At 62.4% G+C, this 43,058-nt stretch carries 33 protein-coding genes, 1 tRNA gene and 1 pseudogene; 11 read left to right on the forward strand and 24 right to left on the reverse strand.

Going from position 1 to position 43,058, the window contains the following annotated elements:
* A pseudogene (locus CHB90_RS19265) lies at positions 1-282 on the forward strand (IS5/IS1182 family transposase); the annotation flags it as partial.
* 495 nt (positions 283-777) lie between these two features.
* On the opposite strand, the gene CHB90_RS19270 reads toward CHB90_RS19265, so the two are convergent.
* A complete protein-coding gene (locus CHB90_RS19270; protein ID WP_342744976.1) occupies positions 778-1,545 on the reverse strand; it encodes a metallophosphoesterase family protein in 768 nt (255 codons plus the stop codon).
* A gap of 170 nt (positions 1,546-1,715) precedes the next feature.
* Here CHB90_RS19270 and CHB90_RS19275 point away from each other — a divergent pair, with 170 nt between their 5' ends.
* From CHB90_RS19275 to CHB90_RS19285, 3 genes are all read left to right on the forward strand, one after another.
* Positions 1,716-2,774 (forward strand): calcium-binding protein, encoded by a 1,059-nt coding sequence (locus CHB90_RS19275; protein ID WP_089279479.1) that lies wholly within the window; start codon positions 1,716-1,718, stop codon positions 2,772-2,774.
* 136 nt (positions 2,775-2,910) lie between these two features.
* The gene (locus CHB90_RS19280; RefSeq protein WP_089279480.1) at positions 2,911-6,231 is read left to right on the forward strand and encodes a DUF4214 domain-containing protein; all 3,321 of its coding nucleotides are present in this window, start codon (positions 2,911-2,913) and stop codon (positions 6,229-6,231) included.
* Between the two features lie 138 nt (positions 6,232-6,369).
* Entirely contained in the window at positions 6,370-8,007 is a 1,638-nt protein-coding gene (locus CHB90_RS19285) for an ABC transporter permease (RefSeq protein ID WP_089279481.1), read from the forward strand.
* Positions 8,008-8,391: 384 nt separating this feature from the next.
* On the opposite strand, the gene CHB90_RS19290 is transcribed toward CHB90_RS19285, so the two are convergent.
* The 3 genes from CHB90_RS19290 to CHB90_RS19300 all read right to left on the reverse strand — a co-directional run bounded on the left by CHB90_RS19290 (position 8,392) and on the right by CHB90_RS19300 (position 15,114).
* Positions 8,392-9,417 carry a Fe(3+) ABC transporter substrate-binding protein gene (locus CHB90_RS19290; protein WP_089279482.1) on the reverse strand — a complete coding sequence of 342 codons (1,026 nt, stop codon included), beginning with the start codon at positions 9,415-9,417 and terminating at the stop codon, positions 8,392-8,394.
* Between the two features lie 139 nt (positions 9,418-9,556).
* A complete protein-coding gene (locus tag CHB90_RS19295; protein WP_089279483.1) occupies positions 9,557-11,602 on the reverse strand; it encodes an FAD-dependent oxidoreductase in 2,046 nt (681 codons plus the stop codon).
* An 80-nt stretch (positions 11,603-11,682) separates the two neighbouring features.
* Positions 11,683-15,114 carry an indolepyruvate ferredoxin oxidoreductase family protein gene (locus CHB90_RS19300; RefSeq protein ID WP_089279484.1) on the reverse strand — a complete coding sequence of 1,144 codons (3,432 nt, stop codon included), beginning with the start codon at positions 15,112-15,114 and terminating at the stop codon, positions 11,683-11,685.
* A gap of 113 nt (positions 15,115-15,227) precedes the next feature.
* Here CHB90_RS19300 and CHB90_RS19305 point away from each other — a divergent pair, with 113 nt between their 5' ends.
* Positions 15,228-15,704, forward strand: coding sequence for an Lrp/AsnC family transcriptional regulator (locus tag CHB90_RS19305; RefSeq protein WP_089279485.1), 477 nt, complete (start codon positions 15,228-15,230; stop codon positions 15,702-15,704).
* Positions 15,705-15,847: 143 nt separating this feature from the next.
* Here CHB90_RS19305 and ppsA read toward each other — a convergent pair whose 3' ends face one another.
* The 8 genes from ppsA to CHB90_RS19345 all read right to left on the reverse strand — a co-directional run bounded on the left by ppsA (position 15,848) and on the right by CHB90_RS19345 (position 27,989).
* On the reverse strand, positions 15,848-18,247 hold the full coding sequence (ppsA, locus tag CHB90_RS19310; RefSeq protein ID WP_089279486.1) for a phosphoenolpyruvate synthase: 2,400 nt from the start codon (positions 18,245-18,247) through the stop codon (positions 15,848-15,850).
* Positions 18,248-18,311: 64 nt separating this feature from the next.
* On the reverse strand, positions 18,312-20,906 hold the full coding sequence (locus CHB90_RS19315; RefSeq protein WP_245823306.1) for a cation-translocating P-type ATPase: 2,595 nt from the start codon (positions 20,904-20,906) through the stop codon (positions 18,312-18,314).
* A 295-nt stretch (positions 20,907-21,201) separates the two neighbouring features.
* A complete protein-coding gene (locus tag CHB90_RS19320) occupies positions 21,202-22,059 on the reverse strand; it encodes a fumarylacetoacetate hydrolase family protein (RefSeq protein ID WP_089279488.1) in 858 nt (285 codons plus the stop codon).
* Between the two features lie 72 nt (positions 22,060-22,131).
* On the reverse strand, positions 22,132-23,079 hold the full coding sequence (locus CHB90_RS19325) for an ABC transporter substrate-binding protein (protein WP_089279489.1): 948 nt from the start codon (positions 23,077-23,079) through the stop codon (positions 22,132-22,134).
* Between the two features lie 63 nt (positions 23,080-23,142).
* The gene (locus CHB90_RS19330; protein ID WP_089279490.1) at positions 23,143-24,150 is read right to left on the reverse strand and encodes an ABC transporter permease; all 1,008 of its coding nucleotides are present in this window, start codon (positions 24,148-24,150) and stop codon (positions 23,143-23,145) included.
* Complete coding sequence (locus CHB90_RS19335; RefSeq protein WP_089279491.1) at positions 24,147-25,673, reverse strand: sugar ABC transporter ATP-binding protein; 1,527 nt, start codon at positions 25,671-25,673, stop codon at positions 24,147-24,149. The genes CHB90_RS19330 and CHB90_RS19335 overlap by 4 nt, the downstream gene beginning before the upstream one ends.
* A 31-nt stretch (positions 25,674-25,704) precedes the next feature.
* Positions 25,705-26,451 (reverse strand): SDR family oxidoreductase, encoded by a 747-nt coding sequence (locus CHB90_RS19340; protein WP_089279492.1) that lies wholly within the window; start codon positions 26,449-26,451, stop codon positions 25,705-25,707.
* A 14-nt stretch (positions 26,452-26,465) separates the two neighbouring features.
* Positions 26,466-27,989 (reverse strand): UxaA family hydrolase, encoded by a 1,524-nt coding sequence (locus tag CHB90_RS19345; protein ID WP_089279493.1) that lies wholly within the window; start codon positions 27,987-27,989, stop codon positions 26,466-26,468.
* 102 nt (positions 27,990-28,091) lie between these two features.
* Here CHB90_RS19345 and CHB90_RS19350 point away from each other — a divergent pair, with 102 nt between their 5' ends.
* Positions 28,092-28,790, forward strand: a complete 699-nt coding sequence (locus tag CHB90_RS19350) for a GntR family transcriptional regulator (RefSeq protein WP_089279494.1) — start codon at positions 28,092-28,094, stop codon at positions 28,788-28,790.
* A 12-nt stretch (positions 28,791-28,802) separates the two neighbouring features.
* Positions 28,803-29,852, forward strand: coding sequence for an aldo/keto reductase (locus CHB90_RS19355; protein WP_089279495.1), 1,050 nt, complete (start codon positions 28,803-28,805; stop codon positions 29,850-29,852).
* A gap of 138 nt (positions 29,853-29,990) precedes the next feature.
* On the opposite strand, the gene CHB90_RS19360 is transcribed toward CHB90_RS19355, so the two are convergent.
* A tRNA-Lys gene (locus CHB90_RS19360) sits at positions 29,991-30,066 on the reverse strand.
* Positions 30,067-30,194: 128 nt separating this feature from the next.
* Here CHB90_RS19360 and dapF point away from each other — a divergent pair.
* The 3 genes from dapF to CHB90_RS19375 are packed head-to-tail and all read left to right on the forward strand — an operon-like array spanning position 30,195 to position 32,903.
* Complete coding sequence (dapF, locus tag CHB90_RS19365) at positions 30,195-31,025, forward strand: diaminopimelate epimerase (RefSeq protein WP_089279496.1); 831 nt, start codon at positions 30,195-30,197, stop codon at positions 31,023-31,025.
* Positions 31,022-32,275 carry a tRNA (N(6)-L-threonylcarbamoyladenosine(37)-C(2))-methylthiotransferase MtaB gene (mtaB, locus tag CHB90_RS19370; RefSeq protein ID WP_089279497.1) on the forward strand — a complete coding sequence of 418 codons (1,254 nt, stop codon included), beginning with the start codon at positions 31,022-31,024 and terminating at the stop codon, positions 32,273-32,275. Before dapF ends, mtaB begins: the two co-directional genes overlap by 4 nt.
* Positions 32,276-32,279: 4 nt before the next feature.
* The gene (locus CHB90_RS19375; RefSeq protein ID WP_089279498.1) at positions 32,280-32,903 is read left to right on the forward strand and encodes an FMN-binding negative transcriptional regulator; all 624 of its coding nucleotides are present in this window, start codon (positions 32,280-32,282) and stop codon (positions 32,901-32,903) included.
* 107 nt (positions 32,904-33,010) lie between these two features.
* On the opposite strand, the gene rplQ is transcribed toward CHB90_RS19375, so the two are convergent.
* The 10 genes from rplQ to CHB90_RS19425 all read right to left on the reverse strand — a co-directional run bounded on the left by rplQ (position 33,011) and on the right by CHB90_RS19425 (position 41,028).
* Positions 33,011-33,421 carry a 50S ribosomal protein L17 gene (gene rplQ / locus CHB90_RS19380; protein WP_089279499.1) on the reverse strand — a complete coding sequence of 137 codons (411 nt, stop codon included), beginning with the start codon at positions 33,419-33,421 and terminating at the stop codon, positions 33,011-33,013.
* A gap of 170 nt (positions 33,422-33,591) precedes the next feature.
* Positions 33,592-34,608 (reverse strand): DNA-directed RNA polymerase subunit alpha, encoded by a 1,017-nt coding sequence (locus CHB90_RS19385; RefSeq protein WP_089279500.1) that lies wholly within the window; start codon positions 34,606-34,608, stop codon positions 33,592-33,594.
* Positions 34,609-34,727: 119 nt separating this feature from the next.
* Complete coding sequence (gene rpsK / locus CHB90_RS19390; RefSeq protein ID WP_089279501.1) at positions 34,728-35,123, reverse strand: 30S ribosomal protein S11; 396 nt, start codon at positions 35,121-35,123, stop codon at positions 34,728-34,730.
* Between the two features lie 15 nt (positions 35,124-35,138).
* Positions 35,139-35,507, reverse strand: coding sequence for a 30S ribosomal protein S13 (gene rpsM, locus CHB90_RS19395; RefSeq protein ID WP_089279502.1), 369 nt, complete (start codon positions 35,505-35,507; stop codon positions 35,139-35,141).
* Between the two features lie 259 nt (positions 35,508-35,766).
* Positions 35,767-36,414, reverse strand: a complete 648-nt coding sequence (locus tag CHB90_RS19400) for an adenylate kinase (RefSeq protein ID WP_089279503.1) — start codon at positions 36,412-36,414, stop codon at positions 35,767-35,769.
* Positions 36,411-37,778, reverse strand: a complete 1,368-nt coding sequence (secY, locus tag CHB90_RS19405) for a preprotein translocase subunit SecY (protein WP_089279504.1) — start codon at positions 37,776-37,778, stop codon at positions 36,411-36,413. The genes CHB90_RS19400 and secY overlap by 4 nt, the downstream gene beginning before the upstream one ends.
* A gap of 136 nt (positions 37,779-37,914) precedes the next feature.
* A complete protein-coding gene (rplO, locus tag CHB90_RS19410) occupies positions 37,915-38,385 on the reverse strand; it encodes a 50S ribosomal protein L15 (RefSeq protein ID WP_089279505.1) in 471 nt (156 codons plus the stop codon).
* Positions 38,386-38,506: 121 nt separating this feature from the next.
* Entirely contained in the window at positions 38,507-38,959 is a 453-nt protein-coding gene (locus CHB90_RS19415; protein ID WP_089279506.1) for a hypothetical protein, read from the reverse strand.
* A gap of 6 nt (positions 38,960-38,965) precedes the next feature.
* Positions 38,966-40,174 (reverse strand): cytochrome P450, encoded by a 1,209-nt coding sequence (locus CHB90_RS19420; protein WP_089279507.1) that lies wholly within the window; start codon positions 40,172-40,174, stop codon positions 38,966-38,968.
* Positions 40,175-40,242: 68 nt separating this feature from the next.
* Positions 40,243-41,028: an MBL fold metallo-hydrolase gene (locus tag CHB90_RS19425; protein WP_089279508.1), complete on the reverse strand. Its 786-nt coding sequence runs from the start codon at positions 41,026-41,028 to the stop codon at positions 40,243-40,245.
* A gap of 351 nt (positions 41,029-41,379) precedes the next feature.
* Here CHB90_RS19425 and CHB90_RS19430 point away from each other — a divergent pair, with 351 nt between their 5' ends.
* Positions 41,380-42,630 carry a DEAD/DEAH box helicase gene (locus tag CHB90_RS19430; protein WP_089279509.1) on the forward strand — a complete coding sequence of 417 codons (1,251 nt, stop codon included), beginning with the start codon at positions 41,380-41,382 and terminating at the stop codon, positions 42,628-42,630.
* A 117-nt stretch (positions 42,631-42,747) separates the two neighbouring features.
* Here the strand turns inward: CHB90_RS19430 and CHB90_RS19435 are convergent.
* A partial coding sequence (locus tag CHB90_RS19435; RefSeq protein WP_141135928.1) for a transposase domain-containing protein occupies positions 42,748-43,058 on the reverse strand: 311 nt, incomplete at its 5' end.

Below are 43,058 nucleotides of genomic sequence, written 5' to 3' on the forward strand. Positions count from 1 at the left end.
CCGCGCAAGAATGCCAAGCCGTGGAAGCCATCGACTGCAGGGGCTATCGCTCGGAACGAGGCGCTGCGCGCTTCGAAATACCTTGGCCGCGCCATCTGGAGAAAATGGAGCGGATACCACCGACGAAGCCGCGCCGAGACGAAGATGCATTGCGTGAAGCTGCTGGGGCAGAGCCTCATGGCGCGCGACTTCGATCGTCAGGTCGCCGAACTTCAGATCCGCGCCGCCGTGCTCAACGGCTACACCGCGCTCGGCATACCCGTCACAGAGCCTGTGGGATAATTGCGTCCGGGGAAAGGGGAACTCCGGACGTTACCGACTTTGCGCAACAAAGCCCCTCGGAGGTATTAAAATCTGAACGTGCGCTGCACCTGCACACTACGAAGCTATGCTTTGGTGTACGTCAGTGAACGACGCCAAGTCAATTAACAAAAAATTAAGGACAAGGGTTGCAATGCCCAGCAGCGAACATCTGCCCACAATTCTGGCAGTCGCGAAATTTTCCCATTCTTCCAAGATGTTGACCTGAAAGGAATTGCTGAATTTTCGCTCGCCCCTTACGGGCAATAGATCGGCTCACTTCACCCCAAGGGTGCAATCACGGCATTGTGCAGCTGCAGAAAAATCATGCGTTTCAGAGGGTTTCAGTCGTGTTGCGGGGGTGTTGCGGGCTGGTCTTGGACGACCGACCCAAACGCCGCGCCAACGTGTTGGTTTACGGGCAACTGCACTGAATTTGCGCAGACGCCGCTTTTCAGAAACCGGTCATGCCATCCACTAGGCTTGGATAAACGAAACTTGATCCTTTTCGACCAACGCCGCTGTCAATACGCCGGTGGCATAGGCCCCGGTGTCTATGGGAATGCGTCCCTGCACGACGCGCGGCTTTTCTGTGATGGTATGGCCATGCACCACCCAAAGCCCGTCCGACCGGGCCCTTTGGCGGAACTCAGGATGACCCCAGAGCAGGGTTCCCGTTTCCTGCTCCTTGATCGGCAGGTCGGGGTCCGCCCCGGCATGCACCACGACCACATTGCCCGACTGCCACGACAGCGGCAGCCCGCGCAGCCACGCGATGATGTCCTCGCCGATCGCGGCGGCAAGGCGGTCACGCATCTCGATCCACTGCGCCTCGGATCCGTTCCCCAGGACAGGCTGCACCCGGTAACTGGCCAATGTCTGCAATCCGCCATGCCGCAGCCAGCGCGGACCATTGCTCTGGGGGTCGTCCAGGACATCCAGCAGCATCTGTTCGTGATTGCCCATCAGACAATGCATCAAGTCACCGGCGGCCTGGCTCAGCACGAACAGGCGGCGCAGCACGCGGCGGCTTTCCTCGCCACGGTCGACGTAGTCGCCGACCATGACCAGCAAGGCTTCGGGGTGGCGCAAGCCGTCCAGCCGTTGCAGCATCTGATCCAGCAGGCGATCGCAGCCATGCACGTCCCCCACGGCGAAAAAGGGAACGTCCGGTTGGATCGGGGAATGAACCCCCTTGGACTTTCCGGATGACTGGTTTGTGCGGCGCAGAATCATAAGCCACATGTAAGCCCTTCATCCACCTTGGCAAAGTGGGAAGAACTGTGCGGTAAACGCACTGGGTCACTTGCGCCAGTTTCATCCGGCATTAACCTGTTGGAACGAAGGTGTTTGCCTTGTGACGTCGTGACCGCGACACTGCGCGCGATGCGTTGCAAGCAGCACGAGGCACAGCCATGTTCTTCCTGACCGGCCTTCTGGGCATGATGGCGATTGGATCCTTCGCTTTCTTCAGCATTGGGTCTGCCGATGACGACCTCGAAAGCGAGGATGGCTTTGACCCGATGGAGGACGCAGAGGTCAGCGGCGATCCAGATGATGATCTCTTTCAATCACATACAGAAACCGACCCCGCCGATGCGCTGCCAGACGATCCCGTCGGCAAGCAACCGGCCACCGATGACTCGGTACCGACAGTAGACCGCGCGCAGACCGATCCAGACGATGTTGCACCCGAGGATGTGTACGAGGATGTGTACGGGGATGCCTTTTCCGGGACCGACGGGGACGACTTGATTTTCGGCACCGAGGCAGATGAGATGATCGGCGGCTCCGATGGCGGCGACACGCTGGACGGTGGCGACGGGGATGATACGCTCGAAGGACAAAACGGTCCGGACGACCTTTATGGTGGCAATGGCGCGGACACGCTCTCGGGTGGGACGGGCCACGATACGTTGCACGGCGGCGCAGGGGGCGATCTTTTGCGGGGCGGCACGGGCGACGACGCATTGCACGGGCGCTCTGGGGACGACACGCTGTTGGGGGATCGCGGCCAGGACACGATGTTTGGCGGTGACGGGGACGACCTGATTTCAGGCGTTCGCCTGAACGGCGACGGTGTGGACATAGACCAACGCGACTACCTCAATGGCGGAGACGGCGACGACACTGTTGTTGCGGGCGACGACGACATCGTTTCGCTTGGCGCTGGTGCCGATGTTCTGGTTCTGGGCGAATGGATGACTGAAACCGGCGCCGAGATCCTCGACTATGATGACGACGAGGACCAGTTGATGGTGGTCTACAACGACGCGCTGCATGGTGACGCGCCTGATCTGGACATGCGTCCAAACGCCACCAACCCCTCTTTGACTGATATCCTGCTGGGCGACGACGTGCTGGCGACCCTGCCGACCGAAGACGCACCGGACCTCAGCAATGTTGTCCTCATCGCCGAAAGCGCGCTGGCTGATCTCGGCCTCGAAGACGCCGCGATCCGTCACGCCGGATAACCGATGCGGCATCGCGTGCATCACAGATGCTAAAAACAAATTAAAATAGCACCTTAAGTCCGATTTTTTGCCACAGATCGGTCGCTGGCATGTCGCGGCTCATGTCGATTCTGCCCCCAATAATGAGGGGTAAGACATGGCATCCTACAATGTGTCGCTTGCGTCGGCGACCGCGACCGGGACTTTTGTTCAAGATCATCACTTCGGGACCAACGCGCTGCACGGCGTCAACATCGACACGACAGGCGACATGCTGCCCCATGACGGGTTTGTTGCCGCTGTGGACGCCCTTGATCTGACGCACCTGCGGTACCCCGGTGGGCACGCAGAGAACACGCTGGATGTCACCCGCCTGGAGGATGGACAGCTCCGCGCCGAGGTACGCGCCTTTATGGATTGGGTTGTCGAAAACAGCACCCCGGACAAAATGATCCAGGTCACAATTGTCCTGCCCACCAAGATCGACATCCCCGCCGCCCAGATAGAGGCGTTTGTCTACCTGCTGCTTGAGCAATACGGGGATCACATCACGGGTCTTGAGATCGGCAACGAATACTCCATCGGCAAGCGGGTCGAGGGATTTGACCGCAGCACCCATCCCGAAGACATCCCCGACAGCGATTTTGTCTCGTCGATGACAGAGTCCGAATACGGCATCTCCGCCAACAGGGTGATCAACGCGGCGCAGGATGCCATCGACCGATTGGCTCAGGACCGGCCCGGCCTGGGCCATGATCCCGCGATCCTGATCCAGTTGGGCGACACCAACGGTGCGGGCAGCGCCTACAAGGGCAATGGCAGCTGGGACGATGCAAACGAGGCAATTCTGGAATGGCTCGACCAGCGGGCGATGGATGCCATCGACGGGGCAGTCGCTCATTATTACTACAACCAGTCACACGTCGAAACGCAGGTGTTCGAGGGCACCTATCAGGAGGTGCGCAGCCTGGATCAGCGGATCGACAATTTCAACGAACACCTCGGCCGCGAAGTCCCGCTCTACATCACCGAATGGAACGTGCTGAACACCAACATGAACCAGCAAGGTATGGCCGCCGCCTCGACCCTGTTGGAAATGTTCGAAGTCATGGTGCAGCTTGATACCGCTGACGCCTTTATCTGGCCGCTGCAACACCGCATCTCCAATACCATCGCCGGAAACCGCAGCGACGATGGCGTGGATCTCTCCGCCGGTGGCGGCGCGTTCAAGCTGATGGCAGACAATCTGAGGCCCGAAACCAGCGCCGAAACCGGCCATGTTGAACGCTTTGAAAGCATCGACACCGAATGGACCGGCAGCAATGGCGAGGTCGAGACCAACTATTACGCCAGCCCGTACCACGACGTGATTTACGTCTCGCTGCGCGATCTGGACCCCGGCACCGTCAATTTTGATCTGCGCCCCTTTCTGGAAGAGGCGGTTTCCGTGGATGTGACGCGTATGACAATGGACCCGGCATCGTCCGACGGGCTCAGCGATCTGGCCGACGAAAACGGCCTCAACAGGCTTGGCCGCCGCTACATTGATGCCGAAGAGTACGCCGCATTGTCACAACTCGCCTTTTTCGATGGGTCCGACAAGAACCACATCCAGACCACCGGCGACGGCCAGTACCGAACCTACCTGCCAACGATCACCGGCATTGTCACGCTGACCGGCAATCCCGATTCCATCGAAGGCTACTACTTTGCAACCGAAACAGACGTAGACCCGCTCTTTGTTACGGTCACCGGCGATTTCCTGAACAGTGGCACGGTCGCATTGAACATGATGCCCTATGACGTCGCCCAGATCGTGATTGAAAAAAAGTGGGTTCAGGAAGGCGGCTCCGGCGATGAGAACTTTACCGGCGGAATCGGCATGGACGTGGTCCTGGGACGCCATGGCAATGACACCATCTCGACCGGCGAAGGTGACGACACGCTCAAGGGCGGCTACGGCGATGACCTCCTGAATGCGGGGTCCGGCAATGACTCCATCCATGCCGGGGATGGCAACGACACCGTCTTTGCCGGGGCGGGTGACGACCTGATCGAGACTGGCCGCGGCACAAAGGTCATTCATGGTGGCGCGGGCAAGGACACTGTCTATCTGGACGGCAACACCAGCGCCTACACGGCCACGGTCGTGAACGGTCAATTGCGCCTGATCGGCGACGGAACGGATGCCCGCATCGACGGCGTCGAAACCCTTGTCTTCGCGGACCAGCGCGTGTCCGTCACCAACTATCTGAACGGGCTGGAAGGCGGCCCGGTCGATCAGCCCAAGGGCCAATACGGCACCGCGTTCGACGACTTGTTGAACGGCTCGTCCGACGATGAGATCCTCAGCGGCGATGCCGGGCACGATATCCTGGTGGGTCAGAGCGGCAACGACACCTTGATGGCGGGCGACGGGACCGATCTGCTGATCGCCGAGGAACGGGGGTTGTACGGCACCGACGCCTCTGAACAGGTCTATCGGATCTACAAGGCCGTCTTCGGGCGCGAACCGGATGTGAACGGGCACCAGTATTGGGTGACACAGCTGGCCTCAACCGCCAGAACCCACGCCGAGATCGCCAAGGGGTTCATGGGGTCACCAGAGTTCCAGACCACCTACGGCACCACAACCGACGTGGATTTTGTCACCCTCCTCTATCAGAACGTGCTTGGCCGCGCGCCGGACCCCGGCGGACTGAACGCCTGGCTGTCAAACCTGTCGGACGGCATGTCACGCCAGATGGTGGTCCGTCATTTCGCCGAAAGCCCGGAAAACAAGTCCTCGACACACGATGGCCAGGCCGACTTTGACGCACGGTGGGACGCAACCACATGGACCGATGACGTCTTTCGCCTGTTTCAAACCGTCTTTGACCGCGCCCCCGATGCGGACGACTTTCAGGACTGGACGCAAAGCCTGTCAAACGGTGTTTCGTTGGAATCCGCAGTCAACACGCTCATGGCGTCGCCAGAGTTTCAGGCCAGCTTCGGGTCCACGACAAACACAGAGTTCGTGGCCCGCCTCTACCAGAATGCGCCCGGCAACGACTCCGGCGACAGCGCGGTGTGGATCAGGGCGCTGGACGCAGGCCTCGACCGGGCCGCCGTCGTCATCGGCGTGATGAATTCGCCCGAAGCCGTCGCCGCCTCTCAGGCAGCGGTCAAGGCCTATGTTCAGAGCCTAGGACTTGACGATGTTCTGGAGGCAGGCAGCGGCAACGACATCCTTTCCGGTGGCGTGGGCTGCGACAGTTTCGTCTTCGACACCACGGACAAGGGCACCCACATCGTGACCGATCTGGAGCCGTGGGACATCATCGACATTTCCGACTTCGGCTACGCCGACGTCGATGCCGCCTTTGCCCACATGCAGCAGCAGGGCGACGACGTCGTCTTTTTGGATCAAGGCGTGACAGTGGTGTTCTCCGGCGTCGAGATGGATGACATCACTGACGACATGATCTCGTTGCTGTGACAAACCCTCATCCTGCCTGACCGGTTCGGGTGGGATGCTTGACTCTCCTCCCGTTCCCCGCCAACCCCGATAAAAATGCTCAGGCTGTGCGGGAGCCCCCGCTTTCAGGCCAAGGCCCGGGTACCAAGGAGGCGGGACATGAAAAATCAGCATAGGACACTGGGTGAGCGGCTCATCGTCGGGATCGCCGTCCTGATCGCCGCTTTCTGCGCCCTGCCTCACATCGGCGTGATGCTGGCGGCCCTCTCCGCCGAAAGCGATACACTGGCGCATCTCGCCGACACCGTGCTGGGCCGCTACACCGGCACCACCCTGATCCTGCTGGCGCTGGTCAGCCTTGGCACCTTCCTGATTGGCACCGGGGCCGCTTGGCTGGTGGTCATGACCGAATTTACCGGGCGCCGGGTGCTGGAGGTGGCGCTGGTGTTGCCGCTGGCCTTTCCCGCCTATGTGATCGCCTATGCCTACACGCATCTGCTGGACCATCCCGGCATCATTCAGGCCACCCTGCGCGACGTCACCGGATGGGGACCGCGCGACTATTGGTTCCCGGAAATCCGGTCGACCGGCGGGGCGGCGGCGATGCTGATGCTGGTGCTGTACCCCTATGTCTACCTGCTGGCCCGCGCCGCCTTTGTCAGCCAGAGCGCGACCACCGTCTTTGCCGCCCGTTCGCTGGGCCGCACGCCGCTCGGCGCGTTCCTGTCCGTCACCTTGCCGATGGCACGGCCCGCCATCGCGGCCGGTGTTCTGCTGGCGGCAATGGAGACGATCGCCGACTATGGCACCGTGTCCTATTTTGGCGTCCAGACCTTTGCCACCGGGATCTACACCAGCTGGTTTTCGCTGGCCGACCGGGCAGGCGCCGCGCAACTGGCGCTTGGCCTGCTCGCCTTTGCCCTTTTGCTGGCGGTGCTGGAGCGCAACAGCCGGGGACAGGCGCGCTATCACGCCGGACGCCGGTCCGAGCCGATCCCCCGCGCCCGCCTGACTGGCGGCTTGAACGCCGCAGCGCTGGCCGCCTGTAGCCTGCCCGTCCTGCTGGGCGCGTTGATTCCAGCCACGGCGCTGCTGACCATGGCACTGGGGTCCGAACAGGATCTGCTCAGCCGCCGCTACGTCCGCTTTATCGAAAACTCGCTGACGCTCGCCACGGTTGCGGCGCTGGTGACAGTGACGGCGGCCATCATCCTCGGCAGCGTCAGCCGCATCCTGCCGGGGCGTCTTTCCGCCACCGCGCTTTATGCCGGGCGGCTGGGCTATGCGGTTCCCGGCGGGGTGATCGCCGTCGGCCTGATGGTGCCTTTTGCCGCCTTCGACAACACGCTGGACAATTGGATGCGCGACACCTTCGACGTCTCGACCGGGTTGCTGTTCACCGGCTCGATCTGGGTGCTGGTCGGGGCCTATATGATCCGCTTTTTGGCTGCCGCCATCGGCGCCTATGAGGGTGGCATTTCCGCCGTCAGCCCCAATATGGACGCCGCCGCGCGGGTGCTGGGCCAGAACGCCATGGGCACGGTGCGCCGTGTCCACATGCCGCTATTGCGGCCCAGCCTGCTGACCGCCGCACTGATCGTCTTTGTCGACGTGATGAAGGAACTGCCCGCGACGCTGATCATGCGCCCGTTCAACTATGACACGCTGGCGGTACAGGCGCACCGGCTGGCCGCCGACGAACGGCTGGAGGGGGCCGCCGTGCCCAGCCTGGTGATCGCGGTTCTGGGCCTGTTGCCGGTGGTCCTGCTGATCCACCGGATGCGCAAAGGGTCTTGACGACGGACTCCGTCTAAGCCCCCCACTGTGCGGCTTGCAATGTGACCAAGGGATCGTGGCCGCTGTGCCGCCCGCGCTCACCCGCACGCGGCGTTTGCCGCGGCCCCGCATCCCGTCACCGGCCCTCCGACGCGATCATGACCAATGGTCCGAAATACACCCGCGCGACACCGGGCCAACATGGGGCCAACGCGGGGCTGACACAGGATAATCCGGCCTGCTGCGGGTGCCCGGAAACTGCGGCAATCCTTAACGCTTGGTAAAACCGTCTCTGTAACCCATTGATATTTGTTCACCTGCAGGCTGTCCACGCGTGGACAGCCTGCAGGTGACCACAAAAAAAGGCGGGGCCATACCCCGCCTTTTCAGGTCAACTGAGACGGCTTATTTCCAGCCCACCTCGTTAAAGATCTTCTGCGCTGTGGGGATGTTCTTGGCCACGGCGCTCAGGTCCACATCGTCAGGCTTGAAGAAACCCAATGCCGCCACCGACGGGCTCAGGCCCACACCCGGAACCGCCGGATACTCGTCATTCCCGGCCGAGAAATACTTCTGCGCCTGATCGCCTGTGAGGTACTCAAGAAACTTGATCGCGTTGTCACGGTTCGGCGCGTTGACCGCCACGCCGCCACCCGACAGGTTCATGTGCGCGCCGGTGCCGTCCTGGTTCGGAAAGACCCAGCCAATCTGGTCCAGCCCTTCGGTCAACCCGCTGACATCGGTGCGGATGGCACGGGCAAAATAATAGGTGTTCGACAGGGCGACACCACATTCGCCGGACACAAGGCCACGCAACTGATCGGTATCGCCGCCCTGCGGGTCACGCGCAAAGTTGGCCACCACGCCAGCCGCCCAGTCGCGCGCGCCGTCTTCGCCCAGATGCTCGACCATCGAAGCCAGCAGTGTCTGCATGTAGGAATTGGTGCCCGACCGGATACAGATCTGCCCCTTGTACATCGGGTCAGCCAGGTCCTGATAGGTTGCCGGCGGGGTCGTCACCTCTTGTTTGTCGTAAAAGATGATGCGCGCGCGTTGCGAAAAGCCGAACCATTCGTTGCCCGCGTCCTGCAGATAGCCCGGCACCCGCGCTTCCAGTATGGCGCTGTCGATGGCCTGCAACACGCCGGCATCCTTGGCGCGTTCCAGCCGCGATGTATCGACCGTCAGCAGAACATCAGCGGGTGAGTTGCGCCCTTCGGCCTGCATCCGTGCGATCAGCTCATCGGCATTGCCCTCAATACGGTTGATGGTGATGCCGGTCGCGTCCTCGAAATCCGAATACAACCGCTCATCCGTATCGTAGTGGCGTGAGGAATAAATGTTGACCTCGCCCTCTGCCATGGCCGCTACGGGCGTCATCGCCGCCGACGCGATCAGCGCCAGCGCGGAAATTCCGGATGTCAGTTTCATGCTGTGCTCCTCTGGGATGCAATTCCTTATGCTTTTAGTCAATTACAGAAACCGCGACACGGTGCAAGCCTTTGTCGATTGTTTTAGTCGGAATACTGGGCCGCACCGTGCGCACAAGAAACCGCAGGCCGGAGCCAGCTCAGACGCCCCCAGCCGTGCGAACCCGATCACTCAGCGTCCAACTGCCGGGGCTTTCCTCGGCCAACCGGGCCATCACCGCCGCGACCTTGTCCCAGCCAAGCGCCTTTGCCGCCTGCATCGGCCCGCCGCGCCAGCGCGGAAAGGCATAGCCGTGGATCTGCACCATATCGACTGCGGCATCGGTCTCGGCGATCCCTTCCTCGACGATCCGCGCGCCTTCATTGGCAAGAACTGACAGGATACGCGCAATGATCTCATCCCTGTCATAGCTGCGGCGCGTGATGTTCTGCGAATTGGAGTACCCGACAATCACCGCCTCAACCTCTGCCGACGGGCGTGGTTTGCGGTCCCCTTCGACGTAGTCATACCAGCCTTTGCCGCTGCGCTGGCCCAGCCGATCCGCCTCGCAGACCTGATCGGAAATGGTGACGTAGCGCTGCGCCGGGTCGCGCGCGCCCGCCTGCCGCTTGCGGTTGGCCCAGGCGATCTGCAGCCCGGTCAGATCCTGCAATTCGAACGGCCCCATGGGAAAGCCGATCTCACGCGCGGCGGCGTCCACCTCTTGCGGCAGCGCCCCGTCGGCCAGCATGTATTCCGCCGCCCGCCGGTATTCCGCCAGCATCCGGTTGCCGATGAACCCGTCGCAGATCCCTGCCAACACCGACACCTTGCGCAGCCGCTTGCCAAAGGCAAAGCCGGTGGCCAGCACCTCTGCCGAGGTCTCTGGCAAGGGCACGATTTCCAACAGTTTCATCACATGCGCCGGTGAGAAAAAGTGCAGGCCAACACAGCGCGACAGGTTGGGGATGTCCGCAAAAATCTCACGCGGGTCGATGTAGGAGGTGTTGGTGCCAAGGATCGCATCCGGCGACACGACCGCGGCCAGTTGCCGGAACACCGCGCGCTTGACCTCCAGATCCTCAAACACCGCCTCGACCGCCAGGTCCACGTCCGCGGCATCACCATAGTCCGCCGTTGCAGTGAACCGCGCCTTTTGCTCGGCCGCCTTGTCCGCGCTCAGCTTGCCGCGTGCGACCGCGCCGTCGATCAGCCCGGCCACACGGTCGGCGGCGCTGGACGCCGCCTGTGCATCACGTTCGATCAGCACCACCTGCAGCCCGCCGCCCAGACTGGCCGTGGCGATCCCCGCGCCCATAAGCCCACCGCCGACAACGGCGATCTTTTGTAGATCGCGCGGCGCGGCACCCTCTGCCGCCTTGGGGCGCGCCACCTCACGCTCGGCAAAAAATGCATGGCGCAGGGCGCGGCTTTCGGCGCTGTGCCGCAACTCCAGATGCAGGGCGCGCTCCTTGGGCTGGCCCTCTGCGAACGGCAGATAGGCCCACTGAAGCGCGTCGATATTCAACAGCCCGGACGCCTGTCCGCGCGCGCGTTTCGCCACAGCGGCGCGCTTGGCCTCCAGCGTCTCAGTCGCTATGGGCGCGGTGTCCCGCTGCGACACCGCCACGGGCCGCGCGGGCAGATCCGCCACAAAGCCGCGCGCTGCCGCTGCCAGATCGCCTTCGGCGACCAGATCCAGCCCGCCCAGCGCCTGCACCGCATCGGCATCCAGCATCGCGCCAGAGGCGGCCATATCTATCGCCGCCTCCATCCCGATCAGACGCGGCGTGCGCTGTGTGCCGCCTGCGCCGGGGATCAAGCCCACGTTGACCTCTGGCAGGCCAAACCGCGTGCCTTTGGCCGCGATCCGCCAGGCACAGCCCATGGCGATCTCAAACCCGCCGCCCAGCACGGTGCCCATCATCAAGGCCACAAACGGCGTTGCGCTGTCCTCGATCAACTGAACCACGTCCGGCAGATGCGGTTCTGCCGGGGGGGCATCAAATTCCGACATGTCACCGCCGGCGACAAAGGTGCGCCCGGCGCAGGACAGAATGGCGACCCGCGCGCCCTGCACCTCTGCAACCGCGCGGGCCAGACCGGCCCGCACCGCTGTGCTGGTGGCGTTGACCGGCGGGTTGTCGATCGTCACCCAGGCGATGTCCCGCTCATGGGTGACGGAAACGGGGCTGTCAGTGGTCATGATGCGGACTCCTCTACCTGCCCCGATCATGGGCATCTGCCCAAAGGACGTAACCCAAACGACTGGTCGGTTAAAGGCGCTCAGCCCCCATAGCCGACCATTGCCGCGTCGATCTGCACGCGGGTCTTGTCGACAGCCTCTGCCTTGACCGGACCAAAGCCGCGCATCTCCATGACCAGTCCGGCAATCCGCGCCGCCTCATCCCGGTTGTCTGCCGTCAAACTGGCCACCAACCGATCCAGCAACGCGCGGTATTCAGTGATCAAGGCGCGCTCCATCCGGCGTTCCTCGGTCCGGCCAAAGACATCCAACGCGGTCCCGCGCAGCCGCTTCATCCGCGCCAACTGGCGGAACGCCACCTGCACCCAAGGGCCGAACACCCGCTTTAGCGGCCGCCCGCGCGCATCGGTGCCCTTGGACAGCATCGGCGGCGCCAGATGGTGCTTGACGGTGAACTCGCCCTCGAACCGATCCTTGAGACCCTCGATGAACCCGGTCTGGGTGTGCAGCCGCGCGACCTCATATTCGTCCTTGTAGGACATCAGCTTGAACAGACCCTTGGCGGCGGCCTCTGTCAGCGCGCCGGGCGCGCCCGCCACCTGCGTTTCAGCGGCAATCACCGGTGCCAGCGCGTCCCGGTAGGTCTGTGCCCAGCTGTCGTTCTGATAGTCCACCAAAAACGCCGCCCGCCGGTCAATCATCTGGTCCAGCGTCTGCACCGGCTGCGCCTGTGTCCCGGCGATCCGCTCAACCGCCTGCGGATCATTGACCGCCACCCGGCCCCAATGGAATGCCTGCTTGTTCACCTCAGGCTTGACCCCGTTCAGCTCAATCGCGCGCATCAGCGACGCCTCTGTCAGCGGCACCAACCCCGCCTGCCAGGCCGCGCCCAGCATCAGCACATTGGCAAACACCGTGTCGCCCAACAGCGCCTCTGACAGCGCATTGGCGTCCAGCCCATGCAGCGCCGTTCCATCCACGGCGGCCCGGATCCGCGACAGTCGTTCGCCCGCGTTCAGGTCCGCATCCCGGTTGCGGGTGAAATCCCCCGTCGGCATCAGCGCCGTGTTCACCACCCCCCGAGTATGACCCGCACGGTACGTCATCGACGCCTTGGGCGAGGAGCTGACCACAAGGTCACAGCCAATCAGCGCATCCGCCGAAGACGGCTCAATCCGCGCCTGATTGACCTCCTGCGGGGTGGCCGACATGCGCAGATAGCTCAGCACCGGGCCAAATTTCTGCGCAAAACCCATAAAGTCCAGCACGCTGGCCCCCTTGCCCTCCAGGTTTGCGGCCATGGCAATCAACTGGCCCACGGTCACGACCCCGGTGCCGCCAACCCCCGTCACCAGTATGTCCCAAGGCGCATCCAGCGCGGGCATCACCGGCGCGGGCAATTTGGCCTGCAACTCTGCCAGTTGCGACGCAGAGACACCGCGCCCCTTCTTCAGCGTGCCGCCCTCAACCGTGACAAAGCTGGGGCAAAAGCCGTTCACACAGGTGAAATCCTTGTTGCAGGAGTTCAGGTTGATCTGCCGCTTGCGGCCAAACTCTGTCTCCAGCGGCTCCACGCTCAGGCAGTTGGATTCGACGCCGCAATCGCCACAGCCCTCACAGACCAGCGGGTTGATGACGGCGAATTTCTTGGGGTCTTCCATCTTGCCGCGCTTGCGCAGCCGGCGTTTCTCCGTGGCGCAGGTCTGCTGATAGATCAAAACCGTGGTGCCGGGGATCTCGCGCAAATCGCGCTGGATGCGGTCCATCTCACGCCGATGTTCGATCGCCACCCCGGACGGCAGATCCGCCGCGCGGAAACGCTCGGGCTGGTCCGACACCACGACCACGCGCTTGGCCCCCTCGGCGAGCACCGAATGGGCTATCGCCTCGACCGAGATCGGCCCGTCCACCGTCTGCCCGCCGGTCATCGCAACCGCGTCGTTGAACAGGATCTTGTAGGTGATGTTGGTGCCCGCGGCGATGGCCTGTCGGATCGCCAATGACCCCGAATGGTAATACGTCCCCTCCCCAAGGTTCTGAAAGATATGCTTGTTGCCGTTGAACTTGGATCGCGCGACCCAGTTCACACCCTCACCGCCCATCTGGATCAGCGAGGTCGTATTGCGGTCCATCCAGCTGGCCATGAAATGACAGCCTATGCCCGCAAGTGCACCACTGCCCTCGGGCACCTTGGTCGAGGTGTTGTGCGGGCACCCCGAACAGAAATACGGAGTCCGCGCCGCCCCCGGGACCTCGATCAGGTTCGGTGGCGGCACGAGCCCCTCGGCACGTTCCGTGAGTGATGTGCCAAGGTTCAGATCCAGCCGCCCTGCGATGATCCGCGCCAGCATCAGCGCCCCCAGTTCATGCGTCCAGGGGATCAGCCGCGCGCCGTGCTCATCACGTTTGCCGACCATGCGGTCCGGCTTTTGGCCGGGGAAATCGTAGAAATATTCCTTGAGCTGGCTTTCGATGATGCCGCGCTTCTCCTCGATCACCAGCAGTTCCTGCTTTCCTGCAGCAAACGCTAGCGCACCGACGTCCTCAAGCGGCCAGACCATGCCGACCTTGTACAGGTCGATGCCCAACTCCCGCGCGGCGATCTCATCCAGCCCCAACAAGCGCAGCGCCTCCAACGTGTCCAGATGCGCCTTGCCGGTGGTCACAATGCCGAACCGGGCCTCATGCCCCCACTCGGCCCGGTCAATCGGGTTGGCGCGGGCAAAGGCCAGCACGGCGCTTTTCTTCGCCTCCATCCGCTCTTCGATCTGCGGTCCCGGCAGGTCGGGCCAGCGGTAGTGCAGCCCCGTCCCTGGCGGCGTGAAATCCGGCGTCACAAACTCGCGATCCTCGGACAGTTCAAACGACATGCCGGATTCAACCGTCTCGGAAATCGCCTTGAAGCCGACCCACATGCCGGAAAACCGCGACAGCGCATACCCCCATTCCCCAAACGGCAGGAACTCGGCCACGTTGGCCGGGTTAAGCGTCGGCATGAAAAAGTTCATGAAGGCGACATCGGACTGATGCGGCATCGACGACGACACACAGCCGTGGTCGTCGCCGGCCACCACCAACACGCCCCCCGTGGGCGACGATCCATAGGCGTTGCCGTGCTTCAGCGCATCTGCCGCCCGGTCCACCCCCGGCCCCTTGCCGTACCACAGGCCAAACACGCCCTCGCAGGTCTTGTCCGGATCGGTTTCCACCTGTTGGGTGCCGATCATCTGGGTGGCGCCAAACTCCTCGTTGACCGCTGCCAGAAAGGTGATCCCGGCCTCCTCGACCACGTCGCGATTGCGCCCGACCTCAAGGTCGATGCCGCCCACCGGCGACCCACGATAGCCTGACACATAGCCCCGCGTGTCCAGGCCGCGCGCCAGGTCGCGCCGCGCCTGATCCAGCGCGATCCGCACAATCGCCTGCGTGCCGGTCAAAAAGACCCGTCCCTGCGTACGGGTATACCGGTCTTCCAAGGTATAGTCGGTCAGAATCGGGGTCAGATCTGTCATGGCGCGCTCCCTGAAATAGATGCAGCAGTTTCACCCATTTTCCTGAGACATGCTTTTCATTCTTGCATGCCGCATCCATATCCCGCACCGTTTCGTTCACTTGACTGCGAAAGATGACAGACTTGGTTCAGATCTCCGACCTAGACCGCCGAATCCTTGCCGTATTGCAAAAGGACGCCTCCGGCAGCATGCAGGATCTCGCCGACGCGGTGAACAGTTCATCGGCCACCTGCTGGCGACGCCTCAGGAACCTTGAGGAAAACGGCGTCATCGGCCCCCCGGTGCGCCACGTCACCCCCGCCGCCGTGGGCCTTGGCATGGATGCCTTTGTCCAGGTTCGGATGAAATCACAGGATTCCCGCGCCCGCGCCGAATTTCAGCGCACCACGGAAACAGTCCCCGCCATCACCGAGGTCTATTCGATCTCCGGTGAATGGGACTACCTGCTGCACCTCGTGGTGCGCGACATCGCTGACCTGGAATCGATCCTGATGCGCCACGTTCTGGAACACCCCAATGTCGCGGGCACCGCCACCATGTTTGTCCTGCGCCGGATCAAACAGGGCACAGAACTCCCGCTTGCCCCCTGACCCCCGGCTTCTTCTGTCCAGAAATATCCCGGGGGAGGCGCCGCAGGCGACGGGGGCAGCGCCCCCACCCCCGCGCCCAAGGCCAAAGGCCGCCGGGCAAGACACCCTGCGCGCGCAAAGCGCGCACCGCCTGACGCTGAACCTCAGCCCGCCTTTTCCGCCGCTGCCACGTTGCGCTTCACCGCCAGGAAACTGTCCGGCGTGACGGAAATGGAATCGATCCCTGCCGCCACCAGCAGCCGGGCGAACTCGGGGTCGTTGCTGGGCGCCTGCCCGCACAACCCGATCTTGCGCCCCGCCGCGCGCGCCTTGGCGATCACCGTCTCGATCATCCACAGGACCGCCGGATCGCGCTCGTTGAACAACCCCGCAAGGGCCTCTGAATCCCGGTCGACTCCAAGCGTCAGTTGGGTCAGGTCGTTGGACCCGATGGAAAATCCGTCAAACCGCACGGCGAATTTTTCTGCCTCGATCACGTTCGACGGGATCTCGCACATCACATAGATCTCAAGCCCCTTCTCCCCACGCGTCAGGCCCTGCGCGGCCATGACCTCCAGCACTTTGTCCGCCTCGTCCACGGTCCGACAAAACGGGATCATCACCACCACATTGTCGAACCCCATCTCGTCACGCAGCCGCCGGATCGCCCGGCATTCCAGCGCAAAACCGTCCTTGTAGTCGTCGGAGTAATACCGCGACGCACCCCGAAACCCGATCATCGGGTTCTCTTCTTCGGGTTCAAAGCTGCGCCCGCCCAGCAGGTCAGCATATTCGTTGGTCTTGAAATCGCTCATCCGCACAATGACCGGACGCGGATACCAGACTGCCGCGATCCGCGACAGTCCGCGCGCCAGCGTTTCGACAAAATAGTCCTCCCGCGCCGCAAACCCTTTGGTCAGCGCATCAATCGCCGCGCGTTCTTCGTCCGATCCCAACTGATCGTAGCGGGTCAGCGCCAGCGGATGCGCCTTGACCTCGTTCGAGACAACAAATTCCATTCGCGCCAACCCGACCCCATCCGCTGGCAACCGCCACCAGCGCGCTGCGGTCGAAGGATTGGCGATGTTCAGCATGACTTGTGTGCGGGTCTCGGGGACATGCTCAAGGTCCAGTTCCTCCACCGTCACCTCAGCCCTGCCCGCGTAGATCTTTCCCTCCTCCCCCTCGGCACAGGACACCGTCACCAACTGGTGATCGTGCAGCACATGGGTCGCGTTGCCGGTGCCGACCACCGCCGGCACTCCCAACTCTCGGCTGACGATGGCCGCATGGGAGGTCCGCCCGCCTTGATCCGTCACTATGGCGGCGGCGCGCTTCATCACCGGCACCCAGTCCGGATCGGTGGTCGATGTCACCAGCACCGCCCCATCTACAAAACGGTCAATGTCCGCTGCGCTTTCGATGATGATGACCTCGCCGCTGGCCACGGCCCCGCCGACGCTCAGCCCGCTCAACAGCGCCTCACCGTGGCTGTCCACTCGATAGCTTTTCATCGCACCGGCACCGCGCCGTGACTGCACCGTCTCGGGCCGCGCCTGCACGATGTATAGCTGCCCATCCAGCCCGTCGCGCGCCCATTCCATATCCATCGGACAGCCGTAATGCTGTTCGATCTCCACTGCCGCCCGGGCAAGTTCCAGAATCTCGTCCTCTGCCAGGACAAAGCCTTCGCGCTCTGCCTTCGAGGTCGGCACGTTGCGTGTGGCCGCGCCCGCACCCGTGCCGTAGATCATCTTGATCTCTTTTGCGCCCAGCGCCTTGTGGGTGATCGGGCACAGAGCGCGGCGGTCAAGGAAAGGCTTGTAGACCTGGTATTCGTCCGGACTGACCGCGCCTTGCACCACGTTCTCACCCAGCCCCCAGGCGGCGTTGATCAGCACTGTCTTGTCAAAGCCGCTTTCGGTGTCGATCGAGAACATCACCCCCGACCCGGAGATATCAGAGCGCACCATCAACTGAACACCGATGGACAGCGCCACCTCCAGGTGATCAAAGCCGTTGATCTCGCGGTAGGTGATCGCCCGGTCGGTGAACAGCGAGGCATAGCAGCGCCGACAGGCCAGCAGCAGCGCACGTTCCCCCGTCACGTTCAGAAATGTCTCTTGCTGACCGGCAAAACTGGCGTCCGGCAAGTCCTCGGCGGTGGCGGACGACCGAACGGCAACCGACGGGTCTGCGCGCCCCACCCGGCGACCAAGGGCGCGGTAGGCGGCCAGAATGTCGGCCTCGATCTCTGGCGGGAAAACCCCTGCGGCCAGTGTCTCGCGGATCTTGCGGCCCGCCAGCGCCAATGTCTTGCGCCCCGCCGCCAGCGCGCCCAGCTCGTCCCGCAGCACCTTGCCAAAGTCATTCACTTCGATAAAGGCGCGGTACGCTTGTGCGGTGGTGGCAAATCCTGGCGGGACGCGGATGCGGCTGGCGTCCAACGATTGCACCATCTCGCCCAGCGAGGCGTTCTTGCCGCCCACCAGCGCCACGTCACCCCGTTTGAGATGCTCGAACCAAATCAGGTTCCGCGTGTCCTCACCACCATCCTGCGCCATCGGTCCATCCTCCCTGGATCATCCGAAAGATTAGACCAAGCAGGTGCCACTTCATTGATGCAGGTCAACGCGCGGCCCGCGACAGCCCCTGCGCCCGCGACCCTCGGGCGACTTTCAGCAGTTCCGGAACCACCAGCAGAGGCAGGGTCAGTAGCGCCAGCAGCCCCAACTGCGCCATCGACAAAGGCACGGTGTGCAACAGGTTCTGCAGCGGCGGCCAGTAGACCGCAGCGACCTGCGCGCCCAGCATGGCGGAAAAGGCAATCAGCAGCGGGCGGTTGGAAAAGAAGCCGATCCGGAACAGCGGCAGGCGGAACGATCGAAAGGCAAAGACACTGACTTTTTCGAACAGCACCATGCCGGTAAAGGCCATGGTGCGCGCCAGATCCGTGCCCTCGGGCATGTGGGTGTAAAACAACCACAGGCTGACGCCCCCGGTGTAGAGGCCGAAACACACAATCATCACCAGGCCGGTTGCATCCAGGATCGGGTGATCCTTGGGCACCGGCGGCTGGTCCATCACATCGGGCGCGGCCTTTTCCATGCCCAGCGCCACCGCCGTCACCCCGTCGGTGACAAGGTTCATCCACAGGATCTGCGTCGCCAGAAAAATCAGCGGACCGCCAAGGAACAGGTTGACCACGATGGCCACCACCTCGCCCGCGTTCGACGACAACAGATAGCGCACAAATCGCTGGATATTGGCGAACTGACGGCGTCCCTCTTCGACTGCGCCGACGATGGTGGCAAAGTTGTCGTCCAGCAGCACCAGATCGCTGGCATCCTTGGCCACATCGGTGCCGCGCTGCCCCATGGCGATGCCAATGTCGGCCTGCCGCAGGGCCGGCGCGTCGTTGACCCCGTCGCCGGTCATGGCAACCAGATTGCCGCTCCTTTGCAGCGCATCGACCAGGCGCATCTTGTGCGCGGGTGCTGTGCGGGCGAAATGCGTGTTGCCGTCCAGCTTGGTCTCAAGATCTTCGTCGGACAGGGTATCCAGGTCTGCGCCGGTCAGCACGGCATCAACTTCCAGCCCGATCTCGCGTGCGATGGCCGCTGCCGTCGGCGCGGCATCCCCGGTGATCATCACCACGCGGATACCCGCGCTGCGGCACAGGCCCACCGCCTGACGGACCTCTGGCCGGGGCGGGTCGATCATCCCGACGATGCCCAGAAAGACCAGCCCGTCTTCGTCGGCCTGCGGGTCTGAGACGACACGGTTCGCCAACCCCAACAGCCGACGCCCGTTCGAGGCCATGTCTGCCGCCACCTGTTCGATCTCGGCGCGGACATCAGGCGACAGCGCGCGTGGAACGCCATCCGGTCCCTGCACCCGGTCGCAGACATCCAGCACCGTTTCCGGTGCGCCCTTGACCATCTGCATCAGGCACTCACCGCGCTGCATGACGACGCTCATCCGTTTGCGGTCCGCGTCAAAGGGGATTTCGGCAAGCCGATCCGCCGCATCGGGCAGGGGCGCCCAGCCCTTGAACGCCAACGTGACCAGCGCACCCTCTGTCGGGTCGCCCACCATGCGCCAGCTGTCTTCGACCCGCGACAATTCAGCGTGGTTGCACGACAGGCCCACGTCGATCAACTCTGCCAGCCTGGCATCGTCTGCCGCGCGCACCCTGGCGCCATCCGACGCGATATGCCCGGCAGGATCATAACCCGTGCCCGACACCTCATAGGCTCGTGCGGGTGTCCAGATCCGAGTGACCGTCATCGCGTTTTCGGTCAGCGTGCCAGTCTTGTCGGTACAGATCACCGTGGCCGCGCCCAGCGTCTCGACCGCCTGCAACCGGCGCACCAGAGAGTGTCGCCGCAACATCGCCGACGCCCCCAGCGCCAGCGTGATCGTCACCACTGCGGGCAGACCTTCGGGCACCATGGCCACGGCCAATGCGATCGAGGTCAGGAACATTTCCTGCAACGGCCGGCCTGCCATCAGCCCCGCCAGCAGAACCATCACCGCAAGGCCAACTGCGATCCCGCCCAGCAACCGCGCCAGACGGCCAAGCTGTTCTTGCAGATGGGTTTCGCCCTCGTCGATAGAGGCGGTCAGCTCGGCAATATTGCCGAACTCGGTCTTTGACCCGGTTGCCTGCACCACCCCTTCGGCGCGGCCCGCCACCACGTTTGACCCCATGAACAGGCCTGTGTTCCCGTCACCCAGCGACTTGTCCACAGGCACCGACTCTCCGGTGAGAATGCTTTCATCGACCTTCAGCCGCATACCCGTTGTCAGGGTCATGTCGGCCGGCACCTTGTCGCCCGCTTCAAGGATCACCAGATCGCCCGGCACGATCTGACGGGTGTCGATCATCGCCTGCGCGCCATCGCGCACAACCCGCGCCTCGCTGGCCAGCATGTTCCGGAGCGCAGCCAGCGCCGTTTCTGTTCGCCACTCCTGCACAAAGCCCAGAATGCCGTTCAGCACCACAACCAGCATGATGGCAATTGCATCGACCGTCTCGCCCAACACGGCGGCAATGGCGGCGGCGGCGATCAGCATCAGGATCAACAGGCTGGCGAACTGGCGCACAAGGATGGTCCAGCGCGAAGTCGGTTTCTGTTCGATCAACTGGTTGGGGCCAACCTCTTGCAGGCGGCGCGTCGCCTCTTGCGTGGTCAGTCCATAGCTCTGGTCGCCCGTCATGCCATCTGCTCCTGTCATGCCTGTTCAGCACACCCTGCCCGGGGCTTCATCCGCCCGCACCCTAGACACGGCAAGCGGCAATCTGTTTGACGTGCGTCAAACCACAGCAGACGCATGGCGGGTATGCCTGCACCCTCCGCGACCACGGGAGACGCCCCATGTCGTCGAGGGTCGCCAGCGCGGGATCATACCTCTTCCCCAGAAATGCAACGATCCCGAAAAGCCGACCGGCTTTTCGGGATCTGACTGTGTCTAGTCGCCCTTGATCAGTCACGCAGAACCGTCAGGTGAGGTGCTAACCCGCAGTTTTGACTGCCTGTGTCTGGACGCCAAGTCCATCAATGCCCAGACGCAGGGTCTCGCCGCCCTTCAGATAGACTGGCGGTTTCAGTCCCATCCCCACCCCCGGAGGCGTGCCCGTCGAGATGATGTCCCCCGGTTGCAGGCTCATGAACTGCGAGCAATAGGAAATCAGGTGCGGCACCTTGTAGACCATCGTGGCGGTCGAGCCGTTTTGATGACGTGTGCCGTCAACGTCCAGCCACATCCCCAGCGCGTCATAATCGCCGACTTCATCAGGGGTTACCAGCCAGGGGCCGGTCGGACCAAAGGTATCGCAGCCCTTGCCCTTGTCCCAGGTACCCGCGCGTTCGATCTGGAACTCACGTTCGGAGACGTCGTTGATGACGCAGAACCCGGCTACGTGATCCATGGCATCCGCTTCGTCGATATAGGCACCGCCTTTGCCGATGACGACGCCCAGCTCGACTTCCCAGTCCGTCTTTTTGGAACCGCGCGGAACGATGACATCGTCGTCCGGGCCAATGATGGCAGAGGTCCACTTGTTGAAAATGACCGGCTCTGGCGGGACGTCCAGTCCGCTTTCGGCGGCATGGTCGGCATAGTTCAGACCGATGCACACAAACTTGCCAGTTTGCCCGACGCAGGGGCCAAGTCGCAGATCATCCTGCGGGGTGCCTTCGACAATCGGCAGCGCGTCCATGTCCAGCGCCTTGAGCCGGGCGATGGATTCGGGCAGCAGCGCCTCTCCGGCAATATCCCGGACATGTTCGGACAGGTCGCGCACGCGGCCTGACGCATCAAGGCAACCGGGTTTTTCCTGCCCCTTGGGGCCGTGACGCAGTAGTTTCATGTGATCCTCGGATATCAGAGAAAAAAGAGAACGTCGCAGCCCACGGGAGGATGGGCTGCGACGACAGGGCGATCAATCGTACAGGACGGCCTGAATTTCAGCGTCGTCGATGTTGGACTGGTCGTAGTAGTAAAAGCCGGTGTCGATGATCTCCGGCAGGGTTTCGCCGTTCATCGCAGCAACGGCGGCCTTGACCGTCTCATAGCCGATACCGACCGGGTTCTGGGTGATCGCACCGGCCATCAGGCCGTCACGGATCGCATCGGTCTGCGCCTTGCCAGAGTCGTAACCGATGATGGTTACGCCTTCGCTGCCCATTTCGCGCACGGCGTTGACGATCCCGATGGCAGAGCCTTCGTTGGTGCCGAACAGGCCACCCAGATCCGGGTTGGCCGTCAGAATGGCCTTGGCAACCTCGGTCGAGGTCAATTGGTCACCGGCACCATACTGCACGCTGACAACCTCGATGTTGGGGTATTCGCTTGCGATCCGGTTCAGAAAGCCGTCGCGGCGGTCGATACCGGTGCGGCTGGTCTGGTCGTGGGCCACAACGGCAACCTTGCCGGAACCACCCAGGAATTCGGCCATCTTGTCAGCGGCCAGCGCCGCTGCTGCGACGTTGTCCGTTGTTGCAGTCGCCACCGGAATGTCGCTGTCTACGCCGCTGTCAAAGGCGATGACCGGAATGCCCGCGTCTGCGGCCTGACGCAGCAGTGGAATTGCGGCCTGGCTGTCCAGCGCGGCAAATCCGATGGCCGAAGGTTTGTTGGCCAAGGCGGCGGCCAGCATGTCGATCTGGCGGTCGACCATGGTTTCGTTATCGGGGCCTTCAAAGGTGATGCGGACGCCGAATTCCTCAGCGGCCTGATCTGCACCGGCTTTCACGGCCTGCCAGAACTGGTGCTGAAACCCCTTCGAGACCAGCGGGATGTAGATTTCGTCCTGAGCATATGCGGCGGGTGCCGATGCCAGAGCGATGGACAGGCCAAGTGCGCCCATAAGAGTTCGACGTGACAACATGTAGAGTTCCTCCTGAGTTGGTTGATGGCCCGGTTTCTCCTCTCCGGACCAATGGGGTAGTCGTTACTTCACTTTTTTGCGGCGCATCATGTCGGCGTAGACCGCCAGGATGATGATTGCGCCGGTCACAACCGTTTGCCATTCCTGAGCCACGGACAACACGCGCAGCCCGTTTGTCAGAACAGCCATGATCAGTGCCCCGATGAGCGATCCCAGAATGGACCCGCGCCCACCAGACAGCGATGTGCCACCGATCACAACCGCTGCAATCGCTTCGAGTTCATAGCCAAGCCCCAAGGCGGGCTGGGCAGAGTTCAGACGTGAGGCGATCAGCAGCCCGGCGATGCCGACGATGGACCCCGCCAGCGCATAGATCGCGATCTTCCAGCGGTCCGTGTTGACGCCGGACAGGCGGACGGATTCCTCGTTTGACCCAAGGGCAAAACAATAACGGCCCAGCACAGTGCGGTTCAGGATATAGGCCGTCACAGCGGCGACGATGAACAGGATCAGCACGCCGTTGGGGATCGGGACGGCGGGGATGATCTCGCCTATCAGCGACCCGCGCGAAATCTCGCTAAAGCCGGGGGTGTCGTTGAAATAGATCGGGCGCGTTCCCGAGATCACCAGGCTGAGCCCCTTGAGGATCAGCATCATGCCCAGTGTGGCGATAAACGGCGGGATCGCCATCTTGGCGACAAACGTGCCCGAACAGGCGCCGCACGCCGCGCCGGTCAGCACAGCCGCCATCACCCCCAGAGGCAAAGGCATCCCGGCGTAGGTCAGGACCACCCCGGTGATGACTGCGCAGAACGTCATCATGGTGCCAACGGACAGGTCGATCCCGCCGGTGATGATGACCAGTGTCACCGCAATGGCCAGAACACCGTTCACCGATGTCGCCTGCAGGATCGCAATCATGTTCGACGTCTGCATGAAGTTCGGCGAGGCGATCGAAAAGCCGATCAGCAGCACGATCAGACTGGCAAAGGCCAGAACACGCTGGTGCGTGCCCGCAGCGACAATCCGCGAGAGCGCCGATCTGGGGGCTTCGGGTGTTGTGGTCGTCATAGGTGATCCTCCGCACCCACCAACGCCGTGTCGCGCTGTGTGGCCAATTCCATGATATGTTCCTGAGTGGTGGCTTCGCCGCCGGGCAGTATGCCGGTCAGGCGTCCCTCGCACATCACCGCGATGCGGTGGCTGAGGCGCATGACCTCGGGCAGTTCCGAAGAGATCACGATGATCGCACGGCCCTGCGCCGCAAGGTCTTCGAGCAGGGCGTAGATTTCCGATTTGGCCCCAATATCGATACCGCGAGTCGGTTCGTCAAAGATCAGCACGTCGCAGTCGCGCAACAGCCACTTGGCGATGACGACCTTTTGCTGGTTGCCCCCCGACAGCAGGCGCACGTCCTGCATGTCCGACGGGGTGCGAACGCCCAATTGGTCGATATATTTGATCGCCGTGGCTTTCATCGCGCCCTCGTCCAGCACGCCGAAGCGGTTGGTGAACTGGCCCAGATGGGCCATCGCGACATTGGCACGCACCGTCATGTCCACGGCAAGGCCGAAATGCTTGCGATCCTCGGACAGGTAGCCGATCCCGGCCTCGACCGCCGCGTGGGGGGTGCGGATGTTGACCGGCTGACCGTGGACGATGATTTCACCGGCGTCGCGGGGATCCGCGCCAAAGATGATGCGCGCGACCTCTGTCCGGCCGGCCCCCATCAATCCGGCAAAGCCCAGGATTTCGCCCTGACGAACATCAAAGCTGACGTCGCGCACCTCTTTGCCGCGCGACAGGTTACGCACCTCCAAGGCCACCGGGCTTTGCGATGTATCGGGGATGGTCGGCGCGCTTTGCGTCACCTCACGGCCCACCATCAGCTGGATAATCCTGGACAGCGGCGTATCGGCGGCGTCCACCGTGTCGATATAGGCCCCGTCGCGCAGAATGGTGACGCGGTCCGCGATCCGCTTGATCTCATCCATGCGGTGACTGATGTAGACGATCCCGACGCCATCGGCCTTGAGCTTGCGGATCACCTTGAACAGCTCGGTAATTTCGGCGTCGTTCAAGGCCGCTGTCGGCTCATCCATGATCAGCACACGCGGATTGTAGGACAGCGCTTTGGCGATCTCGATCAGCTGTTGGCGGGCAATTGTCTGGGTGCTGACCGGGGTGCGCGGGTCCATCGCCAGATTGAGCGAGGCAAAGATCTCTGCCGTTTTCTTGTTCAGGGCGGGTTCGTCTAACCGGCCAAAGCTGCGGCGCGGTTCCCGCCCGATCAGCACGTTTTGTGCCGCCGTCAGATCATTCATCAGGCTGAGCTCCTGGTGAATGATCCCGATCCCCAGATCCTGCGCCGCGCGCGGCCCGTCCGGGGTGACCTGCTTGCCATCGACAAACATCTCACCGCTGTCGCGCGCATAGATACCGGACATGATTTTCATCAAGGTCGATTTGCCGGCGCCGTTCTCGCCCATCAGGGCGTGCACCTCGCCCGGACGCAGATTGAACTGGACGGCCTTGAGCGCGTGAACGCCGGGAAAGCGTTTCTCGATCCCCGTCATTTCTACCAGATATGTCATATTGCAGGCCCTCCCTAACCACGCGTCGTCGTCAGATCGTGACACCGCCGTCGACCAACATGGTTTGCCCGGTCACGAATCTGCTGCCGTCGGACAACAAGTGCACAACTGTGGGTGTCATGTCGTCAACCGTGGCCAACCGGCCCATCGGTTGGCGCGCGATGAAATCTTTTTCCGCCTGAATGGGGTCAGGAGCCGACGCGATGCGCCCCCGCAGCGACGGCGTGTCAACCGTGCCCGGGCACAGTGCGTTGCACCGCAAGTTCTGTGCAACAAAATCTGCGGCGATTGCCTTGGTCAGCCCGATGACCGCCGCCTTGGTCGCGCCATACGCCGTCCGATTGACAAAGCCCTTTTCGGATGAGGCCATCGACGCCATGTTCAGGATTGCGGCGCTGCCCTGGCTTTCCGCGCGGCGCAACAGGCCCGGCACAAAGGCCCGGCACATGCGCACCATCGACGTCACATTCAGGCTGACCGCAAAGTCCCAGTCGTCATCCGTCAGCTCCAGCACCGTACCGTGGTGCACAACGCCCGCACAGTTGAACATCCCGTCCAGATCGGGAACCGATGCGGCCAGCGCGGTGATGTCCGCCCCGTTTGTCACATCCAGCACGCGGGTTTCGATCCCCGCGACACCGGCCAGATTTTCCAGCAGATCGCCGTTCACATCCGTCGCAATCACGGATGCCCCGGCTGCCGCACAGGCCCGCGCGCTGGCGGCACCGATGCCCTGGCCAGCGGCTGTTATCAGAATGGTCTTGTTTGTCAGTGTCATACCCGTCCCCATGGTCACATCACCGCCCCGATTTGCCACGGTACGAACTCTACCCCGCCAAAGCCGAGGTCCTCACTTTTTGTCTGCTCACCGGATGCGATCCGAATGAACATCTCGAAAATCTCAGTCCCCTTGTCGTGCAAGCTGACGCCTTCGCTGATGATGTCGCCGCAGTTCACATCCATGTCGTCCGACATGCGGGCGTACATTTCCGAATTTGTCGCGATCTTGATGCAGGGCGTTGGCATGTAGCCAGAGACAGAGCCCCGCCCCGTCGTGAACACGATCAGGTTGGCACCAGAGGCAATCTGCCCGGTGACAGAGCACGGATCAAACCCGGGGCTGTCCATGAAGACAAACCCGTGTTTGTCGATCTTTTCCGCAAAGAGATACACGTCCGTCAGAGGGGCGCTGCCGCTTTTGGCCACCGCACCCAGTGACTTTTCCAGAATCGTGGTCAACCCGCCGCGTTTGTTGCCGGGGCTGGGGTTGTTGTCCATCTCACCCTTGTTGCGGGCGGTGTAATCCTCCCACCAGCGGACGCGGTCGATCAGCTTTTCGCCCACCTCGACAGAGGCCGCACGGCGGGTCAGCAGGTGTTCCGCGCCGTAGATTTCCGAGGTCTCGGACAGGATCGTGGTGCCGCCATGTTGCACCAGCATGTCCGAAGCAACCCCAAGCGCCGGATTGGCCGTGATGCCGGAATAGCCGTCGGAACCGCCGCACTGCATCCCCACCATTAGGTGCGAAATCGGTGCAGGCTGCCGCGTGGCGGTGTTTGCCAGCTCGGCAATGCCGCGCAGTTCCGTCAGACCCTTTTCGATGGTCTTGCGGGTGCCGCCTTCGTGCTGGATTGTCATGTAGCGCAGCGCGCCGTCGGCGCGAATGGGCCGCCCCCCCACCAGCGCGGACACCTGCATCACCTCACAGCCAAGGCCGATCAGCAGAATCCCACCAAAGTTGGGATGCTGCGCATAACCGGCGAGCGTGCGGAACAAGGTGTCGTAGCCTTCGTTCTCACCCGACATGCCACAGCCTGTTCCGTGGGTGATCGGGACGATGCCGTCGATATTGGGAAACTCATCCAGCAGGCCGGATTTTTCCGCCGCTTCGGCAATGAACTTTGCCACCGAACCGGAACAGTTCACCGAGGTCAGAATGCCCAGGTAGTTGCGGGTGCCAACGCGTCCATCCGCCCGGTGATACCCGCCAAAGGTTCGACCTTCGGGTGCCGCGTCCAACTCTGTCGCCTCGCTGGCATGTGCGTAGTCCTGCGCGTGTTCGCCCATGCCAAGGTTCTGCACATGGACATGCTCACCCGGTGCAATGTCGGCTGTCGCCTGACCGATGATCTGCCCATAGCGCAGTACATTCCGGCCCGCCGGGATCGGCGCAATGGCCACCTTGTGTCCGCGCGCAACCGACTGCACCAGCGTCAAATCAGCCGGACCGACCACATCGCCCGCGTTCAGGTCATCCAGCGCAATGGCAACATTGTCCTGTGGGCTTAGCGTCAGCATACGGGGCGGTCGGGTCATTTGGCGTACTCCTCTGGAGGACAATCGGCCTGTCCAGTAGGGTGATGACTACCTTGAGTTTGCGTCATGTGTCAACTAACATGTCAGTTGAAGGAGCTCACAATGTCAAAATCTGACCCCGCGCTTGATATCACCCATCTCGAAGGCCCGCTTGGACAGAGGGTCTATACCGCTTTGCGCAGCAGCATTCTGGATATGTCGCTGGAACCGGGGGCCATACTGCGCAAGGGGGCACTGTGTGAGCAACTGGGCGTCTCCCGATCCCCCGTCGCCGAAGCGCTGGGCCGGTTGTCCTCGGACGGGCTGGTTGACATCATTCCACAATCCGCGACCCGCGTTTCACAGTTTTCCATGGCCGAATTGCTGGAAGAGGATTTCCTGCGCGAAGCCGTCGAAACCGCTGCTGTCGCACGCGTGGCCGAAGACCACACACCTGACCAACTGATGCGGTTGTCGCGCAACCTGCGGCTACAGGCTCTGCTTGTCGAAGACGCCGATTTTCAGGGTTTCTTCGAGGCTGATCTGGAATTTCACGAAATGATTCTGGGCTTTACCGGATTTCCCAAGGTCACGATGGTGGCCGAGGAAATGACGTTGCAGTTACGCCGGGCACGCAAACTGATCTTGCCCGAACCCGGTCGCCCCGCCGAAGCGGTTGCGGAACACCGCTTGATCCTCGCCGCGATCGAAGCAAAGGACAGCAGCGCCGCCCAAACGGCCATGTCCCGACATCTTCGCCAATTGATCAAGCGCATCAAACCGCTTGAACGCCAACACCCGGATTATTTCCGCCCAACCTGAAAAAGAGGCACGATGAAACTGGCCAAAACGAACGTGCTGAACCACCGCACGGCGTCCCCCGTGGCGCTGACGCAGCTTGGTTTTGGGGGCGCCCCACTGGGCAATCTCTACCGCAAGATCGAAGACAGCGCCGCGCAAGCCACGCTTGACGCCGCATGGGACGCAGGCATTCGTTACTTCGACACTGCGCCGCAATACGGTCTTGGACGCTCGGAAATGCGGTTTTCCGAGGCACTGAAACGATTCGATACCGATGCGATGACTCTGTCGACAAAGGTCGGCCGCGTCCTGCACGACTGCGCCCCCGAAGATGTCACACCCGAGGCCTTTGTTGACGTTCCTCAAAAGCGAATCGCATTCGATTTCACCTATGACGGCATCATGCGCAGCTTTGAGGACAGCAAAGCCCGCCTGGACACCGACAGGATCGACATGCTGTTCCTGCACGACATTGACGCCGGGGCGCGGGGTCAGGCTTTTGAAGACAACAACCTGCGCCAGCTTTTCACTCTGGGCGGTTACCGCGCATTGTCGCAATTGCGCGAAGGCGGGCAGATCGCGGCCATCGGTGCCGGGGTCAACAGCTGGCAGATCTGCGAACGCCTGTTGGGAGAGGCCGAATTTGACGGGTTCCTGTTGGCGGGCCGCTATACCTTGCTGGAGCAAGACCCGCTGGATCGTTTCCTACCGCTCTGCCTTGAACGGGACGTGGGAATCATTCTGGGCGGGCCTTACAATTCTGGCATCCTTGCGACGGGCGCGGTAGAGGGCGCGCGCTATGACTATGCCCCCGCGTCCGAGGAGATCCTGCAACGGGTGAGAGAGCTGAGCGCCGTGTGCGACGCCCATGACACCCCGTTGATCGCGGTCGCCTTGCAATTCCCGCTGGGCCACGGTGCCGTTAAAACGGTCATACCCGGGGCTTCTACGCCCGAAGAAGTACGTCAGAACGTCGCCATTTTTGACCACGCCGTCCCGGCAGCTCTGTGGTCGGACCTGAAAACCGAAGGTCTGATCCGTGCAGATGCGCCCACCCCACAGGACTCCGACGACACAGTGTGACGTGTGCCGCCCAATCTGCGGAACAGACGCATCGACATGGGACAGGCCACCCCAGATCCATGCCCAGATCCATGTGATACGAACTGACCACCAAAACATCAAAAGGCCCGGCCATTTATGGCCGGGCCTTTGATACAGTGGTGAGCCGTGCAGGGTTCGAACCTGCGACCCACTGATTAAAAGTCAGTTGCTCTACCAACTGAGCTAACGGCCCACTGTGGCGGCCTAACTATGAATATGCCCGGTCCGGGTCAACCCAAAAAATCGGGAATCTTGGGGCGATTTTCATCAGCGCCTCCCGGACACTGGAAAGCACGCGGTTTCAGGCGTATATGCCCGCTCATGGAACAGACATCCTCCCCCCTGCCCTTCATGAAAATGCACGGGCTTGGCAATGATTTCGTCGTGATCGACTCGCGTGAGCGGGAGGCGATTCTCACGGCCAGCCGGATTACGGCCATCGCCGACCGGCATCGGGGGGTCGGCTTTGATCAGCTTGCCGTCATTTCGCTGCGCGCGGGTCTGCCGCATCTGACCTTTTACAATTCCGACGGGTCCACATCCGCCGCCTGTGGCAACGCAACCCGCTGCATCGCGCGGCACTTGATGGACAGCACCGGCGAAACTACTCTCAGCCTGACCACCGACCACGGCACCCTGCGCGCCGTGGACGCCGGGTCCGGCCTGACCTCTGTCAACATGGGGCCGCCGCAGCTGGATTGGGCCGACATCCCGCTGGCCGAGGAAATGGACACGCTGGAGTTGCCGATCGAAGGCAGCCCGACCGCCACCGGGATGGGCAACCCGCATTGCACCTTTTTTGTAGACAACGCCGAAACCGTGGCACTGGACCAGTTTGGCCCGCGCTATGAGCATCATCCCCTTTACCCGCAGCGCACCAACGTGCAGGTGGCCAGCCTGATCGGCCCCGATCACCTGCGGATGCGGGTCTGGGAACGTGGAGTGGGCGTGACACTGGCCTCCGGGTCGTCGTCCTGCGCCACCGCCGTGGCCGCCGCGCGCCGGGGGCTGACCGGACGCAAGGTGCGGATCGATCTGGATGGCGGCACGCTGCATGTGGACTGGCGCGACGATGGTGTCTGGATGACCGGCCCGACCGCGCATGTCTTTGACGGGGTCTTTACCGCCCAATGGCTGGACGCAAACCCATGAGTGCCCCCAAATTTACAACGCTTGGCTGCCGTCTCAACGCCTATGAGACGCAGGCCATGAAGGATCTGGCAGAGACCGCGGGCGTGACAAACGCCGTGGTGGTGAACACCTGCGCCGTCACTGCAGAGGCGGTGCGCAAGGCCCGGCAGGAAATCCGCCGCCTGCGCCGTGAAAATCCTGACGCGCGCGTGATCGTCACCGGCTGCGCCGCGCAGATCGACCCGGACAGCTTTGCCGCGATGGATGAGGTCGATGCCGTCATCGGCAACACCGAAAAGATGGCCGCCGACACCTGGAAAGGCATGAGCGCAGATTTCATCGGCGAAACAGAGGCGGTGCAGGTCAACGACATCATGTCGGTGACGGAAACCGCAGGCCACCTGATTGACGGCTTTGGCACCCGCAGCCGCGCCTATGTGCAGGTCCAGAATGGCTGCGACCACCGCTGTACCTTTTGCATCATCCCCTACGGGCGCGGCAACTCGCGCTCTGTTGCGGCGGGCGTTGTCGTGGACCAGATTAAGCGTCTGCGCGATCAGGGCTATAATGAGGTGGTGCTGACCGGCGTTGACCTGACCTCATGGGGAGCCGACCTGCCCGGCACACCGCGCCTTGGCGATTTGGTCATGCGCATCCTGAAACTGACCGATGTGCCGCGCCTGCGCATCTCTTCGATTGATTCGATCGAGGCGGATGACAACCTGATGATGGCCATTGCGACGCAGCCGCGCCTGATGCCACACCTGCATCTGTCGCTTCAACACGGTGACGACCTGATCCTTAAGCGGATGAAACGCCGCCATCTGCGCGACGATGCGATCCGGTTCTGCGAAGAGGCGCGCCGCCTGCGCCCCGACATGACCTTTGGCGCCGACATCATCGCCGGCTTCCCGACAGAGACGGACGCGCATTTCGAAAACTCGCTGAAGCTGGTCCAAGACTGCGACCTGACGTGGCTACACGTCTTCCCCTATTCCTCGCGCCCCGGCACGCCCGCCGCCCGCATCCCGAATAAGGTCAACGGCACCGTGATCAAGGACCGCGCTGCGCGCCTGCGGGCCGCTGGCGACGATCGGGTATTGGCCCATCTGGCCGCGCAGGTGGGCCGGGATCACGCCGTCCTGATGGAAGCCCCCGATATGGGCCGCACCGAACAATTCACTGAGGTCCGCTTTACCACGCCGCAGCCTGTTGGCCAGATTGTGCTGGCTACAATCACCGGCGTCTCCGGCTCCCAGCTGACGGCCTGAGCAGGTGCACCCCAACCAGACCTTTCGCCGGACCGAACAGTCCCTGGCGCTGACCTTTGCCCGCGACCGTGCCTTTGCCAACCTGACCGTCTCGACACAGGGCGCACCGCTGATCGCTCATGTGCCTTTTCTGCTGGCCGAGGATGGTGCCACTGCGGACTTGCACCTCGTCCGGTCAAACCCCATCGCCCGCGCCTGTACCCGGCAGACACCGGCGACATTGGCCGTCACCGGCCCCGACGCTTATATTTCGCCGGACTGGTACGGGATCGATGATCAAGTCCCGACCTGGAACTATGTCGCCGTGCACCTGACCGGCACCTTGCGTCCCTTGCCGGTCAGCGACCTGCCGGACCTCCTTGCCCGCCAATCCGCGGCCTACGAATCCCGCCTGCCGGGCAAAGCCCCCTGGACGATGGACAAGATGAGCGCCGAAACCAAGGCGCGGTTCCTGCGGATGATCCTGCCCTTCCGGATGGACATCCTGGAGGTGCAGAGCACCTACAAACTGGGTCAGAACAAGGATGACACCGTAAGACTGGCCGCCGCCGACGCGGTCGAGACAGGCTTTGGCAGTGAGCTTGGCCAACTGGCGCAACTCATGCGGACACCGCCTAGCGTCGGGTGACAGCGCCTCACCCTGACGCGACGCCCCCAAAAAGGCCCTGACTGCACACAAACGAAAAAGGCCCTGCTGTCACCAGCAGGGCCTTATTGGTCATCCAGCCGAAGCGCTTATTCAGCGGCTTCTGCAACGCGCGCCTTGTCGGCGGCACCCTTGGCGTCGACATCGCGGTCGACCAGTTCGATGATCGCCATCGGCGCCATGTCACCATAGCGGAAACCAGCCTTCAGCACCCGGCAGTAACCGCCCGAACGCTCGGCGTAGCGCGGGCCGAGGATCTCGAACAGCTTGGCGACGTCTTTGTCTTCTTTCAGCTGAGCAGCGGCCTGACGGCGCGCGTGCAGGTCGCCGCGCTTGCCCAAGGTGATCAGCTTGTCGATGACGCGCTTGAGTTCCTTGGCTTTCGGCAGCGTGGTCTTGATCTGCTCATGTTCGATGAGCGAGCCGGCCATGTTCGCCCACAGCGCCTTGCGGTGCTCATGGGTGCGGTTAAGGCGGCGGTATCCTTTTGCGTGACGCATTGTCTAACTCCTAATGTGCCCTCTACGGGCGTTTTTGCTTTGTCTGGCCGCCGATGCGTGTCAGCGGCTCTCCTTGGGGCACAAGGCCCGGGTTGGCGATGTGCCGGGCTGACGCCCGGCCTACCGCATCTTGTTGGGGACGTAGGCCGAGCTTTAGCTCGGCATCCCGATTAGAACGAGTCTTCCAGCTTCTTGGCCAGATCTTCGATGTTGTCAGGCGGCCAGTCCTCGACGTCCATGCCAAGGTGCAGACCCATGCCGGACAGCACTTCCTTGATTTCGTTCAAGGACTTGCGGCCAAAGTTCGGCGTGCGCAGCATCTCTGCTTCGGTCTTCTGGATCAGGTCGCCGATGTAGACGATATTGTCGTTCTTCAGGCAATTTGCCGAACGGACCGACAGTTCCAACTCGTCCACCTTCTTGAGCAGAAGCGGGTTGAACTCCAGACCATCGTCCTCATCCTGACGGTTGGCGGACTCAGGCTCTTCGAAGTTCACGAAGATCGACAGTTGGTCCTGCAGGATGCGCGCGGCAAAGGCCACCGCGTCCTCGGGTGTGATCGAGCCGTCGGTTTCGATCTTCATGGTCAGCTTGTCATAGTCCAGCACCTGACCCTCACGGGTCGGCTGCACGTCATAGGCGACCTTCTTGACCGGCGAATAGATCGCGTCGATCGGGATCAGGCCAATCGGCGCGTCCTCGGGCTTGTTCTTGTCGGCGGCGACATAACCTTTGCCGGTGTTCACGGTAAACTCCATGTACACTTCGGCACCTTCGTCGACGTGGCAGATGACGTGCTCGCGGTTGAGCACCTCGATGCCGTTGGTCTCTGCGATGTCCCCGGCGGTCACGACGCCCGGACCCTTGCCGGTCACGGACAGGCGCTTGGGCCCTTCGACTTCCATGCGCAGCGACACACCCTTGAGGTTCAGGATGATGTCGGTGACGTCCTCACGGACCCCCGCCACGCTGGAGAATTCGTGCAACACGTTGTCGATCTGCACGCTTGTGATGGCCGCGCCCTGAAGGCTCGACAGCAGCACGCGGCGCAGGGCGTTGCCCAGCGTCAGGCCAAAGCCACGCTCAAGCGGCTCGGCCACGACCGTCGCCTGACGCGACGGATCGGCGCCCGGCTTGATCTCGAGCTGCGTCGGCTTGATCAGTTCTGCCCAGTTCTTGTGGATCATGCAGTTCCCTCCATACCTGTCAGCGCCCCATGTCCGGTAGGTGCTGACGCCCGAGGTTTCAAAACGACGGCACGAGGCCGGGCATTATGCCCGGCCCCGCGAAATTCAAATCCCGAGGATCAAACCCGGCGGCGCTTCGGCGGACGGCAGCCGTTGTGCGCAATCGGCGTTACGTCGCGGATCGAGGTGATGTTGAAACCCACGGCGGCCAGAGCGCGGAGCGCCGATTCACGGCCCGAACCCGGTCCCTGAACCTCAACCTCGAGGGTTTTCACACCATGTTCCTGCGCCTTCTTGCCCGCGTCTTCGGCGGCCAACTGTGCAGCGTAGGGGGTCGATTTCCGCGAGCCTTTGAACCCCATGGTGCCAGCCGACGACCATGCGATCGCGTTGCCCTGCACGTCCGAGATCAGGATCTTGGTGTTGTTGAAGGTCGAGTTCACATGCGCCACACCGGCGGCAATGTTCTTGGAGACCTTTTTCTTGCCGCCTGCGCGGCGTGTATCGCGTGCCATATCGAAACGCCTCCCTTACTTCTTCTTGCCGGCAATGGCCTTTGCGGGGCCCTTGCGCGTGCGTGCGTTGGTATGCGTGCGCTGACCGCGCACGGGGAGGTTGCGACGATGGCGCAGGCCGCGGTAGCAGCCGAGGTCCATCAGGCGCTTGACGTTCATCTGCACTTCGCGGCGCAGATCGCCTTCGACGGTCAGGTTCGCGTCGATAAACTCACGCACGGCCAGCACTTCGGCGTCCGACAGCTCGTTGACACGGCGGGACACGTCGATGTTGGTGGCAGTGCAGATTTCCCTGGCGGCGGCGGGGCCGATACCGTGGATATAGGTCAACGCGATCGGGACGCGTTTGTGGGTCGGGATGTTGACGCCGGCAATACGTGCCAAGTCTGTATTCCTTTCGTTGCGAGCCCGTAGCTCCAGGCCCTTTTTTCACAACGGAAGCCCGGGCCAGTTGGCGACCGGGCGTCTGTCATTACTCAGGTGATTAACCCGAATCCAATGAGTACGATTCGGGCGTGTGCTCCCTTGCGGGATGGGGCTATCTATGGGCCGACGCGCAGAAGGTCAACCCCCTGTCAAGCGTCTTTTGCGGACAGCTTTCAGAACCTCGCCAGACAAGACCCGCTGGAGAGGCAAGAACCACTCAACCGTCCAACTGCGCAGTGATGGCAGACTGGATTTCGGCGATCTCACCCATGCCATCGGTCCCGGCATGAATGCCCTTGGCATAGTAGTAGCCAACCAACGGCGAGGTCTGCTTGTAATAGGCCATCAGGCGTGTGCGCAGGCTGTCCTCGTTGTCGTCAGCTCGGCGCTTGAACTCGGCCTTCTCGCCGCACGAGGTGCAGACGCCATCCGCCGGGATCGGCTTGGTATTGTCGTTGTAGACCTCACCGCAGTTGGCACAGGTTGACCGCGCGGTGATCCGCGCCACCAGCGCCTCATCGTCGACGCGCAGTTCGATCACCTTGTCCAGTTTCTGACCCATTTCACCCAGCAACTTGCCCAGGGCATCGGCCTGGGCCAGCGTGCGCGGGAAACCGTCAAAGATAAAGCCGGGCGCTTTGACCGTCTGCAGCTTTTCGCGGATCAAGCCGATCACGATCTCATCTGTCACCAGCTCGCCGCGCGCCATGACGTCAGCGACGATCTTGCCCATCTCGGTGCCGCTGTCCTTGGCTTCGCGCAGCATGTCCCCTGTGGACAGCTGCACCAGACCGCGAGTCTCCTCAAGAATACGCGCCTGCGTCCCCTTGCCCGCCCCCGGCGGTCCCAAAAGTATAATGTTCATCGACGCGCTGGCGCTCCCCGTTTCTTGCGGCCCTTACCCTTACCGCGCAATTGCGATTTCTGAATAAGACCTTCGTACTGATGTGCCAAAAGGTGGCTCTGGACTTGTTGGATGGTGTCCATGGTCACGCTGACCACGATCAGAACCGAGGTTCCGCCAAAATAGAACGGGATCGCGTATTGTGTGCGCAGGATTTCCGGCAGCAGACACACCGCCGTCAGATAAGCCGAGCCCAGAACAAGAACGCGGTTCACCACATATTCCATGTATTCCGCCGTCTTCTTGCCCGGACGGATACCGGGGACAAAGCCGTTCTGGTTCTTCAGGTTGTCCGCAACGTCGTCGGGTTTGAACGAGACGTTGAAGGTGTAGAAATAGGCGAAAAAGACGATCATGGCGCCGAAGAACAGCAGGTACAGCGGCTGTCCGGGGCCAAAGTAGGCCAGGATCGTCGACATGATCGGGCTGGTGTCGGACCCGCCCGAAAAGGTCGAGATCGTGACCGGCAGCAGCAGCAGCGACGAGGCAAAGATCGCCGGGATCACGCCCGCCGGGTTGACCTTGATCGGCAGGTGGCTGGACTGTGCCTCTGACATCTTCATGCCGACCTGACGGCGCGGATACTGGATCGTGACCTTGCGCAAGGCCCGTTCCATGAAGACCACAAAGGTGATGACCCCCACCACCATCAGCATGACGCCGATGATCAGTGCCGGGCTGATCGCGCCCGACACGCCGGAAGAGAAGAACTGTGCCAGTGCGGCGGGCACTTCGGCGATGATGCCGACGAAGATGATCAGAGAGATACCGTTGCCGATGCCGCGCGCGGTGATCTGTTCACCCAGCCACATCAGGAACATCGTGCCGCCGACCAGCGTGATCATGCAGGCCGCACGGAAGTACCAGCCCGGATCGGTCACAAGATCGCCCGCCTCAAGGCTGACCGCCAGCCCGTAGGACTGGATCAGCGCCAGCGCCACCGTACCAAAGCGGGTGTACTGGTTGATCTTCTTGCGGCCCTGTTCGCCTTCTTTCTTGAGCTGCTCCAGCGCCGGCACCATGGCCGTCAGAAGCTGCACCATGATCGAGGCCGAAATGTAGGGCATGATGCCCAGGGCAAAGATCCCCATGCGTCCCAGCGCGCCGCCGGTGAACATCGACACCATGCCGGCCACGCCCTGCCCCGCCTGTTCGACAAACTCGCGCAGCGCCGCCCCATCGATTCCGGGCACCGGAATATAGGTGCCAAGGCGATAGACGATCAAAAGCGCGAGGGTGAAGAAGATGCGATTGCGCAGGTCGGTTGCTTTGCCAAGCGCCGCCCAGCTTGTGTTGGCGGCCATTTGCTCTGCTGCGGATACCATGCGGATCTCTCTTTTCGCTAAAACGCCGCCCGGACGGTTTTCCGTCGGGCGGCGTGCGTTGGAAAACTGTGCGACATGTAAGCGGCTGAGACGTCACTCACAAGTCACGATTGCGCCGCCGGGGCGGCGCGATGCGTTATTCCGTGGCTGCCGCTGCGGCGACAGACAGCGAACCGCCTTTGCCGGCGACCGCATCTACGGCCGACTTGGACGCGCCTGTGACGGCGATCGTCAGGGCGCCGGTGATCTCACCTTTGGCCAGAACGCGGATACCGTCCAGCTTGCGGCGCACCAGACCGGATTCGACCAGCGTGTCCTCGTTGATGTTGGCGGCGTCCAGCTTGCCTGCGTCGACGAACTTCTGGATCAGGCCCAGGTTCACGACGGCATAGGCCTTGCGGTTCGGCTTGTTGAAGCCACGCTTGGGCAGGCGTTGGTACAGCGGCATCTGGCCGCCCTCGTAGCCATTGATGGCCACACCCGAACGCGATTTTTGACCCTTGATACCACGACCACCGGTTTTACCCTTGCCCGAACCGGCGCCACGGCCGATGCGTTTCTTGGTCTTGGTTGCGCCGGGATTGTCCCGGAGTTCATTCAGTTTCATGTCGCTTCTCCATTGCCGGATGTGACCCTCGAAGCGGAATGGGCCAACCACGGCTTGCCTTGGTGTTGTGAATCGGGTCCATGGGACCACCGGGGGCGTATAGACCCGGCGCGCGGGCGTTTCAAGTGTCGATGCGCCCATGGCGAAAGGCAGTGTATCCGCCCTCGGCCAGCATCGCCCTGACACTGGGAAACGACAGGTCCAGTGCGGACAGCGCGCCTGCTTCGGTGCGGTGCACCGACACCTCAAGCAATCCGCTGAAATCGGCAAGCGACTGGTACATCCGCGCCAGACCAAAAGCCACATCGCCGGGGGCCAGAAGGACGGTCCGGATCGGCGGTGTACCCTTTGGAATGGCCCGCCCCACCCCCATCAGGATGGTCTTGACCTGTTCAAAGTTCAATTCCACCGCTGTCGCCTCCGACACGTCGATCAGCTCCGCCCGACCCAGCCGATAGTCCGGGTCGTCCATGTAAATCTGGTAGATGTCGGCGAACTGATCTGCCCGCATCGGCCCGAAATACCGCGCATACAGCAGGTCGAGGTCGGGAGAGATGCAATAGGAGATGGGCATGGGGTGTCAGCCTATAAAGATCGGCAGCGTGGCATAGCCCCGGAACCGCGCCAACGGCACCCGTGTCCGCGCGCCGTTTGACACCATATTCGGGAACCGCTGCACAAACCGGCCCAAGGCAATCCGCCCCTCCACCCTCGCAAGGCTGGCACCAAGGCAGACATGGATGCCAGTGATAAAGGCAATGTGGCGGTTGGGCTTGCGGGTGATGTCCAGCCGATCCGGATCGGGAAACACCTCCGGGTCGCGGTTGGCCGCCGCGATGGAGGTGTGAATATAGGTGCCTTTCGGTAGCACCCCGCCCGACAGTTCAATGTCCTCTCCCGCCAACCGATTGCCGATCTGCAAGGGCGATTCCATCCGCAGGAATTCTTCGACCGCCGGGGCGATCAGGTCGGGGTCGTCCAGCAACAGGCGGTGCTGATCGGGATTGTCCAGCAATAGACCGATGGAATTGCCGACAAAGCTGGTGGTCGTCTCATGGCCCGCGTTCAGCAGAAAGATACAGTTCTGGATCAATTCCTCTTGCGTCAGCCGCCGCCCGTCGTGTTCGCCAAAGATCAGCGCCTCCAGCACCTCGCCCTCATGCGCGCCGTCCGGGTTGCGGCGTCTGTGATCGATCAGATCGCCCAGGATCTCGCCGAATTCGGTGACAGCCGTGTTGCCCGCCGCGAGCCGATCCGCAGGCACCACCGGGTCCAGCGCGCCAAGGATCGCCAGCGAGTATCCCCGCAGGCGCGCACGGTACTCCGGCGGGATGCCCAGCATGAAACTGATGATCTCGGTCGGCAACTCCTTGGCGAAATCCTCGATCAGGTCCAACTCCCCCAGATCCTCGACCCGGTCCAGCAGCCGGTCCACGATACCGCTGATCAGTGGTTCGAACTCGGCCAGCTTGCGCGGTGTGAACGCACCGGAAATCAGCTTGCGCACCACCGTGTGGTAGGGCGGATCGTTAAAGATCAAGGAGGTCGTGTGATGGGTGTGCAACGGACAGCGGCCGAACTTTTCCCCAAAGGCCTCGGTCTTGTCCGACAGCATGTCGCGGCTCTGGTAGACTTTCAGACAGTCGTCATGCCGCGTCAGGTAGACAGACCCGTCCGCGTTGCGGTGGATCGGGCTTTCAGACCGCAGGCGGTGCAACACCGGATGCGGGTTCTCGATGAAATCGGGTCCGATCGCGTTGAGATCAAACCCCGAAATGTCCAGCGCCATGAAAAATGCCTCCCGCAGTCAGACTGCGGGAGGCAACGGGTTTCTGCAAGAGGCTGGATGCCTCCGCGTCAGCCAAGTTCGCCGGGTTTGTACCAATCGCCCATCTTGACCGTGGCCGCGTCGCCGACCATCTCGGCAAAGGCCGCCGGGTCCTGCGTGCCGCCATCGCGCCCGCGATAATGGTAGGGATAGACGTAGGTCGGCTTGAATTCCCGCACCGCGTCGGCGGCGGCCTCGGCGGTCATGGTGAACGGCAGGTTCATGCAGACAAAGGCCACATCGATGTTTTCCAGCGCCCGCATTTCGGGAAGGTCTTCGGTATCGCCCGAGATATAGACCCGGAAATCGTCCATCGACAGGACATACCCGTTGTCGCGGCCCTTGGGGTGAAAGTTTTCACGTCCTTCAGTGGTGTTGTGCGCCGGGATGGCGTCCACCTGCAGGCCGGTCAGGCTGGCGGTGTCGCCGTTCGACAGGACGCTGGTGTTTACCTTCATCTCTTCGGACAGCATGTCGAATACCGCCGGGTTGGTGATCATCTGCGTGTTCTCGCCTTTGAGCGCGGCCAGAACGTCGGCGTTGTAATGGTCGCCGTGCTCGTGGGTGATCAGGATCAGGTCAGCGGCGGGGAAATCGGCGTAGTCCTCCGCTGCGCCCACCGGGTCGATATACAGCGTGCCAACTGGCGTCTCCATCACGATCGAGGCGTGGTGAACCGGATGCACCAGCACTGTGCCCTGCGATGACTTGAATTCATTGGGCAGGTGTCCACCAGCGCGGCTGGCAAAAGGCAGGATCGTGATGCTGCCGGCGACAGCAGCGGTGGACAGAAAGGTGCGGCGGTTGAGTGTCATGGCATGTGCTCCGTGTTGCTCTTGGGTAATTGTTTGTTCTTGAGTAATTTAGTCCCGGTTCAAGGTGTGGCAACCTGTCCCGAACACTCTTTGATCTTGACAGATCAACACGCAACGCCCAATTAGACCGCATCGCCTTGCTCGTCGCGTGAACGGGCCGGTGGGACATGGTCCCCGGCGAAACATTCCCAAAACGATCGGGTCCCCTCACGCGCGGGCCTCACCCATGACGGCTATGGCGGCATTCGGCCCCTCGCGCGTTATTGGGTCGCCACGGCGTGTCATCGTCCACAATGGACGAGGCCCCATTCTGTGCCGTCTTTCCAAGGCGGTGCGACAAAGGACATTGATTTGACATTCGACGAACTGGGCCTTCCGGCCCGCCTGAGCGCCAACCTTGACGCTCTGGGCCTGAAAGAGCCTACCCCGATCCAACTCCGCGCGATCCCCGAGGCACTGAATGGCCGTGACGTCATGGGTCTGGCGCAGACCGGCACCGGCAAGACCGCCGCGTTTGGCCTGCCGCTGGTGTCCCAACTGATGCGCCAACAGGGCAAGCCTGACGCCAAACAGGTGCGCGGCCTTGTGCTGGCACCGACCCGCGAACTGGCCAAACAGATCCACGACAACCTGCGCGACTACGCCGAAGGCACGTCCGTGCGCGTCAACCTCGTGGTCGGCGGCGCGTCGCTGAACGCACAGGCCCAACGTCTTGCCCGTGGCACCGGCCTGCTGGTCGCCACTCCCGGACGCCTGATCGACTTGCTGGATCGTGGCGCGGTCAAGCTGGATCAGACCCAGTATCTGGTTCTGGACGAGGCGGACCAGATGCTGGACCTCGGCTTTATCCACGCGCTGCGCCGGATCGCGGCCCTGCTGCCGAAAGAACGTCAGACCATGCTGTTCTCGGCCACCATGCCCAAACAGATGGCCGAACTGTCGACCGCCTATCTGACCAATCCTGTGCGCATCGAAACCGCCCCTCCGGGCAAACCTGCCGACAAGATCGAACAATCGGTCTACTTCATCGAGCAGGCTGGCAAAGGCCGTCTGCTGAGCCAGCATCTTGCCGCGCACCGCGACGAAGCAGCGGTTGTGTTTTCGCGCACCAAACACGGGGCCGAACGCCTGATGAAGGCGCTGGTCGCCGAAGGCTTTGCCGCGATCTCTGTCCACGGCAACAAGAGCCAGGGCCAGCGCGAGCGCGCCATGCGCGCCTTCCGCAGCGGTGAGGCGATGATCCTTGTGGCCACGGATGTGGCTGCCCGCGGTCTCGACATCCCCGATGTGCGCCATGTCTATAACTTTGACCTGCCCAATGTGGCCGAAAACTATGTTCACCGCATTGGCCGCACCGCGCGCGCCGGGCGCGACGGGTCGGCCGTGGCCTATTGCGCGCCCGCCGAAATGGGTGAGTTCAAGGCCATCCAAAAGATTCTGGGCCGCGAGATCGAGGTTGGCGGTGGTACCGCATGGGCCGGTGGCGCCGCCGCCAAACCCAAAGGTGGCCGTGGTGGCCGCAGACCGCAGGGCGGTAGCGGCAAACCGAGCAGCGCACAGCCGTCGCGCGGTCGTGCCCCCCGTCGCCGTCGGGCGGCCTGATGGATTTGGGGCACGGTTGGCCGTGCCCCACACCGCTCCGTCAGGGGTCTTTTCGCTACAACAAAAAACGCCCCGCAGTCTCCTGCGGTATCCGTCCGGCGTGACCGCCGTTGACATTCAACGTGGCTGCCAATTCCACGGCGCGAGTTCGTCGATGCGGTTGATCTTGTGATCGGCAATGTGGGCCAGCACCCATGTCAGCCAGGCTTCCGGATCGATGCGGTTCATGCGGGCGGTTTCGATGAGGGAGTAGGCGATCGCGGCAGCCTTGCCACCACCTTCCGATCCCATGAAGAGATAATTCTTGCGCCCGAGAGTCAGCGGCCTGATTGACCGCTCACAGATGTTGTTGTCCAGCTCGAGTTGGCCGTTTTTCAGATAGGCCCGGGCTTTGGGCATGCGGCCGAGGGCGTAGCGAATGGCCTCGG

Origin of the sequence: Antarctobacter heliothermus, from assembly GCF_900188425.1 — a bacterium.
GTDB lineage: Bacteria > Pseudomonadota > Alphaproteobacteria > Rhodobacterales > Rhodobacteraceae > Antarctobacter > Antarctobacter heliothermus.

Excerpts from the sequence above, each read along its gene's own strand:
- dapF (WP_089279496.1), top strand. The coding sequence starts at position 30,195 with ATGGAACAGACATCCTCCCCCCTGCCCTTCATGAAAATGCACGGGCTT.
- rpsK (WP_089279501.1), bottom strand. The coding sequence starts at position 35,123 with ATGGCACGCGATACACGCCGCGCAGGCGGCAAGAAAAAGGTCTCCAAG.
- CHB90_RS19280 (WP_089279480.1), top strand. The coding sequence starts at position 2,911 with ATGGCATCCTACAATGTGTCGCTTGCGTCGGCGACCGCGACCGGGACT.
- ppsA (WP_089279486.1), bottom strand. The coding sequence starts at position 18,247 with ATGGCGCAGGATGGTGGTGAGGACACGCGGAACCTGATTTGGTTCGAG.
- CHB90_RS19425 (WP_089279508.1), bottom strand. The coding sequence starts at position 41,028 with ATGACACTCAACCGCCGCACCTTTCTGTCCACCGCTGCTGTCGCCGGC.
- CHB90_RS19315 (WP_245823306.1), bottom strand. The coding sequence starts at position 20,906 with ATGACGGGCGACCAGAGCTATGGACTGACCACGCAAGAGGCGACGCGC.
- CHB90_RS19270 (WP_342744976.1), bottom strand. The coding sequence starts at position 1,545 with ATGTGGCTTATGATTCTGCGCCGCACAAACCAGTCATCCGGAAAGTCC.
- CHB90_RS19275 (WP_089279479.1), top strand. The coding sequence starts at position 1,716 with ATGTTCTTCCTGACCGGCCTTCTGGGCATGATGGCGATTGGATCCTTC.
- mtaB (WP_089279497.1), top strand. The coding sequence starts at position 31,022 with ATGAGTGCCCCCAAATTTACAACGCTTGGCTGCCGTCTCAACGCCTAT.
- CHB90_RS19295 (WP_089279483.1), bottom strand. The coding sequence starts at position 11,602 with ATGACCACTGACAGCCCCGTTTCCGTCACCCATGAGCGGGACATCGCC.
- CHB90_RS19340 (WP_089279492.1), bottom strand. The coding sequence starts at position 26,451 with ATGACACTGACAAACAAGACCATTCTGATAACAGCCGCTGGCCAGGGC.
- CHB90_RS19415 (WP_089279506.1), bottom strand. The coding sequence starts at position 38,959 with ATGCCCATCTCCTATTGCATCTCTCCCGACCTCGACCTGCTGTATGCG.
- CHB90_RS19300 (WP_089279484.1), bottom strand. The coding sequence starts at position 15,114 with ATGACAGATCTGACCCCGATTCTGACCGACTATACCTTGGAAGACCGG.
- CHB90_RS19335 (WP_089279491.1), bottom strand. The coding sequence starts at position 25,673 with ATGACATATCTGGTAGAAATGACGGGGATCGAGAAACGCTTTCCCGGC.
- CHB90_RS19345 (WP_089279493.1), bottom strand. The coding sequence starts at position 27,989 with ATGACCCGACCGCCCCGTATGCTGACGCTAAGCCCACAGGACAATGTT.
- CHB90_RS19385 (WP_089279500.1), bottom strand. The coding sequence starts at position 34,608 with ATGATCCACAAGAACTGGGCAGAACTGATCAAGCCGACGCAGCTCGAG.
- rplO (WP_089279505.1), bottom strand. The coding sequence starts at position 38,385 with ATGAAACTGAATGAACTCCGGGACAATCCCGGCGCAACCAAGACCAAG.
- CHB90_RS19305 (WP_089279485.1), top strand. The coding sequence starts at position 15,228 with ATGACAGACTTGGTTCAGATCTCCGACCTAGACCGCCGAATCCTTGCC.
- CHB90_RS19400 (WP_089279503.1), bottom strand. The coding sequence starts at position 36,414 with ATGAACATTATACTTTTGGGACCGCCGGGGGCGGGCAAGGGGACGCAG.
- CHB90_RS19420 (WP_089279507.1), bottom strand. The coding sequence starts at position 40,174 with ATGGCGCTGGACATTTCGGGGTTTGATCTCAACGCGATCGGACCCGAT.
- secY (WP_089279504.1), bottom strand. The coding sequence starts at position 37,778 with ATGGTATCCGCAGCAGAGCAAATGGCCGCCAACACAAGCTGGGCGGCG.
- CHB90_RS19330 (WP_089279490.1), bottom strand. The coding sequence starts at position 24,150 with ATGACGACCACAACACCCGAAGCCCCCAGATCGGCGCTCTCGCGGATT.
- CHB90_RS19350 (WP_089279494.1), top strand. The coding sequence starts at position 28,092 with ATGTCAAAATCTGACCCCGCGCTTGATATCACCCATCTCGAAGGCCCG.
- CHB90_RS19285 (WP_089279481.1), top strand. The coding sequence starts at position 6,370 with ATGAAAAATCAGCATAGGACACTGGGTGAGCGGCTCATCGTCGGGATC.
- CHB90_RS19355 (WP_089279495.1), top strand. The coding sequence starts at position 28,803 with ATGAAACTGGCCAAAACGAACGTGCTGAACCACCGCACGGCGTCCCCC.
- rplQ (WP_089279499.1), bottom strand. The coding sequence starts at position 33,421 with ATGCGTCACGCAAAAGGATACCGCCGCCTTAACCGCACCCATGAGCAC.
- CHB90_RS19325 (WP_089279489.1), bottom strand. The coding sequence starts at position 23,079 with ATGTTGTCACGTCGAACTCTTATGGGCGCACTTGGCCTGTCCATCGCT.
- CHB90_RS19290 (WP_089279482.1), bottom strand. The coding sequence starts at position 9,417 with ATGAAACTGACATCCGGAATTTCCGCGCTGGCGCTGATCGCGTCGGCG.
- CHB90_RS19320 (WP_089279488.1), bottom strand. The coding sequence starts at position 22,059 with ATGAAACTACTGCGTCACGGCCCCAAGGGGCAGGAAAAACCCGGTTGC.